The sequence below is a fragment of the Flavobacterium cyanobacteriorum genome (genome assembly GCF_002251835.1).
GTDB lineage: Bacteria > Bacteroidota > Bacteroidia > Flavobacteriales > Flavobacteriaceae > Flavobacterium > Flavobacterium cyanobacteriorum.
The window spans coordinates 1-51313 of record NZ_NOXV01000268.1 but is presented as its reverse complement, the minus strand read 5'-3'; the positions used below and the strand labels follow the sequence as shown (position 1 = coordinate 51313).

39 protein-coding genes and 1 pseudogene are annotated in these 51313 nt (G+C 44.1%); 16 read left to right on the top strand and 24 right to left on the bottom strand.

The features are described 5' to 3' along the window. Positions 1-47: 47 nt before the first annotated feature. From CHU92_RS09655 to CHU92_RS09615, 9 genes and pseudogenes are all read right to left on the bottom strand, one after another. A complete protein-coding gene (locus CHU92_RS09655; protein ID WP_094415012.1) occupies positions 48-428 on the bottom strand; it encodes a TraR/DksA family transcriptional regulator in 381 nt (126 codons plus the stop codon). Between the two features lie 9 nt (positions 429-437). Continuing rightward, a complete protein-coding gene (ileS, locus tag CHU92_RS09650; protein ID WP_094415010.1) occupies positions 438-3998 on the bottom strand; it encodes an isoleucine--tRNA ligase in 3561 nt (1186 codons plus the stop codon). Between the two features lie 89 nt (positions 3999-4087). After that, positions 4088-4780 (bottom strand): SDR family NAD(P)-dependent oxidoreductase, encoded by a 693-nt coding sequence (locus CHU92_RS09645; protein ID WP_094415008.1) that lies wholly within the window; start codon positions 4778-4780, stop codon positions 4088-4090. Beyond that, on the bottom strand, positions 4780-5070 hold the full coding sequence (locus CHU92_RS09640) for a TIGR03643 family protein (RefSeq protein ID WP_094415006.1): 291 nt from the start codon (positions 5068-5070) through the stop codon (positions 4780-4782). The genes CHU92_RS09645 and CHU92_RS09640 overlap by 1 nt, the downstream gene beginning before the upstream one ends. After that, the gene (locus CHU92_RS09635) at positions 5058-6347 is read right to left on the bottom strand and encodes a DASH family cryptochrome (RefSeq protein ID WP_094415004.1); all 1290 of its coding nucleotides are present in this window, start codon (positions 6345-6347) and stop codon (positions 5058-5060) included. Before CHU92_RS09635 ends, CHU92_RS09640 begins: the two co-directional genes overlap by 13 nt. 112 nt (positions 6348-6459) lie before the next feature. Further along, the gene (recO, locus tag CHU92_RS09630) at positions 6460-7173 is read right to left on the bottom strand and encodes a DNA repair protein RecO (RefSeq protein WP_094415002.1); all 714 of its coding nucleotides are present in this window, start codon (positions 7171-7173) and stop codon (positions 6460-6462) included. A 4-nt stretch (positions 7174-7177) separates the two neighbouring features. Beyond that, positions 7178-9499, bottom strand: coding sequence for a type IX secretion system anionic LPS delivery protein PorZ (gene porZ / locus CHU92_RS09625; RefSeq protein ID WP_094415000.1), 2322 nt, complete (start codon positions 9497-9499; stop codon positions 7178-7180). 118 nt (positions 9500-9617) lie between these two features. Beyond that, positions 9618-10963 (bottom strand): annotated as a pseudogene (gene gdhA, locus CHU92_RS09620) (NADP-specific glutamate dehydrogenase). Between the two features lie 150 nt (positions 10964-11113). Further along, on the bottom strand, positions 11114-12259 hold the full coding sequence (locus tag CHU92_RS09615; protein WP_094414998.1) for a cystathionine gamma-synthase: 1146 nt from the start codon (positions 12257-12259) through the stop codon (positions 11114-11116). Positions 12260-12361: 102 nt separating this feature from the next. On the opposite strand from CHU92_RS09615, the gene CHU92_RS09610 reads away from it, so the two are divergent. Further along, positions 12362-13153 (top strand): DUF3298 and DUF4163 domain-containing protein, encoded by a 792-nt coding sequence (locus tag CHU92_RS09610; protein WP_094414996.1) that lies wholly within the window; start codon positions 12362-12364, stop codon positions 13151-13153. 181 nt (positions 13154-13334) lie between these two features. On the opposite strand, the gene CHU92_RS09605 is transcribed toward CHU92_RS09610, so the two are convergent. From CHU92_RS09605 to CHU92_RS09590, 4 genes are all read right to left on the bottom strand, one after another. After that, positions 13335-16109, bottom strand: coding sequence for a PD-(D/E)XK nuclease family protein (locus CHU92_RS09605; protein ID WP_094414994.1), 2775 nt, complete (start codon positions 16107-16109; stop codon positions 13335-13337). Positions 16110-16177: 68 nt separating this feature from the next. After that, a complete protein-coding gene (locus tag CHU92_RS09600; RefSeq protein WP_094414992.1) occupies positions 16178-17575 on the bottom strand; it encodes an OmpA family protein in 1398 nt (465 codons plus the stop codon). 111 nt (positions 17576-17686) lie between these two features. After that, positions 17687-18880 (bottom strand): glycine C-acetyltransferase, encoded by a 1194-nt coding sequence (gene kbl, locus CHU92_RS09595; RefSeq protein ID WP_094414990.1) that lies wholly within the window; start codon positions 18878-18880, stop codon positions 17687-17689. Between the two features lie 60 nt (positions 18881-18940). After that, a complete protein-coding gene (locus CHU92_RS09590) occupies positions 18941-22081 on the bottom strand; it encodes a UvrD-helicase domain-containing protein (protein ID WP_094414988.1) in 3141 nt (1046 codons plus the stop codon). Between the two features lie 121 nt (positions 22082-22202). Here CHU92_RS09590 and CHU92_RS09585 point away from each other — a divergent pair, with 121 nt between their 5' ends. Further along, positions 22203-22811, top strand: a complete 609-nt coding sequence (locus CHU92_RS09585) for a superoxide dismutase (RefSeq protein ID WP_094414986.1) — start codon at positions 22203-22205, stop codon at positions 22809-22811. A gap of 79 nt (positions 22812-22890) precedes the next feature. After that, a complete protein-coding gene (locus tag CHU92_RS09580; RefSeq protein ID WP_094415024.1) occupies positions 22891-24177 on the top strand; it encodes a Type 1 glutamine amidotransferase-like domain-containing protein in 1287 nt (428 codons plus the stop codon). Between the two features lie 356 nt (positions 24178-24533). On the opposite strand, the gene CHU92_RS09575 is transcribed toward CHU92_RS09580, so the two are convergent. After that, the gene (locus CHU92_RS09575) at positions 24534-26432 is read right to left on the bottom strand and encodes an amidophosphoribosyltransferase (protein ID WP_094414984.1); all 1899 of its coding nucleotides are present in this window, start codon (positions 26430-26432) and stop codon (positions 24534-24536) included. Positions 26433-26490: 58 nt separating this feature from the next. Continuing rightward, positions 26491-27426, bottom strand: a complete 936-nt coding sequence (locus CHU92_RS09570; protein ID WP_094415022.1) for a PfkB family carbohydrate kinase — start codon at positions 27424-27426, stop codon at positions 26491-26493. 342 nt (positions 27427-27768) lie between these two features. On the opposite strand from CHU92_RS09570, the gene CHU92_RS09565 reads away from it, so the two are divergent. Then, the gene (locus CHU92_RS09565) at positions 27769-29667 is read left to right on the top strand and encodes a S9 family peptidase (protein ID WP_094414982.1); all 1899 of its coding nucleotides are present in this window, start codon (positions 27769-27771) and stop codon (positions 29665-29667) included. A 73-nt stretch (positions 29668-29740) separates the two neighbouring features. Further along, on the top strand, positions 29741-30940 hold the full coding sequence (locus CHU92_RS09560) for a C1 family peptidase (RefSeq protein WP_094414980.1): 1200 nt from the start codon (positions 29741-29743) through the stop codon (positions 30938-30940). A gap of 545 nt (positions 30941-31485) precedes the next feature. Here the strand turns inward: CHU92_RS09560 and CHU92_RS09550 are convergent. The 5 genes from CHU92_RS09550 to CHU92_RS09530 form a co-directional block, all read right to left on the bottom strand. Beyond that, on the bottom strand, positions 31486-32211 hold the full coding sequence (locus CHU92_RS09550) for a metallophosphoesterase family protein (RefSeq protein ID WP_094414976.1): 726 nt from the start codon (positions 32209-32211) through the stop codon (positions 31486-31488). A 407-nt stretch (positions 32212-32618) separates the two neighbouring features. Beyond that, complete coding sequence (locus CHU92_RS09545; protein WP_094414974.1) at positions 32619-33764, bottom strand: ATP-binding protein; 1146 nt, start codon at positions 33762-33764, stop codon at positions 32619-32621. A 2-nt stretch (positions 33765-33766) separates the two neighbouring features. Then, positions 33767-34189 (bottom strand): four helix bundle protein, encoded by a 423-nt coding sequence (locus CHU92_RS09540; RefSeq protein WP_094414972.1) that lies wholly within the window; start codon positions 34187-34189, stop codon positions 33767-33769. A 32-nt stretch (positions 34190-34221) separates the two neighbouring features. Further along, the gene (locus CHU92_RS09535; protein WP_094414970.1) at positions 34222-34977 is read right to left on the bottom strand and encodes an SDR family NAD(P)-dependent oxidoreductase; all 756 of its coding nucleotides are present in this window, start codon (positions 34975-34977) and stop codon (positions 34222-34224) included. 94 nt (positions 34978-35071) lie between these two features. Next, positions 35072-35941, bottom strand: a complete 870-nt coding sequence (locus CHU92_RS09530) for an aldo/keto reductase (RefSeq protein ID WP_094414968.1) — start codon at positions 35939-35941, stop codon at positions 35072-35074. A gap of 224 nt (positions 35942-36165) precedes the next feature. Here CHU92_RS09530 and CHU92_RS09525 point away from each other — a divergent pair, with 224 nt between their 5' ends. The 10 genes from CHU92_RS09525 (at position 36166) to CHU92_RS09480 (ending at position 46501) form a co-directional block, all read left to right on the top strand. Continuing rightward, positions 36166-37170, top strand: coding sequence for an AAA family ATPase (locus CHU92_RS09525; protein ID WP_094414966.1), 1005 nt, complete (start codon positions 36166-36168; stop codon positions 37168-37170). Positions 37171-37262: 92 nt separating this feature from the next. After that, positions 37263-38129, top strand: coding sequence for a DUF58 domain-containing protein (locus tag CHU92_RS09520; protein WP_094414964.1), 867 nt, complete (start codon positions 37263-37265; stop codon positions 38127-38129). A gap of 25 nt (positions 38130-38154) precedes the next feature. Then, positions 38155-39765, top strand: a complete 1611-nt coding sequence (locus CHU92_RS09515; protein ID WP_243389582.1) for a hypothetical protein — start codon at positions 38155-38157, stop codon at positions 39763-39765. Then, complete coding sequence (locus tag CHU92_RS09510; RefSeq protein WP_094414962.1) at positions 39766-40770, top strand: vWA domain-containing protein; 1005 nt, start codon at positions 39766-39768, stop codon at positions 40768-40770. A gap of 2 nt (positions 40771-40772) precedes the next feature. Then, complete coding sequence (locus tag CHU92_RS09505; protein WP_094414960.1) at positions 40773-41810, top strand: VWA domain-containing protein; 1038 nt, start codon at positions 40773-40775, stop codon at positions 41808-41810. 84 nt (positions 41811-41894) lie between these two features. Next, on the top strand, positions 41895-42569 hold the full coding sequence (locus CHU92_RS09500) for a tetratricopeptide repeat protein (RefSeq protein WP_317044687.1): 675 nt from the start codon (positions 41895-41897) through the stop codon (positions 42567-42569). A 48-nt stretch (positions 42570-42617) separates the two neighbouring features. Continuing rightward, a complete protein-coding gene (locus CHU92_RS09495; RefSeq protein WP_094415016.1) occupies positions 42618-44378 on the top strand; it encodes a BatD family protein in 1761 nt (586 codons plus the stop codon). 11 nt (positions 44379-44389) lie between these two features. Further along, positions 44390-45136, top strand: a complete 747-nt coding sequence (locus CHU92_RS09490; RefSeq protein WP_094414958.1) for a tetratricopeptide repeat protein — start codon at positions 44390-44392, stop codon at positions 45134-45136. An 85-nt stretch (positions 45137-45221) separates the two neighbouring features. Further along, a complete protein-coding gene (locus CHU92_RS09485; protein WP_129583049.1) occupies positions 45222-45503 on the top strand; it encodes a hypothetical protein in 282 nt (93 codons plus the stop codon). Then, positions 45500-46501 (top strand): succinylglutamate desuccinylase/aspartoacylase family protein, encoded by a 1002-nt coding sequence (locus tag CHU92_RS09480; RefSeq protein ID WP_243389581.1) that lies wholly within the window; start codon positions 45500-45502, stop codon positions 46499-46501. Before CHU92_RS09485 ends, CHU92_RS09480 begins: the two co-directional genes overlap by 4 nt. 7 nt (positions 46502-46508) lie before the next feature. Here CHU92_RS09480 and CHU92_RS09475 read toward each other — a convergent pair whose 3' ends face one another. Then, the gene (locus CHU92_RS09475; RefSeq protein ID WP_094414954.1) at positions 46509-47834 is read right to left on the bottom strand and encodes a Fic family protein; all 1326 of its coding nucleotides are present in this window, start codon (positions 47832-47834) and stop codon (positions 46509-46511) included. Between the two features lie 71 nt (positions 47835-47905). On the opposite strand from CHU92_RS09475, the gene CHU92_RS09470 reads away from it, so the two are divergent. Further along, positions 47906-48469 (top strand): 5-formyltetrahydrofolate cyclo-ligase, encoded by a 564-nt coding sequence (locus tag CHU92_RS09470; RefSeq protein WP_094414952.1) that lies wholly within the window; start codon positions 47906-47908, stop codon positions 48467-48469. 38 nt (positions 48470-48507) lie between these two features. Here the strand turns inward: CHU92_RS09470 and CHU92_RS09465 are convergent, their stop codons facing one another. The 3 genes from CHU92_RS09465 to CHU92_RS09455 all read right to left on the bottom strand — a co-directional run bounded on the left by CHU92_RS09465 (position 48508) and on the right by CHU92_RS09455 (position 51176). After that, positions 48508-49110 (bottom strand): lipoprotein signal peptidase, encoded by a 603-nt coding sequence (locus CHU92_RS09465; RefSeq protein ID WP_094414950.1) that lies wholly within the window; start codon positions 49108-49110, stop codon positions 48508-48510. A gap of 75 nt (positions 49111-49185) precedes the next feature. Then, positions 49186-50175 (bottom strand): TerC family protein, encoded by a 990-nt coding sequence (locus CHU92_RS09460; RefSeq protein ID WP_094414948.1) that lies wholly within the window; start codon positions 50173-50175, stop codon positions 49186-49188. A 5-nt stretch (positions 50176-50180) separates the two neighbouring features. After that, positions 50181-51176 (bottom strand): NAD(P)H-dependent glycerol-3-phosphate dehydrogenase, encoded by a 996-nt coding sequence (locus CHU92_RS09455; protein ID WP_094414945.1) that lies wholly within the window; start codon positions 51174-51176, stop codon positions 50181-50183. Positions 51177-51313 lie beyond the last annotated feature (137 nt).

Below are 51313 nucleotides of genomic sequence, written 5' to 3'. Positions count from 1 at the left end.
AAAACGTAAAAAAACCGTCTCAAGTTGTGAGACGGCTTCTTTGTTTTTTAGCGTTGCATATTCTTAGCTTCGATGCTCATGGTAGCATGCGGCACCAGCTTGAGCCGTTCTTTGCTGATAAGCTTGCCTGTAACTTTGCAGATGCCGTAGGTTTTGTTCTCTATCCTGATAAGGGCATTTTTAAGGTCGCGGATAAACTTCTCCTGGCGTATGGCCAGCGCGGAGTTTGCTTCTTTTGACATGGTTTCGCTTCCTTCTTCAAATGCCTTAAATGTTGGCGATGTATCATCGGTACCATTGTTAAGGTCATTCATATAAGCGCTTTTTATCAGCTCAAGATCGGCTTTTGCCTTTTCAATTTTCTTTGTTATCAGTTCCTTAAACTCTGCCAGGTCAGCATCTGAGTATCGTATCTGCTCTTCTACCATTTTTTAGTCCTATTTTGAAATTAATACTAAGGTTTCTATTTCGTCAAATTGTATTTCTGTTCCGTTTTCTATTGTATCGCTGAAGATAAGCGCATCTGTAAGCGTTTCTGATTTTATGTAGGCTTCATTTGCCTTTACCGCTTCTTCCAGCACATTGTTGTCTTTCAGGTACACTTTTATCCTGTCAGTTACTTCAAAACCGGAGTCTTTCCTGAGGTTTTGTATCCTGTTCACAAGCTCCCGTGCAATTCCTTCTTTCTTTAATGTTTCGGTTATGGTTATATCCAGCGCAACAGTTATGCCGTTTGCAGTGGCTACCAGCCATCCGGGGATATCCTGTGAGGAAATCTCTACATCTTCAGTTGTTAAGGTAATACTTTTTCCTGAAATAACAACATCTATACGCCCGTTTTTCTCTATTTCCCGGATTTGTTCCTGTCCGAAAAGTTGTATTTCTTTGGAAATCAATCCCATATCTTTGCCAAATCTTGGGCCTAATGCTTTAAAATTCGGTTTAATCTGTTTTACAAGCACGCCCGAGGCATCATCCAGCAAATCAATTTCCTTTACATTTACCTCTGCTTTTATCAACTCTGCAACCGCTTCTATTTCATCTTTCTGACGTGCATCAAGCACAGGGATCATTACCTTTTGCAGCGGCTGGCGTACCTTTATCATCTCTTTTTTCCTTAGCGAAAGCACCAGCGATGAAATAGTTTGTGCTTTTTGCATCCTGCTTTCCAGCGATTTATCAACATGCTTTTCATCATATGCGGGAAAATCGGCCAAATGTACGCTTTCAAAACGTTCAGCCTGTGAAGCTTGTGTTAAATCTTTATAAAGCCTGTCCATATAGAACGGCGCTATGGGAGCGCTTAGTTTGGCAACGGTTATAAGGCAGGTGTACAGTGTTTGGTAAGCGGCTATTTTATCCTGTGCATACTCACCCTTCCAGAAGCGGCGGCGGCACAGGCGCACGTACCAGTTGCTCAGGTTTTCCTGCACAAAGTTCGATATGGCCCTTGCGGCACGTGTAGGCTCATAATCGGCATAATAGCTGTCAACATCTTTTATAAGTGTATTCAGTTCCGAAAGTATCCATCGGTCTATCTCCGGCCTTTCCACCAGCGGCACCTCAGGTTCGGCATAGCTAAAACCGTCAATATTAGCATATAGCGCAAAGAATGAATAGGTATTATACAGCGTGCCAAAGAACTTCCGCCGCACCTCGGCCACCCCTTCAATGTCAAACTTCAGGTTGTCCCACGGGTTGGCATTGCTTATCATGTACCAGCGGGTAGCGTCCGGGCCGTATTCGGCAAGTGTTGCAAAGGGGTCAACGGCGTTACCCAGGCGCTTGCTCATTTTTTGCCCGTTCTTGTCAAGCACCAACCCGTTTGATACTACATTTTTATATGCCACATTATCGAATACAAGGGTAGCAATAGCGTGCAGTGTATAGAACCATCCGCGTGTCTGGTCAACTCCTTCGGCAATAAAATCGGCCGGGAAGGCAGTGTTGTTATCTATAAGCTCTTTGTTCTCGAAGGGATAATGCCATTGTGCATACGGCATAGCGCCGCTGTCAAACCATACATCTATCAGGTCGGCCTCGCGCTTCATCGGCCTGCCTGAAGGTGAAACAAGAACAATTTTGTCTACTACGTTCTTGTGCAGGTCAATTTTATCATAATTCTCGTCACTCATGTTGCCCGGCTCAAATCCATTGAAAGGGTTTTCGGCCATAAGGCCTGCCGCAACTGCTCTTTCAATTTCGTTGTACAGTTGTTCTGCAGAGCCAATAACCATCTCCTCAGCTTTATCCTCCGTTCGCCATATAGGCAATGGTATGCCCCAGTAGCGTGAGCGCGAAAGGTTCCAGTCGTTGGCATTTTTCAGCCAGTTGCCAAAACGGCCTTCACCCGTGGCTTTGGGCTTCCAGTTGATGGTTTCGTTCAGGTCGAACATCCTGTCCTTTACATCGGTCATTTTAATGAACCAGCTGTCCAGCGGATAGTAAAGCAGCGGCTCATCGGTCCTCCAGCTGTGCGGGTAGCTGTGTACATATTTTTCAACCTTGAAGGCTTTGTTCTGCTCCTTGAGCATTATGGCTATTTCCACATCTACAGACTTTTCAGGAGCTTCGCCTTTATCATAATACTCATTCTTAACATATTTGCCTGAAAGCTCTCCCAGCCCCTGTATAAACCTTCCCTGAAGGTCAACCAGCGGCACAGGGTTGCCATGCCCGTCCAGCACCAGCATAGGCGGCACTTCCGGCTGTGCTTCTTTAGCGGCTTTAGCATCGTCTGCACCAAAGGTAGGCGCCGTGTGCACTATACCGGTACCATCCTCAGTGGTTACAAAATCACCAGATATAACACGGAAAGCGTTTTCAGGGTTTTGGTACGGCAACACATACGGCAATAGCTGTTCATAGCGAATGCCTACAAGGGCTGCCCCTTTAGCTTCAGCTAAAATTTTATAGGGTATATTTTTTTTTGTATTTGTTAGGTAGGAAATTCTTAATTCTTTTGAATCTTCGAGATTCTTTATAGTAGGTTGATCAGCCCCTCTTTCAGCTTCCAATAATTTATCGGTTTTATTTCTAAATTCTTGAAGCGTTGAGCTGTCATTTAAAGCTTTATTAATTTGAGTATCATCTTGTACATCTAAAAAACCCTTTCCAAAATGTTTACTAACTAAATTTTTAGCTAACACAACATTTACTTTTTGCTCCGTATACTGGTTAAATGTCTTTACCAGTACATAATCAATGTTAGGCCCTACAGTTAATGCTGTATTACTTGGCAATGTCCAGGGCGTGGTTGTCCAGGCTAATATAAAATCATCCCCTGTCCTTTCACCTGACAACCCAAATGCTTTATCAATCGAGTTATCCATTCCCCTTTCGGGGGTAAGGGGGCGGAACTGAGCCACAATAGTGGTATCGGTAACATCCCTGTACGCACCGGGTTGGTTTACCTCATGCGAAGAAAGCCCTGTACCTGATTTTGGTGAGTAGGGCTGTATAGTGTAGCCTTTGTACAGCAGCCCTTTATCATATATCTGCTTGAGCAGCCACCAAACCGATTCCATATATTTGGGCTTATAGGTTACGTATGGGTCTTCCATATCTACCCAGTAGCCTATTTTTTCAGTAAGGTCGTTCCATACGTCAGTATAACGCATAACGGTGCGCTTACAGGCCTCGTTATACTCCTCAACCGTTATTTTAGTGCCTATGTCTTCTTTAGTAATGCCAAGCTCTTTCTCAGTACCCAGCTCTACCGGAAGGCCGTGGGTATCCCAGCCTGCCTTACGTTTTACCTGGTAACCCTTCTGGGTCTGGTAGCGGCAGAAAATATCTTTTATGGCGCGTGCCATAACGTGGTGAATCCCCGGCAGGCCGTTGGCGCTTGGCGGGCCTTCAAAAAATACGTACTGCGGTTTGCCTTCGCGCGTGGTTACGCTTTTATCAAATATGTTCTCTTTTTTCCAGAAATCAAGTACTTCACCGGCCACTGCAGGCAGGTCAAGTCCTTTATATTCAGTAAATTTCTTGCTCATCCTTCTGTTCTAAAAAATCAATTTGCGAAAGTAACGATTTTTTTATTGTAATGGAAAAATAGAGCAAGATATAGCTTTATATACCCTGACTATACCTTCAGGTTGTTCATGCCACCATCAACAGCAAGTACCTGCCCCGTAATCCAGGCCGACTGGCTGCTTAGCAGGAAGGCTATGGCAGCAGCAAGGTCTTGAGGTGTACCAATTTTTTTTGCAGGGTTGCGGTTTTGGGCGGCATCACGCTTTTCGGGTGTGCCTAAGAATTTTTCTGACAGTGGTGTATCTGTAAGTGAAGGAGCAATGCAGTTTACCCGTATTTTTGGTGCCAGTTCGGCTGCCAGCGACCGCGTAAGTCCCTCAAGCGCAGCTTTTGCCATCGCTATGGAACTATGGAAGGGCATACCGGCGGCAACAGCCACAGTGCTTATAAACACGATGGAGCCATTGCTGCTTTTTTTAAGATTAGGCAGGTATGCCTGCGCAAACGCAGCCGCGCCAAGTGCGTTAATGTTGTAATCCTGCACAAAATCTTCTTTACTGTAGCGGTTAAAAGGCTTCAGGTTGATGGTGCCCGGAAAGTACACTATGCCGTCAACAGGCTCTTCTAATACCGGATAAGCATTAAAATCATATCCGCTCACGGTATAAACCCGGTTATAGGCATTTTCAGGTGTTTTGGCAGATAGGCCTATAACAGTATGTCCCTGCTGCCTTAGCAGTGTAGCCGCGGCAACGGCCATAGCTGAGGATGCCCCGGCAAAAAGGTATGTTTTTGATTCCATTATCTTCTTTTTGATATTTTGTTGAGGGTTATCTGCCTTTGCAGGCTGCATTTAAAACGGCTTATCTCTTCATTTCTTTTTTTGGCATGTTTTGTAGCACAGGCTTCAACCCTTTCACGCCAAAGCCTGTAGCTGCTGAACTTTAATTCCCTTTTCATCAGCGCCTTTACATCAGCCTCCGAAAGCCCGAACTGGAACTTAATGGCATCAAAAGGGGTGCGGTCTTCCCATGCCATTTCTATTATACGGTCGGTTTCCTGCTCGGTAAATTGCTTTTTTATTGTAGCCATAGTTTCCTGTATATTTTTTTGGGGTCATAATCTGCGGCCTGTTTATCTACATTAAACTTCCTGTTTTCCCTGGGGTCATTTCCCACACCTGCTATGTACGCCCAGTTGCCCCAGTTGCTGCTCGCATCATAATCTACGAGCTGCTGCTCAAAATAGGCTGCGCCGTAGCGCCAGTCAATACCAAGGTCATTACACAGGTAGCTCGCCACATTTTGCCGGCCCCTGTTACTCATAAACCCGGTATATTTAAGTTCACGCATATTGGCATCAACAAAATCATTGCCTGTCTGCCCATCCGCCCATTGCTGCAGCAGTTCAGGAATAAAAATCCCTGTTGAAGAAGCCCTGCCCTTAAAGCCACCCTTAAGGAACAGCTTGTTCTTATGCTTTTTCATCATGAACCGGAAATAATCACGCCACAATAATTCAAAGATCAGCCAGTAGGTTGATTTGTTGGCTCCATACGTTGCTTCGTAACGCTTTACCTCGCTGTAAACTTCACGTGGCGAAAGGCAGCCGAAAGCGAGCCACGGAGAGAGTTTGGATGAAAAATCGCGGCCGGTAAGCCCGTCCCGTGTTTCTTTATAAGTAGCAATTGCCTTTGTGCCGAAAATAAAATCATTGAGCCGTGCCAGGCCTTCGGTTTCGCCGCCCCTGAATATTATGGAGGCCCGTTCGTCGGCTTCAGCATCTGTCCCGCCAAGTTCTTTAGCCTCCGGAAGCGCCAAAGGAGGCATTACAGGTGAAACAATGCGCGGGGGTTTACTGAAGAGCGGGCGTATGATGCTTTCTTTCTCGGTCTTTTTCCTGAAATTGGTAAATACATCAGGAATATCTTTTATTGAAAAAGGCAAATCTTCAGCATGGTAAAGCGTGCTGGTGCTGTACGTTTCGAATGAGCAGCCCAGTTTCCAGAGCTGTTTTGTTACTTTTTCTTCTGTCGCTTTCTCTTCAAAGGCTACTTCTTTTTTAGCGAAAACTTTTTTGGCATTGTATTTTTTGGCAACATTATAAAGTTCAGTGGCAGGATCGCCCTTTACCACAAGGAGGCCTGAACCCAGGGCACGCAGCTGTGCATCAAGGTCAGTTAATGATTCCATCAGGAATTTAATGCGGAAATCGCCTGTTTTGCGGAAGCCGAAGCGGGTAGTGCCAAAATGTGAATCGTCAAAACAGTAAACAGGTACTACAGTATCACCGGATGACAAAGCCCTTACAAGGGCTTCATTATCATGAAGCCTTAAATCAGTTTTAAACCATACAATCACAGCAGGCATAACAGCGTTACAGTTTTTCAGGACACGGGTTCCATACGAATTTACTGCATCGGTGCGTATTAAGCTAATAAAATCTAAACTTTAGCTATTGTTTAATGCCCGGAAAACAGTATTAGCTGAATACTTCCTTCAGTACTTCTGCTGAATTAGGCCTGCGGAAGCCTTCAAGATGGAAAGCATAGTAATCAAGCAGTATTTTTAGCAACACCTGTCTTTCGGCAACGCTGAACGCTTTGGCGTTATGGTCAAACCTCAGCTCCATAAGCCTTACCAGAAGGTGTGTTTCCTCTCCGGTAAGGCAGCTCAGCGTCTCATTAGGGATGAACATCCCTTCGGTCATTTCAAAGTAAAGGCAGCCGCTTGTATGCCTTTGGGGGTAAAAGCCCAGAAACTTTGTTATTTCCAGCAGGAGCACCAGGTGGAAGTTTGCTGCCGCCTCATGGCTGTCGAGCCACAAGAGCGAAGTTTCCAGAAAGTCATAAAGGGCAAGGTTTTTTTCTTCTTCCTTTATACTGTGGTGCAGCATTTCAGATATAAATATAGCCACGGCTGTTTTAACAATATCAGTATGCAGGGTGTGATAAGGATATGCCAGCTTCAGCTCCTTAAAATATTCAAGCCGTCCTTTATTTTTATGTACTGCCTCTACTTCAAGTATGTTCAGCGGCTGGAAGTAAGCGATTTTCTGGGTGTTCTTTCGCGATGAGAAAGCATCCCGGATAAAGTAAGACTTAAGCCCGTCAGACGCTGTAAAGCATTTTACCACAAGGCTTTTTTCCTGGTAACGGATAGCGCTTATTACTATGGCTTTTGTTTTTACAGGCATAAGGCTAACGCACTATCATCACTTTTTTCACCTTGGTTTCAGAACCGTCTTCTGATGCAATAAAAATCATATAAACACCCGATGCTACTTTATACCGGCCGAAAGCTGTGGTGTTCCATAAAACGGTTCCGCCTTCGGATGTTGTTTCAAAAACCAGGTTGCCCTCAATGTCGGTTATTTTTATATTGGCCTTGTCAATCAGGCCGCTTATGTTAACGTCTCCTTCAAATCCCGGGCGCACCGGGTTCGGGAAAACATACACGTTATTAAGGTTCTCTTCTGCTTTGGTAGATGTACCCTGATAAGAAACCATGCCCCTGTCTGTGGCAAAAAATACTTCGCCGGTTACAGGGTCAATTTCAATATCGTTGATGTTGTTGCTGGGCAGGGGAGAGTTCAGCTTTGTAAAATGAAACAATGTCTGCTGCCCGTCCGGCGATACAAGGAAAGCTCCTGCTGTTGCCGTTCCTATCCATTTGTTGTTGGCACCGTCAACCTTAATATCGGTTATAAACTGCTCAAACATGAGCTCCTGCGCCAGCCCGTCCTCCAGTATTATTATGGCATTGGTAGTAAGTTCATTCTCCGTTAAAAAGCGGTCAACCCCCCGCAAAACCCTCAGCCCTTTTTGCGTGCCTATCCACAGCTGGTTGCGGTTGTCTATTGCTACGCAGCGCACATAGGTACTGGGCAGGTTGCTGTCGTTCTTCATTACAATGAATTTATCGTTCTGCCCTTCATTAAAGGCTATCAACCCGTCATTTAGCGACGGTATCCATTTAGTGCCGTTCTTGTCGATAACCATCTTCCCGTATTCCCCTTCAAAAGTATTGGCAATAATACCTTCAAAGCTGTAAGATACCCACGAGCCGTTAGTGCGCAATACCTTTAGCGGTTTTGGTATGCGGGTGTTAAGCATCCACAGGTTGCCCTGCCTGTCATAGGTCATGCCGTTAACGCGTACGCTCCTGTAGTTGGGAAACTGGCTTGTAAAAAGCGACTGTAACCCTTCGTTGCCGTTGCTGTTGGTGTTAAGCGGTGTAAAAACCTCTTCTACCTGGTCTCCTGTAATTTTCACGAGGCCGTTGTGGAAGGAACCGATGTAAACCTCATTTTCATTATTAGGGTTAACCACAATATCAGAAAGTGAAGCCACCTGGTTGCCTTCATTCTTTTCTTCAATATCTTCATAAGGTATGGATGTCCAGCCTTCTGCAGTAAGCTTACTTATGCCATATTCGGCTTCGTTCGGTTCATAAAAAGAGCTATAACCCCCAAAAACTGCCCATAAGGCATTGGCTGATTTTTCAAGTGAAAAGATATTACTGCGCAAAGGGCCGTTGGGTGTAATATTACTGATGATGGACAGGTTGTTTATAAATGTGGCAAAAACACCTTTATTTTGTGTGCCTATAAAGAGTTGGTCATTAAGTATTGTTGCGCACGAAAAATTAGTTGGGGATGTTTCTCCCGGAATAATATTTATTGATGCTTGTAACTGAAGTTGTTCATTGTAAACCCTTACATTATTAATAACAGTTGCCATCAATGACCCGTTTACTGATCTTAAATCAAGCAAAGGGGTCGCAAAGCTGAAACTGTGGACTACAGAAAAAATATTTGGCCCGCTGAATTTGAATATAGTATTGGAATCCCCGCCAATAAGCGTATTGTTATGTGTAGTAATAAAAAACCACGAACCGAAGTTATACATCTCCCACTGATTGTAATCATTTAAGTTGGGGCTGGCTACAAGCCCTCTCCTAATACCGGCATTATCGCCGCAGGCAGCATATATATAGCCATTATGTACGGTGGCCTGCCTTACAGGCACTTCGGCGCCATTGGGGCCAAGGTAAAAGGTGTCGCCAAATTCAAGAGTGGCAATATTAAAAACTGCAATGCCAAAATCACACGAAATATAGGCTTTACCTTCATGTTCATAAATATGGTTTATCCTTTTGCGGTTTGACTGTACGGTGGCTTCCTGTACTATATCAATGCGGCTTGCCACGCTGTTATCACTGTTTATTACCAGGAGCAGGCCATTATCATTGCCTACCAGTGTCTTGTTAAAGGCGGTGCTGTGGTGTATTGCCGTTACCGTTTCGGTTTTTAGCCCGTCAACCGATGTGATTGTTTTTATTTCGGCTGTACTGAGGTTCTTAAAGAAGACAGCATTTTCCCCTGCGGCAAAAACTTTATTGGCCGATTGTGAAAGATCAACAATGTTCGTATAGGAATAGTAGCTTTTCCAAAGCCGGTTGTTTTGGGAAATGCCTGCAAAAGGGGCAAGCAGCAAAAGCAGGAACAATATTCTTTTCATCAGCAATCGTTTGCACAAATATAAGCTAAAACGCAATTATTGCATTTTTTGTATGTATATTGAAAAAGGCCCTTCATTTGAAGGGCCCTTAATGTATTTTTAGTACCGGTTATATATCTTATACAACACCCTGTGCCAGCATGGCATCAGCTACTTTAACAAACCCTGCAATATTGGCGCCCTTTACGTAGTCAATGTAACCGTCTTCTTCAGTTCCGAAGGTAAGGCATGACTGGTGTATGTTAGCCATAATGGCCTTTAGCCTTTCATCAACTTCTTCTCTTGTCCAGCTTAGGCGGAGTGAGTTTTGCGACATTTCGAGCCCTGAAGTGGCTACACCACCGGCGTTTGATGCCTTGCCTGGGGCAAATAATATCCTTGCCTTGTGGAAAACAAGTACAGCTTCGGGGGTTGAGGGGGCATATTGGCGCCTTCGGCAACACAGATACAGCCATTGTTTACAAGCTGTTGCGCTTCCTCACCGTTAAGTTCGTTTTGTGTGGCACAGGGAAGGGCAATATCACATTTTACTTCCCATGGCTTGCCGCCTGCTACAAATTTTGCTGAAGGGTATTTTTTTACATACTCACTTATACGCCCATAGTTTACGTTCTTTATTTCCATCACATAGGCAAGCTTTTCAGCATCAATGCCCGCCTCATCATAGATATATCCTGATGAATCAGAAAAAGTTACCACCTTGCCTCCAAGCTGCATGGCTTTTTCAGCGGCATACTGCGCTACGTTTCCTGAACCTGAAACTACAACAGTTTTTCCCTCAAAGCTCTGCCCCCTTGTGCCAAGCATGCTCTGTGCAAAATATACACAGCCATAGCCTGTAGCTTCAGGACGGATTAATGAGCCGCCAAAACTGATGCCTTTGCCGGTTAGTACACCTGTAAACTCGTTCCTCAGCCTTTTGTACTGCCCGAACATGTAGCCAACCTCACGGCCGCCCACGCCGATATCCCCGGCAGGAACATCGGTATCCGCACCTATATGCTTAGCCAGTTCGGTCATGAAGCTCTGGCAGAAACGCATAATTTCGTTATCGGATTTCCCTTTAGGGTCAAAATCTGAGCCGCCCTTGCCCCCGCCCATAGGCAATGTGGTAAGGCTGTTTTTAAATGTCTGCTCAAAAGCAAGGAATTTCAGGATGCTCAGGTTAACCGACGGGTGAAAACGGATACCGCCTTTATAGGGGCCAATGGCTGAGTTCATTTGAATCCTGTAACCCCTGTTTACTTGTGTATTACCATTATCATCAAGCCAGGTAACGCGGAACATGATTATCCTTTCGGCTTCAACCATGCGCTCCAAAAGCATTTTGCCCTGGTATTTAGGATTCTTTTCAATAAAAGGTATTACTGTTTCGGCCACTTCATGCACGGCCTGTAAAAACTCAGGTTCATTGGGGTTCCTTTTGGAAACCAAGTCCATAAAAGACTGCAAGCTATCACTCATGTTATTAATGTTTTAGTAGTTAAGAAAACGTTTTCGTTACTTGGGGCAAATATATATTTTTATTTTAATACGTTAATTTTGTTATTGTGTTTATTTGTTTGCAGCGCTATTTGAAATCCGTTCAGGAAAATCATCAGCTAAACCAATAAACTATAACAAAGCCTGCTCAATATCGGCAATCAGGTCATCGGCATCTTCAATGCCAACACTTAGCCTCACCAGGTCATCAGTAATGCCTATTTCTTTCCGCTTATTTTCCGGTATTGAAGCGTGTGTCATCATGGCAGGGTGATTAGCAAGTGATTCCACGCCTCCTAATGACTCCGCAAGGGTGAATACGCGTACTTTTTCCAGGAACTTTATGGCATCGGCCTTTGCGCCGGAATTAAAGGTAAAGCTCACCATGCCGCCAAAACCGTTCTGCATCTGTTTTTTGGCAACGTCATGGAACGGATGGTTTTCCAGCCCCGGGTAGTAAACCTTTTTAACGTTAGGATGGCTGGCCAGGTATTCGGCTATTTTCTGCCCGTTCTCGCAGTGGCGCTGCATACGGAGGTGCAGGGTTTTTATACCACGAAGCACCAGGTATGAGTCCTGCGGGCCGAGCGTGGCACCGGTGGCAAACTGTAAAAAATGCAGCTGCTCTCCCAGCTGTTCCTCTTTAGCTATAAGGGCCCCGGCAATAACGTCGCTGTGCCCGCCGAGGTACTTAGTGGCCGAATGCATTACAATATCGGCGCCCAGGTCAAGCGGACGCTGAATGTAAGGTGTGGCAAAAGTATTATCTACAGCAAACAGCACCCCTTTATCTTTAGTTATTTTGCCTATAGCTTCAATATCGGCCAGTTTCATCAGTGGGTTGGTTGGTGTTTCTGCCCATACCAGCTTTGTATTTTCATTAAAAAGCGATTTTAGCCTGTCAATATCGTTCATGTCCACAAAGTGGAACTTTATGCCGCTGTCTTTATACACGCGGGTAAACATGCGGTAGGTGCCGCCATACAGGTCGTCCATGGCAATAACCTCATCGCCGGCCTTCAGCATACGCAGCACACAGTCGGTAGCGGCAAGGCCCGATGAAAAAGCCAGTCCGCGTGCGCCGTTCTCAATACTGGCCAGCGCGTTCTCCAGCGCTGTGCGGGTAGGGTTGCCCCCCCGGCTGTATTCGTAACCGCTTATCAGTTGCCCCGGGCTGGTCTGCGCAAAGGTTGATGTTTGGTAAACAGGCGGCATTACAGCCCCGGTGGCGGGCTCATAATGCTGTCCGCCGTGTATGGTTTTTGTGTTAAATTTCATATAAAAACAATTCGTTATCGGTAAATTTAGGCAAATTTACTGTTATTTGGTTATTGCCAGACGCGTGGCACAACCTTTTACAAAACAATAACACCATTAACTATGAAACGCTACTATATAATTGCTGTATTGTTGCTGTTGGCTACAGCATGTAAAAAAGAAACAGGAAACACAGAAGCTCCCGCTGAAGCGCCTAAGCCGGAAGGCCTGTATTTTAGAACCGAAACGTATAGTAAGAAAACTTCCCTACCCTGTAAAGGCGGATGCACCAGTGTGAGCATTGAATTACCTGTGGCTGAAAACATTCCTATAGTAGCCGATAGCATCAACAAAAAGATATTCAATACTGTGCGGGGTATTGTTTATTTTGGGGAAAAGCCTTCCGACGGAAAGAGTTATGAAGAAGTTATGGCTTCGTTTATTGGGGCTTATGACAAGATGAAGAAAGATTTTCCTAATGACCCTATGCTGCCCTGGGAAGCGAGGATTAATGGCGAAACGGCTTATAGAAGCGAAAGTATTGTCAACATACTGATAAAGAGCTACATGTTTACCGGTGGGGCACACGGTTATGGCGCAGAGAGGTCGCTGCTGTTCGATGCTACAACGGGCCGGTCGTTAACAAATGAGGATATTTTTACGGATATTAAAGGCGTTACCGCTTTTGCTGAAAAAAAGTTCCGGGAAAAGTTTAAAGTTCCGGCCGGCAAAAACATAAATGCAACAGGTTTTATGTTTGAGGGCGACAAATTTGCGCTGCCGCAAAATATATTTTTTACAAAAGAAGGTTTATTGCTGTACTACAACCCCTATGAAATTGCATCGTATGCTGAGCAGCAAAAGGAGCTTTTACTGCCGTATGATGAGGTGGGTATTTACCTGAAGGTGAAGTAGTGGCGTAGGTTCTCCCTTTGGGGTAGTTTTTCCATAATGCCTATAAAACATTATGTATAACAACTTATATCTTAAATCTCTGCCATCACTCTTTAAGAAATGATAAAAATGAAGGTAACCGGAAGAACTTTTTTATCGGCAAAAAGCCAGTGGCATTGCCAATAAAAAGGCCCGCAGGATTTTACGCCAGTTTTTCTTCAAAAGGAATATCCGGGTTAAGGATTTCATTAATCAGTAGTACCAGCTGTGTTTTGAAAGCTTCGAGTATTCTGTCATCAACTATGTGGAGCGCGGGCGCATTACGGTCCCACCCGTCTTTGTATGAAAAGCCCATGAACCCGTTTTTCATATTTTTAAATGAAATTATCCCTACTTCAGTTTCTCTGCTTTGAGCATAGTTTTGATGCATAAAAGCATAGGTTAGCAACTGTATGATTTTTTCATTTTTTATATCGCTTGTCAGTGTTTCCCAATCTTTAAGTACAAGGTTGTTTTTTTCTACCTTACCTGTTTTGTAATCAATAATCCTTATTTTTCCGTTGCGATGTTCTATACGGTCTATATTGCCCGATATCAATACGGGAAATGGCAGCCGGCCGTCTTCGAGCTTCCTGTCGAATTTTTGTTCCAGCGCCAGTATTTCTACCTGATCACCATCAATGAGCAATTGCTTTTCGTACATCAACAGGTTGTAGACATTGCGTTTGGCTACTTCAAAGGCAAGAAGGTTTTTTCCTTTTTTTATTTCACCTTCTTTATACACCATTATAAACTGGCGCATCACTTCATCATTGGCCAGCTGAACCATATCATCAACATCCTGTACTGTAAGAAGTTTGCTGAGGTATGGCTTATATAGCGCCTCCAGTGTACCATGGATAATTGTACCGAGTGTATTTAAGGCTATGTTTTCTTCTACTTCTTCTGCTTCGCGGATACGCAGTACACGCTGGTAATAGAATTTTAAAGGGTTTCCAATGTAGCCTGTAAGCGCAGAGGCAGAAAACCCTGATATTGTAGCGATTTCGTAGAGGCGTTGCATTGCCGGGGCTGACTTATGAATTGCCATAGGTTCATATGCCTTATCAGGCAGGTAGGCATTGTATATCGTGTTTACAATATTATGCGCGGGCTGTTTTTCAATTTCAATTTGGGTAAGGAATCGGCTTCTTTCACCGGCGTCGAGGCCTTCACTTTCGGTGTTGTACAGCAGGTAAATATTTTTTGCCCTGAGCAACAAGTGGTAAAAGTGATAGCTGTAAATGGCATCTTTTTCCTTATAAGTAGGCAGCCCGAGTTCCCGTTTTACATCATAAGGGATAAAAGAGTTAGTAGATTTCCCGGCAGGAAATTTACCCTCGTTCATTGAGGTAATAATTACATTCTCAAAATCAAGTACACGGCTTTCCAGCACACCCATAACCTGCAGGCCTGTCAGCGGCTCTCCTTCAAACGATACCTCAGCAAGCTCGGCCGCCTGCTTGTAAACCTGATACAGCACCTGGAGACTATTTATCGCTCTATATTCTTCAGAATAATTAATCAGCGTATTAACTACTTTGAATATGGAATATAAGAAAGCTTTTACAATTTTTTCTTCTTCCTGGTCATTGCTCAGAAATGACTTTATCAGCAATAATATTTCAGAAAGCCGGTTAAGCACAGCAGGTACGCCATCGTCCCAGCGGACAAACAGTAACCTGAACAGGGGGGAGATTTCACCTTGTATGCCGAATAATTTGCTTTGGGAGAAAAACGTCAGATTGTTCCGGTTAATGACGTTTACGGTTGCTGCCGCACCAGCGTATGGCTCTACTAATGGGTGCGTCAATATATCCAGCACTTCTTTATAATAAAAAGTATAGTTTTTTTCGTTTCTGGCGATGGCATTGGTATGCATTTTTAAAAGCTTGTGTACCAGTATCTGCGCAGGGTTATTGCGGCTGCTGTAACCCATGGTAATATTTAGGCTACCCACGCTTGCAGGCAGGCTGTACAATAGCGGGATGAGCATGTTTTCTTCACCCAGCACGATGGCAGTTTTGTCTATACCCGCACCGCTTTCCAGTATCTGCTCTATAATTTCCCCGGCTATTTTTGCCTGTCCAATAGTTTTTGGCGTACCAATTATATTAATGTTTTTTGGTTCGCTGTAATCTTTTACAATCCATTGGAATGATTTTGAGCCATATTCTTTCCATTCCCGTTGGTACCGCCTTATAAAAAGCCCCGCATCGTGGTACTTGTCCTCCAGGAAAACCTGGTCAATATCCCAGTAAATCTCTGCACGGCCTGCTGAAACGAGGTGGCGTAAGATAGTTTCTTCTGCAGTATTTAGTGCATTGAAGCCCGCAAAAATTATTTTATGTTTCTTTAATGTGTTTGTGTAAATGTTTATGTTATTTGCTGCCTCTCGGTAGATAATGCCTTGGTAACCGATGCCTTTTTTTAGCAGGTGAGCGTATAATGATTTATAATACTGTGGAAGTGGGCCCCAGAACTCAAGATAGTTTTTAATCATTGGAGTCTGCTGGCTTGCATCTACTGCCCAATGTTTTATATCTTCGATATCTTTTAAATAAGACAATACAAAATTAGGGTTTAACAGGTAACGGTCTATTTCGTTAAAATCCTGAAGAAGCGTTTTAGCCCAGTTAGCAAATTGCTCAAAAGGCTGTAGCTTTTCGGGTGGGGTAAGTTTGCTATACACATTATAAAACTCAAAAAGCGTTGTCATAGCATCAACAGAACGTATCCCTGCCACATCCTGCATAAAGTCTTCGATACTTACTATTGTGGGTGCAAAAACAGTCTGGTCAAGATTTTTTTTCAGCGCTTCCAGAAGAAATATCCTTGCCCGCTTATTGGGCAGCACAATTACAACATCTGTAAGTTTTCCGGCAAATTCTGTGATTAGTTCTTTGCTTAGTTTATTAAGGAATGTTGGGTTAGCCATGGCATAAAAATAAAAAAAACGTCCCGTAATTACGGGACGTTTCTTACATTATTTAATCAGAGGATAAATTATTCTTTAATAAGTAATACTTCAACCCTCCTGTTTTGGGCTTTCCCTTTAGCTGTTTTGTTAGAAGCAATTGGCTTAGTTTCACCGAAGCCTGTAGATACTAATCTGTCAGCGGCAATACCGTTTTCGATCAGGTAGTTACGTACTGCGGCAGCCCTGTTTTCAGATAGTGACTGGTTAAGCGCGTTGCTACCGTCGCTGTCAGTGTGTCCTTCAATGATGAACCTTGCGTGAGGGTATTCTTTAAATATCCTTTGCATGCTTTGAAGTACCGGCATTGTTTCTTCTTTGAATGTAGCTTTACCACTGTTGAACAGTATGGTCTTCGCAAACTCATTGAGGCGCTTCATAACTTCTTCAGTTACTTCAGGGCATCCGCGGTTTGCGGTAGTACCTTTTACTTCAGGGCAAAGGTCATCTTTGTCAAGTACGCCGTCACCGTCAGTATCAGGCCATGGGCATCCGCCATTTTCACGTGGGCCGGCAACTTCAGGGCACCTGTCATCTTTATCAGTTATACCGTCAGAGTCTTTGTCAGGGCATCCTTGTAGTTCTTTAAGGCCTGCGACATCGGCACAAGCGTCATCTTTATCAGCAATACCGTCACCGTCTGTGTCAGGGCAGCCTTGGAATTCCTGTAGGCCAGCCTGTTCAGGGCAGGAGTCATTTTTATCAGGAATGCCATCGCCATCTTTATCAGGACAACCATTGAATTGTTTTAATCCTGCTTCTGTTGGGCATTCATCATCTTTGTCATATATACCATCTTTGTCTGTGTCTTTGCCTCCAAATTTGAATGAAAGCCCTGCAAAGTGCTGAAGGTGCCTTGGAACATTGGCATCTGCGGCATCTTCAAATGTATGTTTGTATGTAGACTGGAATGTAAGGCCTACATTCTCAACAAACCAGAATGTTACACCCAATCCTCCGTTAACGGTGCCATTGCCTTTATCATCTATCCAGGTATAACCGCCACCTACATGCAGGTAAGGATCAAACCATTTAGTACCTATTACGTTAAGGAAGCTGTATTTAATAAGGCCATCTACACCATAATAGGAAAGGTCACCTGGATTATTTACTACATATTCCGAACTACCTGGCTGGCGGGTAACCAACCTGTCAATTCTGTTTACTGATCCCGTGATACCAAAAGAGAAGTTGTTTCCAACGTGCCTTGAAACTGTTACATAAGATACGGAAGGAAGGATGTTCCAGTTGTCTTTGGCGTTGAAGTATTCGCTAAACTTGTCTTCAAATTTTGAAGCCTGTCCGAATCTTGTATCAACTGCATTGGCACCAAAGGAAACGAGCCATGGATTGTTTTCGTCCTGGGCCTGGGCGTTTAATCCCATTGCCAGCAGGGCTGCAACAAATAGTTTGTTAAGATGTTTCATACTTTTTTATTTTAATTACATATAGGTTATATCAAGGCAAATTTAGCATGTTAGAATTGAACAGCAAAACGATTTATTAAAAATTATCCTACTAATCCCCCTAAATTGTAGTTAAATTATAGTTAATGCTTTGCCAACCTCTGTAAATGAGGCAATTGCCTTGTCCAAATGGTCTTTTGTATGGGCTGCGGAAAGCTGTACTCTTATCCTTGCTTTACCCTTCGGTACTACCGGGAAAAAGAAGCCAATTACATAAATTCCCTTTTTCAACAGCTCGTCAGCCATGACCTGTGATAATTTAGCATCATACAGCATAACAGGCACAATAGCGGAATCACCATCTATAATGTCAAAACCTGCTTTTTTCATGCCTTCCTTAAAATATGTAGTATTCCATTCCAGTTTGTCGCGAAGCGTAGTGTCTTTCTCAAGAAGCTCAAATACCTTAATGGAAGCTCCTACTATGGCAGGGGCAAGCGAATTAGAAAACAAATAGGGCCTTGAACGCTGCCTGAGTATTTCTATAATCTCTTTTTTACCGGTAGTATAACCACCCATAGCCCCGCCGAGGGCTTTGCCCAGTGTGCCGGTAATTATATCGACCCTTCCCATTACCCTTTTAGCCTCCGGGGTTCCTTTGCCTGTAGCACCTATAAATCCGGCGGCGTGACATTCGTCAACCATTACAAGGGCATCATATTTGTCGGCAAGGTCACATATTTTATCCAGAGGCGCCACAAGCCCGTCCATGGAGAAAACACCGTCTGTGACGATAATTTTAAAGCGCCTGCCTTCTTCATTAGCCTTGATAAGCTGCTGTTCCAGTTCTTCCATATTACTGTTCTCATAGCGGTAGCGTGTGGCTTTGCAAAGCCGCACACCGTCAATTATAGACGCGTGGTTGAGGCTGTCTGATATTATGGCGTCCTCTTCACTAAAAAGTGGCTCAAATACGCCCCCATTGGCATCAAAAGCTGCCGCATACAATATAGTATCTTCCGTTCCGTAAAATCCGGCTATTTTATTTTCCAGTTCTTTATGGATGTCCTGCGTACCACATATAAAGCGCACAGACGACATGCCAAAACCGTGGGTGTCGAGCGCATCTTTGGCAGCCTGGATTACTTCAGGGTGCGACGACAGCCCAAGGTAATTATTGGCACAGAAGTTCAGTACCGTCTGCCCGTTGTCAAGTGTTATTTCGGCGCCTTGCGGGGAAGCTATGATACGCTCCCTTTTGTATAGGCCGTTTTCTTTTATAGCGTCAATTTCAGATTGTAGATGTTCTTTAATTTTTCCGTACATTTTGTTGTTGTTATTGTTGTAAGTGCAAAGATAAAACAAACACTATTCCCCCTTTTGGGGTTAGGGGGCTAAATTTACTACATTTATATCCTCCCCTATGTAAACAAGTGTTTTTTTAACCACCTCAAATCCCATCTCCTGTAAAGCAGCGCCATATTCTGCCAGCTGGCGCTCATATTTTGCATGGTGCGAACCGGTTTTGTAATCGAGCAGGCAGGCTTTGTTAGCATAAATGGCTACCCTGTCGGGCTTGATGGTGGGCATGCCGGGCGCTATTATATTTTGCTCATTGAATATGGTATTGTTTTCATTAAAAAACGTTTCCAGCCCGGGGTGGGTTACCACTTCCCTGAGCGTCTGTTCAACAAGGGCTTCCTGTTGCTTTGTAATCAGCCCGGTTTCTACTGCTTTCATGAGTGCCGCAGGAATGTCATGTGCGGTGTGGATGAAGGATAAAATTTCGTGCATTATATTACCAAATTCTATAGCCTGAGAACGACCTGTGCCCCACATAAGCGATTCCCGCCCTGCAATTTTAACGCCGCGGGGGCTGAAATTTTGCCGCACCACTTTTATTGTTTCCTGCCTGCCCGCAATTTCAGTATTGGCGGATAATTTTCTGTTCCTGCCAAATTCATAAGTATTGATGGTATTGTCATAAATACTTTTGTACTGCAGGAACTTTATAAAACGTGACGACATGTTGTTAGTCAGTTCTCCCTTAGCGGTAAAATTTCGCCCTGATATAATATATAGCTGTTCTTCAGCCCTTGTAAGCGCTACATAGAGTATGTTGATATTGTCCAGCAGCTCCTCCTGTGATTTTAGAAAATATAGTTCCGAAGCCTTTTCGCCGTATTCCGATACTTCCTTTTTACTGTCGATGAGCGCTTTCCGGAATTCAAAGGTTTCATCATCAAGATCCAGCCACATTTTATTTCTTGGCGCTTTGGAATAATCTTCTTCGGCAAACGGGAAAATTACAACCGGAAACTCTAATCCCTTTGATTTATGTATCGTCATGATACGCACCGCATCGGTTCCTTCAGGAGAAGGTATGCTGAACCTGGAACCGTTATTGTCCCAGTAATCAAGGAAATCGGCAATACCGCTTTGCGCCCTAACATCGCGTTCCAGCACCAGGTCAAGGAAATATTGTACGTATGACTGGTTGCTTCTCTCCCTGATGAAAGCGGCAACGATAGTTTCAACCGCTTCATAAAGTGATTTTTTCCGGCAGTCCCTGAATGAGATGGAAATGCCCCTGTTTTGGAGCCATGTTTCCAGCAACGCCTCATCGGGCTGCTGCATTCCTTCCTTTATAAAATCGTGAATTTTTTCCGGCGGCACCAATTGCCGGGCAGCAAAGTACAGGAAATATGCCTTTGCTTCCATGTTTTCATTGCTTTTCAGGTACCGTAGCAGGTTAATGATTAACTTAACCTCTGTAGCATTTTCTATAAGCAATGTTTCAGATGACAGGATTGGGACGCCTTTTTCGGTAAGGTAGTTGGCCAGCAGGACTCCGGGCTGCCTTTTACGGGTAAGGAGTACAATATCTTTGTATTGGAAACCAAGCGCTTTCACCTGATGTATTGTCTGCAACGTAGCCTGCAGGTATAATTCATTTTTTGTTACCTCTTCTTCGGCGCCTGTTTCAGGGATGAAAGAAATGTTTACATAACCGCCTTTTTTGGCATTGGTTTCCTGGTGGCTATTATCCCTGTATAGGTCCCTGTAATCTGCGTATTCAAATTCGCCTGAAAGAAAAGTAAAGAACTCATTGTTAAAGCCTATGACTTCGCTGTAGCTCCTGAAGTTTTTGCCAAGCTTAACCAGTTGCCAGTCAGGGTTTGAAAACGGGTTTTGTCCCTTACTAAGGCCAATAAACTGTTCTGCCCGCCCGCCCCGCCAGCGGTATATGGATTGTTTGGGATCGCCCACGATCATAAGCGAACCTTTCTCTCCAGCCATATCCTGCCCCGCGAGCGCATTATCAATAAGGGGGATGAGGTTTTGCCACTGCATCTGCGAAGTATCCTGAAATTCATCAATAAAAAAATGGCGGTAGCGTTCCCCCAGCCTTTCATAGATAAAAGGTGCGGGCTGGTTTTGTATCTCTTTGTGGATTATAGCATTAAATTCAGCTATAGAAAGTATATTCTGTTCTTTTTGAATCTTTTCGAGCTCCAGGCTAATGGAATTTAACAAGGAGAGTGGAGTTATATTTTTCAGGAAAGCACTGTAAAAGTTAAGTTTTTCAAAGTTCTTATACGCCTTTTGCAACAGGGCCAGTATTTCGTCGAGAATACTTTCTATAACTGCACGGTCTGGTGCATTTTTATTAATGGCTACATCCTCGGGGATGTAATATTTTTTTTGGGTGCTGCTTAGTTCTCCGCGTTGTATACAGGCTATATGGTTGGGGAAAGTACCTCTGGAAAAAGATTTTGTATCAATGCCGTGGCTATCTATTATTTCACCAATCTGCCTGCCCAGCGCCCGGCATTCTTTGTTCAGGGCAGCCACTTTTTCCCGGAGTTTCTCTTTAATTGCGGGGAATTCTTCTACTGGCTTGTCCCTGAACTGGCCTACTTCGTTGCGGTGGTTTTCATTAACCAGCAGCTTTGCTATTTCAAACAGTTCGTAGGTTATATCCCAACTTTTGTCGTTATCAGTTTTATCTACCGAAAAGTCTACCAAAAGATTAGTCAGCACCTCATTTTCACCTGCTTTGGCAATTATGGCGTCAACCGCTTCATGCAGCAGGTTTTCTGTTTCTAATGAGACATCAAAAGTTACCGGCAGGTTCAGGTCATGTGCAAAAGCGCGGATTACTTTATGTGTAAATTTGTCTATGGTAGAAATATCGAAAGCCGCATAGTTGTGAATGATGTTTTTTATGATAGCACGTGCTTTGTTCTTTATTTTTGCAGGCAACAGCCCAGTTTCCATACTAATCTCGGTTAAAAGATTATTAGCTTTTTCATTAGGTTCATCTATTGAAAATTCCGAAAGATTACTAATAATCCTGTTTTTCATTTCTTCTACAGCCTTATTGGTAAAAGTTATAGCAAGAATTTTACGGTAGCCGTCATCAGTAGGGGACTGGAGGAGTATTTTCAGGTACTCCTTTACCAGCATATAGGTTTTACCGGAGCCGGCAGAAGCATTGTATATAGAAAAAGCAGGTTTTGTCACTATCAATAAAAGTTATGGGTTTTAAACGATAAAAATTATAACATAATCTTATTCTGTATAAAATTTAAAATTTCTAAATTTGGATAAATTTAGTATTAATCTTTTAAAAAACACCCATATTATGGCTTTTGAACTACCAAAACTTCCGTATGCTTACGATGCGCTTGAGCCCCACTTTGATGCACGCACTATGGAAATACACCACACCAAGCACCACAATGCCTATACTACTAACCTTAATGACGCCATCAAAGGTACTGACCTCGAAGGTAAAACTATTGACAACATACTTATTAACCTCGATATGAGCAATACTGCCGTGAGGAATAATGGTGGCGGGTACTATAACCACAACCTTTTCTGGCAGGTGCTTTCGCCTAAAGGTGGCGGGCAGCCAACCGGCGACCTTGAAGCGGCCATTGAAAAGGCATTTGGTTCTTTTGAAGAATTTAAGGCAAAGTTTGCCAAGGCTGCGGCTACCAGGTTTGGTTCAGGCTGGGCATGGCTTTGCGTACATCCCGGCGGGAAGCTGGAAATTTGCTCAACCGCAAACCAGGATAACCCTCTGATGCCAGAAATTGGCTGCGGCGGCACTCCAATATTGGGGCTTGATGTTTGGGAACACGCCTACTACCTGAACTACCAAAACAGGAGGCCTGACTACATAGAGGCTTTCTGGAATGTGGTAAACTGGGAAGAAGTGGCAAGGAGGTATGCCAACGAAAAATAAAATTTTCTATAAGAAAGGGCGCTTTAACAGCGCCTTTTTTTATTCCGTTTCATTATATTTATCCTGTAAACCGCTGATCATGAAAAAACTCCTGCTATTAATTTTAATTGTGCCTTTTTATTGTCTTGCGCAGGGCTATACCAGTTACTTTACCGGAAATACAAACAATATTACAACCGTTACTACGCCCGGTACCTGCCTTATGGGTGGCGCTACCGAAAATGATAATGCCATGATATGGCTGTTGCAGAAGGCAAACGGGGGCGATGTTGTGGTGCTGCGCACCTCGGGCAGCAACGGGTATAATAATTATTTTTATTCAGAACTTGGCGTTGCCGTTAATTCAGTTGAAACGCTTGTTATTACTTCAGCCACAGGGGCAACACATCCTTATGTGCTGGACAAGGTTGCCAATGCGGAACTTATATGGCTGGCCGGTGGCAACCAGTGGAATTACATAAGCTATTTTAAAGATAATGCCCTCGAAACGCTTCTTAATCAGCATGTGAACCAGAAAAATGCCCCTATTGGCGGTACCAGCGCAGGCATGGCTGTTTTAGGGCATAACTATTTTACTGCGCAAAATGGTACGGTAACTTCTGCGCAGGCGCTGGCCAACCCTTATCATCCCAACCTGACCCTGGGGGTACACGATTTTTTACAGATCCCTTTTATGTTTAATGTAATAACAGATACGCATTATGACAATCCTGACCGCAGGGGGAGGCATACAGCTTTCCTGGCCCGGCTTGTAGAGGACCATAATTTCCAGCCTAAAGGAATTGCCTGCAATGAATATGTGGCGGTGTGTATTGACGGTAACGGGCTTGCAAAAGTATATGGAGAATATCCTGCCTTTGAAGAATATGCTTATTTCCTCATGCCCAATTGTGAAAGCGGCTATATCGAAAACGGTATACCTGCCTGCCTGCCGGGGCAGCCACTGACATGGAGCTACCCTACCGGTGCGCTTAAAGTGTATAAGGTTCCCGGAACTGCTGATGGCACTAACACGTTTGACCTTTCTGACTGGTATAGTGGCAATGAAACAGGAGGGGTATGGCAGCACTGGAATATTACAAACGGTAATCTAGATATTTCTCCGGGTACTGCGCCCCAGGATTGCCTCCTGCGCAACCGTCAATTTGCCCAGGAACACGCTATTTCACCAAACCCTTTTCATGGCCACATATACATTACAGGTGGCGCTTCGTATGTAATCATAACAGATATGTCCGGAAGGCAGGTGTTCCACGGTGCTGTACCCGCAGATATTGTTGACACTTCTGCACTTCAGCCCGGTATCTATATTATCAGCATTGAAAAGGAGGGAAAGATGTTGACAAAGAAAATGATAAAAAAATAAAAAAGGGAAAACATTGTTTTCCCTTTTTTGCCCCCAAAAATACCGTAAAACTAATTTACTATGCTATTTTGTGTAAAAATAGGCCAAACAGCTATACACTGCAAATGTTTTAGATGAAATACAAGAACAATCGTTGAAATGTAAAAACAGCTTGTAATAAAATTACTGTATCCTATATAATAAAAGAAGCGGAAAGTGTTAGTTTCCGCTTTCTTGCCCCCAAAAATACCGTAAAATAAATTTACTAATGCTATTTTGATGTAAAAGTAAATTTTTTATAAAGATGCTCCAACTTTTTTAGATAAAAAACACTAAAAACTCGTTGAAATACCATATTTAACAATAATTAACAGTTGCTAATAAGCTCTCGCATCATTACCTTCATAGAAGTTTATAAACGCTCTATTGACTACCCTGTTACCCCCGGCAGTAGGATAGTTACCCGTAAAATACCAGTCACCAAGGTTCTTAGGGCAAGCCTTGTGCAGGTTATCCACATTCTGGAAAATAATTTTTACTTCGGAATTTATATCTTCTGTGGTAAGCATTTCCGCAATCTTATCCGATATTTCCTGGTCGGTAAACGGCGCATAGAAATCTTTTACATAGTTTACCACCTCATTGTCAGGCAGGTTTTCCTGTGCCTTACTCTTTTTGTACACTTCTTCTGTTATATGTTCAAGCCCGCGCTCTTTGAGCAGTTGGTGCGCCGCCTGGAACGCAATGAAATTTTCAAGCTTAGCCATATCAATACCGTAACAGTCGGGGTAGCGTATCTGCGGGGCAGAGGATACCACCACAATCCGTTTTGGGTTTAGCCTGTCCAGCATTTTGAGGATGCTCATTTTCAGCGTTGTGCCTCGCACAATACTATCGTCAATAATAACAAGGTTATCTTCAGGCTTAATTACGCCATACGTAACATCATACACATGCGCCACAAGATCGTCACGGCTGCTGTCTTCGGTAATAAAGGTACGCAGCTTTGCATCTTTAATGGCTATTTTCTCTGTCCGGATCTTAACCGACAGCAGTTCCTGCAGGGTATCAGCAGTAAGGGATTCCTTCCGCTTTAAAATCTCGTTGGTTTTACGCTGGTTCAGGAAGTCCTGTGCGGCCTCAACCATGCCAAAAAAAGATGTTTCGGCAGTATTGGGTATGTAGGAGAAAACAGTATTATCCGTATCATTTCCAATAGCTTCCAGCACCTGTGGCAGTACCAGCCTGCCTAATGCCTTACGTTCCTCATAGATTTCGGCATCACTGCCCCGGGAGAAATATATCCGCTCAAATGAGCATGCTTTTTTAGGAAGTGCGGGTATAATTTCCTCAATACGGATGCTGCCGCTCTTTTTAATGATGATAGCATGCCCCGGCGCAAGTTCGTGTACCTCTTCAAACGGCACATTAAAAACAGTCTGGATGACAGGCCGCTCCGAAGCTACCACGGCAATTTCGTCATCTTTATAGAAGTAAGCCGGACGTATGCCTGCCGGATCTCGAAATACAAACGAGTCGCCATGCCCCAGCAAGCCTGCCATAGCATAGCCGCCGTCCCAAAACTTGGAAGATCTTTTCAGAATCCTCACAATATTCAGCCTTTCAGAAATAACAGAGGATGCTTCCTGCTTGTTATAGCCTTCGTTCTTGCAGTCCTGGTAAAGCTCGCTCACCTCGTCATCAAGAAAATGGCCTATATTCTCCATCACGGTAACCGTATCGGCCAGTTCCTTTGGGTGCTGCCCTAATTCTACAAGGTTGTTGAACAGCTGGGTAACATTGGTCATATTAAAGTTGCCTGCCACAATAAGGTTGCGGTGCATCCAGTTGTTCTGGCGCAGGAAAGGGTGCACGCTTTCAATGCTGTTCTTTCCGAAAGTACCATAACGGACATGCCCCAGGAAAACTTCGCCTATGTAAGGGATATGTTCCTTCTGCAGCGCCACATCATCATTATATTCCGGATGAAGCTGCAGCTCCTCATTAATGCGCCCGTTTATTTGTGCAAATATGTCCTGTATGGGCTGCTGCTGGTTAGAGCGGATGCGGCTTATATAGCGCTGCCCCGGCTTAACATCCATTTTGATGCTTGCAAAACCGGCGCCGTCCTGCCCGCGGTTGTGCTGCTTTTCCATGAGCAGGTACATTTTTTGTATGCCGTAAAAAGCGGAGCCGTACTTTTCTTTATAGTATTCCAGCGGCTTAAGAAGCCTTAGCATTGCAATACCACATTCGTGTTTTATTGCGTCACTCATAATAGTTGTGTTGTTGTAGTTATCTATTAAAAAAAGCCCCATACTGAGGCTTAGTTATTTATTTTGCTGTTTCGAGCGCTATATCAAACTGCGTAAGTGCCCTGAACTGCTGCAGGCGTTCCAGCACCTCTTCTTTGTGCAGGCGCACCATGCGTTGTGTACCGAATTCTTCTACACAAAATGATGCCATGTTGCTTCCGTATATAATAGCATTCTTCATATTTTCAAATGAGATGTTCTCACTCTGCGCAATATAGCCTGTAAAGCCGCCGGCAAAGGTGTCCCCGGCTCCTGTAGGGTCAAATACTTCCTCAAGCGGGAGTGCCGGCGCAAAGAACACATGCCTGTTATGGAACAGCAACGCCCCATGCTCGCCTTTTTTGATCACTACATATTTAGGGCCCATTTCATGAATTTTGGCAGCCGCTTTCACAAGCGAATATTCGCCTGACAGCTGGCGTGCCTCCTCGTCATTAATCGTTATAACATCTACGCGCTTCATTACCTGCAATAACTCTGCCAAAGCACAGTCCATCCAGAAGTTCATGGTGTCAAGCACCACCAGTTTGGGCTGTCCCTCCATCTGGTCCAGCACGCTGCTCTGTATCAGGGGGTGCAGGTTGCCCAGCATAACTACATCGGCATCGTTAAAATTTTGAGGCACAACAGGCTTAAAGTCAGCCAGTACGTTAAGTTGTGTCTCTAAGGTATCGCGCGAGTTAAGGTCGTTATGGTAGCGGCCACTCCAGAAAAAAGTTTTGCCACCTTTAACCACCTCAAGGCCCGATACATCAATTCCCCTGTTTATAAGCATATCAATATACTCTTGCGGGAAGTCCTCGCCAACTACTGATACTATTGCCGATTTTACATTAAAAAACGAGGCTGAAAGGCCTATATAGGTACCGGCACCGCCCAGGATTTTATCGGTTTTTCCAAAAGGTGTTTCAATAGCATCAAAAGCTACGGTTCCTACAATCAGTAATTTGTTCATAAACAGGATGAAAATTTTGAAGCGGCAAAGATACAGTTTATATTCCAAAAGGCAAATTATCAAAGCTAAAAGCGCATTGTTGTCCGGAACATCGCTGCCTGTCATTAAGTATATACAGGTGCACCACAATTATTTGGCATAAGTTTAATATTAAAGAAGAAACATGGATTTATTTATGTAAAATAACAGAAGCTGTTTATTTTTGTGCCTGGCGCTTTTATCTTAAGTAGCCATAATAAAAAAGGAATAGTCAGGCTGGGCAATGGGAGTAAACTGGGCAGGGGGAGTGCATTTTAAGTACTGACATACATGATAATTATCCGGAGTGTTAATTTACACATTATGAAAAAAATAATACTTTTAACTGTAAGCCTGATGGGAATATCTGCTTCCGCGCAACAAACCATGGCACCCGAACTGCTTTGGAAACTGGGCCGTGTGAGCGCCCTGGGCCTCAGCAAAGACGGCAAGAACGTAGTGTATAAAGTCTCAACGCCTTCGGTTAAAGACAATAAATCAGCTTCAAAATACTACACCGTGCCGGTTGCAGGCGGGGCAGCCACTGAAATCAAGGAATATAAGGAGCTGCTGAAGGACAGGTATGTGTCGCCTGATGGCAGGCTTTTCCTGCACCACAAAGAAGTAAAAGTGGAGAAAGTACTGGGTAAGGATTATTATCCGGAGCTGGAAAAATCTACCGCGCAGGTATATAACGGCCTCAACTACCGCCACTGGGACACCTGGAATGACGGAACCTACAACCACGTAGGTTTTTCGCCCGTAAATGACAAGGATAACTTTACTGACATTATGCCCGGCGAACCTTATGATTCCCCGCAAAAACCTTTCGGTGGTGAAGAAGATTATACATGGTCGCCCGACGGGAAAAGCATTATTTATGTAGCTAAAAAGAAAGCAGGCACCGAATATGCCGTGAGTACCAATACTGACTTATACGGGTATAACCTTGAAACGAAACAGACCGTTAATCTTACACCAAACAACCCGGGGTATGATACTAATCCGAATTTCTCGCCGCAAGGCTATTTGACCTGGCTGCAGATGAAGCGTGACGGCTATGAGGCCGACAAAAATGATATTATTGTACGTGTAAACGGCAAAGACATTAACATAACTGCGGGCTGGGACGGTACTGTTGACAGCTTTACGTGGAGCAGCGACGGCAAAAAGATATACTTCAGCGCACCGGTTGACGGCACCAAACAGCTATTTGAGGTGGCTTTTTCGGCAACGGCTACAGCTTTTACCATAAAGCAGGTTACAGATGGTATGTTCGATATAAATACCATTGTTGATTTTACAGGCTCCAAAGTAATTGTGGAAAGGGCGGATATGAACGACGCCACAGAAATATTCAGCTATGACATGAAAACAAAAAAATGGCAGCAGCTTACGCATGTTAATGATGCCATATATTCAGGTATTGCCCTGAGCCGCACCGAAAAGCGGTACGTTACCACTACCGATGGTAAGAAGATGCTGGTATGGGTTATCCTGCCGCCAAACTTTGATGCTAATAAAAAATACCCGGCTATACTGTACTGCCAGGGCGGACCGCAAAGCGCGCTCACGCAGTTTTACTCGTACAGGTGGAATTTCCAGCTTATGGCTGCCAATGGCTATATAGTGGTAGCGCCTAACCGCCGCGGCATGCCGGGACACGGGGTGCAATGGAACGAACAGATCAGCAAAGACTGGGGTGGCCAGGTAATGGAGGATTACCTTTCGGCTATTGACAATGTAGCCAAAGAGCCTTATGTAGATAAAACCCGCTTAGGGGCTGTAGGGGCCAGCTACGGTGGCTATTCGGTGTTCTACCTTGCAGGCATACACAATAAGCGCTTTAAAACATTTATTTCGCACTGTGGTGTTTTTAACCTGCAAAGTATGTATGGCACTACAGAAGAAGTGTTCTTCACCAACTGGGACAGCGGCGGGCCCTATTGGGAGAAGGACAATGCCGCAGCGCAAAAAACCTATTCGCAGTTTAATCCTGTTAACATGGTAGCGAAGTGGGACACACCGATACTCATTATTCAGGGTGGTATTGATTACCGGGTGCCTATCGGGCAGGGGCAGGAAGCTTTCCAGGCTGCACAGCTAAGGGGCATCAAAAGCAGGTTTATACTTTTTCCTGATGAGAACCACTGGGTGCTGAAGCCGCAAAACGCACTGGTGTGGCAGCGTGAATTTTTCGGGTGGCTAAAGGAAACATTGTAACATTTTTACAGCCGCGGTTTTGTAACTTTTACCTAACTTTACCGACCCATTCCGTAAACTAACATTAAACTCTATGCATAAAACAATTATTAAGCCGCTTATAGCAGCCTCAGTGCTTTTAGGCGGTATCAGCCAGGGTATGGCGCAGGACTACCTTGTAAACTCATTAAAAAATAACCAGAGCGCCAACAGCAAGGAAGCATTTAAATTTACTGATGTAATAAATATAGAAAATACACCCGTAAAAAACCAGGGATCGTCAGGAACCTGCTGGAGCTATTCGGCTAACTCATTCCTTGAATCAGAAATGATACGCATGGGCAAACAGCCTGTTGAAATATCACAGATATATACCGCCCGCAACGCTTATATTGAAAAAGGCAAAAATTATGTGCGCATGCACGGTGCCATTACACTGGGCGATGGCGGTGCGCTGCACGATGTAATAAACATGTATGCCAAGTATGGCGCCCTGCCACAAAGTGTGTACACCGGGCTTAACTATGGCACAACCACCAATAAGTTTGCCGAAATGCAGGCCATGGCACAGGGCGTGCTGGAAGCTGCTGTTAAAAATCCCAATGGCGAGCTTAGCCCTAACTGGATAAAAGCCTACACTGCCATACTGGATACTTACCTTGGGCAGGTACCGGAAACTTTTGAGTGGAAAGGCAAGAAATATACACCGCAAACATTTGCCAAAGAAGTAATAGGCATCAACCCGGCTGATTATGTGGAGATCTCATCATTCAAAGAATATCCTTACTATAGTAAATTCGTTTTGATGGTGCCGGACAACTGGTCGCTGGACCAGGTGTATAATGTAAAAATGAACGACCTGACTGACATTATTGATAACGCCCTTAAAAAAGGCTATACAGTTGGCTGGGCGGGCGATGTAAGCGAAAAAGGCTTCAGCTGGAAGAACGGCGTAGCCTATATTCCTGCAAAAAATGTGGCTGACATGACTGCCGAAGAAAAAGACGCCCTTTTTGCAGGCCCTAAAGCTGAGCTCGAAATTACGGAAGATATGCGCCAGGCAGCTTTTGACAATTACCAGACACAGGATGACCACGGCATGCATATAGTAGGCCTTACAAAAGACCAGAACGGCAAAGAATACTATATCATAAAAAACAGCTGGGGTGCAAGCAATGACTATAAAGGTTACATGTACATGACCAAGAATTTTGTCAAATACAAAACAACCGCAATCCTTTTAAATAAAGGAGGCCTTACCAAAGACATGGCTAAAAAACTGGAAATCAAATAATATACACCATACACAAATACCAATCGCCCCATAATCCCCGGGAGATTTTTTTATGCGTAAAAATATTTAGAAGTAAAGCAGTATCAGCCCCCATTGCCGGGCAGAACAGAGTGTGCGGCATACATCATAAAATTAATATGATTAGCACTCATGGGCTTATTGTTTATCTGGAGCGGGAGGCTCCTGGGAATTTTTATAAACGTATTTCGCNATCCCCGGGAGATTTTTTTATGCGTAAAAATATTTAGAAGTAAAGCAGTATCAGCCCCCATTGCCGGGCAGAACAGAGTGTGCGGCATACATCATAAAATTAATATGATTAGCACTCATGGGCTTATTGTTTATCTGGAGCGGGAGGCTCCTGGGAATTTTTATAAACGTATTTCGCGCTGTACGCTATATCTCCCCGCCGCGAAAGCAGGCGGCGGGGAGGATGCCGCTCCCATCGCGGCTAGCAGTTTTCTTTAGTACAGAAAGTGTAACCGGAAGACAGGATTACTGCCCGGCCGCAATGCCCTTCCGCTGCGTGAGTGCCGGCCCCATTCCTAATTCCTCCCATTCTCTTCCGGATACAGCATGTACACCGGGTCGCTCTGCCAGTATGCTTTAGTATCGGCATCCATAATAGTGAGCGGCCCTTTAAACGCCGCCCCGGTATCTACATTCCATACATTGGCCCTGTTTACGGGTACGGTTTCCCCTATACGTGTAACAGGGGTATGCCCTATAAAAATTTCTTTATACAAAGTAAACCGCTTGGGGTAGAACGGGCTGTTGTGGTCCAGCGACTTATCAAGCGCCAGGGCAGTTTCCCAAAGCGTACGCTCCCAATAAAACATCCGTGTAAAATATTCATGCTTCACACCGTTCAGGTTAGTGAAGCCGGCATGTACAAACAGGCGGTTGTTGTCGTCCAGGTAATAATCCTCAAGGCTTTCCAGGAACAATATATGCACCTGCCGCTTTTCTTCGGGCACATCTTTATATTTGCTTGTGGTAAGCTGCCCGCCGTGCGTAAACCATTCTTCAGTATACTCGCCCGTCTTCAGCCAGGAGAGCAGCAGGTCATCATGGTTGCCCCGCATAAATATGCAGCGGTGCGTCCGTTTAAGCCGAATAAGGAAATCAATAACTTCGGGCGACTGCCCCCAGCCGTCCACATAATCGCCCAGGAAAATCAAAAGGTCGTTCTGGGTAACCTCTGCTCGTTCCAGTAGCTGCAGCAGCGCTTTGTAGCTTCCGTGGATGTCTCCAATAATTAGTGTTCGCATCGTACAATAAAAAGTTCCCGTTTTTGTAAAGCTAAATGTATTAAATTGTATTCACAACCTTACATGGTATACAACTAAAAAATTAACTACGAAAAAACAATTACTTTCCCTTTTTCTGCTTTTATCCTTCAGTGGCTTCGCACGGCTGGCACCAGAAGTTTTGAAGGAAGGTGGCCCAGGCCGGGCTGGACAACCGTTAATGTAAGCGGCTCTACATCCTAGAGGCCTTACTGTTATTGGCGGCTACGCCAGCATAACCGCGGCTTATATTCATGGAGCAGGCGATTTTGAAGCGGAAGACTGGCTGATATCACCGCATTTTATCGTGCCTGAACAAAATATATTTATTAAATGTGACTACTTCACGGGGTGCTGCCCACTACAAAATCATAAAGCAATAATGAAGTTTAAGATGCCGCGTACTTCATTTTACGGAGTACGCGCATCGCTTCCTTAAAAGCAATATATACAGCCTCACCGGGCAGGGCTTTCAGCAGCGGCTTGGCATCAGCCAGCCTTTGCTTGGCATCATCAAATCCGTTCAGGTAGCAAAGCATGAGCGTTGAAGGCAAATTTTCCAGGTCTTTATGCTCGCGTTCGGATAGTGCCACACCTTTTTCAAGCTTGTCTAGCAGTGCAAGGTTAGCGTTGTAAATGTGGTACATCATACGGCGGTTATACTGTGGCGGCTCAAACAAAAGTGTTGAGTTAATATTATAATAGCCGTTTTCCTGGAACCTTATACTTACTTCCTCAAGCGGGTAGTAACTGGTTTTGTCATTAAGCCCCAGCGCCACATATTCCGTTATGGAAAAGCTGTCTTCATCATAACTGATGCTCACTTCATCAAGCGCAGAATAAAAGAGCTTTACCTGCTCATTTATCAGTTCAATATCAACCCGGGAGTAGTAGGTTTTGCCTTTAACTACTTTTTTATGCCCTGCCCAGCACACCACAAACAATTCTTTAAAAACCTTGTGCCTGGCTGTCATGTCCTTGTGCCGGTTGTTTATAAAGTCAAGCACACCATCAAGCGTGTGTGCAATACTGTTGCGCGAGTTATTTTCAATTTCATTCACGGTTTCGGCGTTGACTGAAACAAAAGGCCCTGCATCATCAACAGGTATGGAGTTGCTGCCACGCCTCATAAAAATAGTACCTGCCGGTATGGTATATATATTCTTTTTAAAATAAGAGGTGCGGTTGTTCGGCTTTATGGTTACAAGGCCTATAACCTTGTCTTTCGGCAGGCTGGGAAAAGGAACATTTTCATATTGTATTATGGGCGGATTTTCCAGAAAAGCGTTTACAAGGTTTTGTATACGGCTATCGTCATAAAAATCAGTTCCGGTAAGGGCGTTGCTGTGGTCTTCCACCCCCACTACAATATATGAATTATTGAAAGGGTTAGAGTTGGAAAGCGCACAGATATGCTTTACAAACTTAGCCTTGCCCTCTTTGGTGTGCAGGTTCAGCTGGCGCTTCTTGTCATAAAAGCTGCTCTCATCATTATGAGCCAGCAGGTTTTTTATGAGAAGGCGTTTATTGAGCATGTTTAAGGTTGTGAGTTATGGGTTGTAGTTTTGGGGTTGCTAAACTTACTGCCTTTGTTATTTGATGAATTAAGGCAAGACATAAAAGAGCCCAACATTTTGCTTTCAGTCTCAGCTTTTTGATAAAGAATATCGAATTGCGGCTGTGATATGTGCTTCTTGTCAAGGCTTCGATATAACTGGGATTTTAATTTCCCGCATGAACCTTTAGAAATACTTAAAAACTGTATAAATTCTCTATTTCCGTTTCTTTCAAAGCCTTCGGCAATATTATCCATAATTGATCCGCAAGAAAGGCTCATTTGGTTCTTAAGCTCAAAATCCTTTTGTAACGAAGTTTCTTCTATGAGGTTCCAAACATCGCGGCATATTTCTCTTGCAAGCTGCCAAACCTGTAAATCCTCAAAACGATCAATTTTTGCCATAAATATTTTTTAACTATTCTAACCCGCACCTCTCAATCCGCAATTTTCTTAACCTGCGTTGCCGAAGCCTGTGCAGTGGGTAATACAATTAAATCAGCAATATTTACATGATAAGGCCTTGTCACCACAAACGTAATAATATCTGCAATATCTTCCGGCTTTAAAGGCTCAAAGCCTTTATAAACACTGGCTGCCCGTTCAGTATCGCCTTTAAAGCGCACCTGGCTGAATTCGGTTTCCACCATACCCGGATTTATGGCGCCTACACGTATGCCATATTGGTTAAGGTCCATGCGCATACCCTGGTTCAGCGCGTCAACTGCATGTTTGGTAGCGCAGTACACATTTCCGTTGGGATATACCTCCTTGCCCGCAATCGAACCAATATTGATGATGTGCCCGCTCCTTCGCTCTGCCATGCCGGGTATTACGGCCTGCGAAACGTATAAAAGCCCTTTCACATTAATATCAATCATCATGTCCCAGTCGGCCACATCACCGGTTTCAATAGGGTCAAGCCCATGTGCGTTACCGGCATTGTTTATCAAAATATCTATTTTTTTGAATTCATCAGGTATAGAAGCAATAGCCTCATCGGTTGAACGGCGGCTGCGTACGTCAAAGTTCAGCGTATGCACCATGGTAAGTCCTGATAGCTCATCCTGCACTTCAGCGAGCCTGTCATCCCTGCGCCCGCAAAGCACCAGCCTGAAGTGGTTTTTGGCAAAATATCTTGCTGTAGCCCTTCCTATACCACTGGTTGCCCCTGTTATTAACGCTGTTTTCATTTCAGTTTAGTAGATTTTAAGATTTTATATTTTTCAGACTTTAATGTAATTTTTATTTGTAGCTGCTCACGGAAAACGGTGACTGCCCGCTAAGTTAAGGTACCTTTGTACCCATGCTTTCCGTCCAGATGGCAAACCAGTCCTGCAGTTCCAGGTTAATCTCTGTAGCCTTTACCTGCAACGCAAGGCGTTCTGCGCTGCATGACCCGCTTACAGGAATTATACCGGCAGGGTGGCGTAATATCCAGGCCAGCAAAATTACATCCGCAGGCATTTCATACTTAGCTACCAACGCTGCCAAAAGCAGCTTCAGCCTTTGGGCCTGTTCATTATCAGTTTTAAAAACGGAGCCAATAGGGCTCCAGGCCAGCGGGCGGATCTTATTCACCATCATATAGTCCAGGCTGCCATCAAGCATGGGCTGGTAGGCAGTGGCTGAAAATTCTATCTGGTTAACCGATACCTCTACCCTTGAGCGGATAAGGTCGGTCTGGCTGTTGGTAAAGTTAGAAAGGCCAAAACTGCGTATTTTCCCGTCTGATTTCAGTTTTGTAACCGCTTCGGCAATCTCGTCAGGGTGCATCAGCGGGCTGGGCCGGTGTAGCAGCAGCAGGTCTAAATAATCGGTTTGCAGGTGCCGCAATGAATTTTCGGCTGACCATATAATGTATTCTTTTGAGTAATCATAATGCTTCACCTTGTTTTGGCGGCTGCCAAGCGTGTGCTGTATCCCGCATTTACTGATGAGTTGTATGCTTTCCCGTGCAATGCCGCTTTGCTTAAATGCCTCCCCGAATTCTGATTCAGTGGTGTACCCGCCGTAAATATCGGCGTGGTCAAATGTGGTGATGCCAAGGTCGAGGCACGACTTTATAAGTGAAGCCATCTGCCCGGTGGTAAAGGCTGCTTTCCACACCCCCCAGTTCATGGTACCGGCAATAACCGGCGAAAAGGTAATATTCATTTTAATCAGACAAAATTTATACTTAAAGTGTAACGTTTCCGTTGTAACAGGTGTCAAATAGCGACACGCCGCCTAAAATTAGCAAAACTATGCCTATAACAGGGCTGCAGGCATCAATTAGAGCAATGTTTTAACATTACCTTAACAACCGCAAAATAAACTTAGGCAATGCATTTGCAATGTAAAAAAAGCTTATTAAATTCACACTCCAAAAATTAATAAAAATGGAAGAAAATACTTCAACTTTAGACATAAGGGCAATTAACGAGAAAATAGAAAGGGAAAGCGCTTTTGTGGACCTCCTCGTCATGGAGATGAACAAAGTAATAGTGGGGCAAAAGCACATGATAGAGCGCCTGCTGATAGGCCTTCTGGGCCAGGGGCATATATTGCTCGAAGGTGTGCCCGGCCTTGCCAAAACACTGGCTATAAACACACTTTCGCAGGCGGTGCACGGCACATTCAGCCGTATACAGTTTACGCCTGACCTGCTTCCTGCCGATGTGGTGGGAACCATGATATATAATATTAAGCAGAATGAATTTTCTATAAAAAAGGGGCCAATATTTGCCAACTTCGTGCTGGCTGACGAGATAAACCGCGCGCCGGCCAAGGTGCAGAGTGCCCTGCTTGAGGCCATGCAGGAAAAGCAGGTAACTATTGGCGAACAAACCTTTAAGCTGGAAAAGCCGTTCCTGGTTATGGCTACGCAAAACCCCGTGGAGCAGGAAGGGACCTACCCGCTGCCCGAAGCGCAGGTTGACCGTTTTATGCTAAAGGCTGTAATTGATTATCCTAAAATGGAAGATGAGCGCCTTGTAATACGCCAAAACCTTGCAGGGTCTTATGACAAAGTGAACCAGGTGGCAAGTATTGAGCAGATACTGAGGGCACAGCAGGCCGTACGCGAGGTATATATGGACGAAAAGATTGAGAAGTATATACTAGACCTGGTGTTTGCTACCCGCTACCCTGAAAATTATAAGCTGTCAGGGCTCAAGCCGCTTATTAGTTTCGGCTCATCACCAAGGGGAAGCATCAACCTTGCCATGGCGGCCAAATGCTATGCCTTTATAAAGCGCCGCGGCTTTGTTATCCCCGAAGACGTAAGGGCCGTAGTGCACGATGTACTACGCCACAGGATAGGCATTACCTACGAAGCCGAAGCTGAAAATGTTACGTCGGTTGATATCATCAATAAAATTGTGAATGAAGTTGAAGTACCATAACAAGTTACAAAGTTTGAATGTTGAAGGTTTTTCAGGCTCAACTTTATAACTTTCAACTTTATAACTTTCAACTTTATAACATTCAACAGTAGATGGATACAAAAGAGCTTTTAAGTAAAGTACGTAAAATAGAAATAAAGACGCGCAGGCTGAGCGACCACATTTTTTCAGGGGAATACCATACCTCTTTTAAAGGGAGGGGTATGACCTTTAGTGAAGTGAGGCAGTACCAGTTTGGCGATGATGTGCGCGCTATAGACTGGAATGTTACGGCACGCTACAACGAGCCTTTTGTTAAAGTGTTTGAGGAAGAAAGGGAGCTTACCATGATACTTATGGTTGATGTAAGCGGCTCGGAGAGCTTCGGCACAAAGAACCAGTTTAAAAAAGACATTGTTATTGAAATAGCTGCCACCATGGCGTTTTCGGCTACGCAAAATAACGACAAGATAGGCCTCATCCTTTTTTCTGACCGTGTGGAACTGTATATTCCTCCTAAAAAAGGAAAATCGCATGTGTTGCGCATCATACGCGAACTGATTGAATTTAAGCCCCAAAGCAACCGCACTGATATTTCGCAGGCGCTTAAATTCCTCTCAGGCACCCAGAAAAAAAGGGCCATAGTATTCCTTATCTCTGATTTTATGGCAGATGATTATGAGCGTACGCTAAAAATAGCAGGTAAAAAGCATGATGTTACCGGGGTGCGCGTATATGATATAAGGGAAGAAAAAATGCCTGATATAGGGATAGTGAATATGACCGACGCCGAGACAGGAGAGACAATACTGGTAAACACCGGCTCAAAGTCCGTAAGGCTGCAATATGAAAAGTACTATCAGGACAGGGTACAATATTTTAAGGAAACCTTCAGCCGTTGCGGTTCGGGTGCCGTAAGTACCCGCGTTGATGAGTCATACGTAACAAAGCTCCTCGGCTATTTTAAATCAAGAAGCTAAATTATTGCTGCCAGTGCCAAAAACAATGAACATAAAAAAATTATTCACAATACTGCTGGTTTTGCTTGCCACTCCTTTGTGGGCACAGCAAAAGCCATTACAGGCTGCTATTGATTCTGCCAGGATAAAAATAGGCTCGCAGGCCAACCTTACCATAAAAGCCACAGTTGACACTGCTGCCACAGTGCGTTTTCCTGAAGGCAGGAATTTCGGCCGGCTGGAGGTGCTGGAGTCTTATCCGGTTGATACCGTAAAAAAAGGCGCAATATATGAGCTGGTAAAAAAATACGGGCTTACCCAGTTTGATTCCGGCCGCTACATTATCCCTCGCCTGCCGGTGGTCATAAACAACAAGATGGTTTATACTGACTCCCTCCGCCTGGAAGTGAAAGACGTAAAGGTAGACACCGTAAAGCAGCAGATGTTTGATATTAAGCCCGTTATAGCCGCACCCTCTGCTTTTGGCTGGCTGTGGTATATTGTGGCGTTGCTGGCCCTTGCAGCTTTAGGTGCCGGAATTTGGTGGTATGTAAAGAAGCGAAAGGCACAGCCTAAAAAAGAAAAAGAAGTATTTGCCACGCCGATTGAAAAAGCAACCGCCAAACTTAAAAACCTGGAGAAAAAAGAGCTGCTGCAGCGTGGCGCGATAAAAGATTATTACAGCGAACTGACTGATATTGCTCGCATCTACATTGAAGAGGCCATACACATACCGGCTATGGAAAGCACTACCTCTGAGCTTATTGATGCCATGCGTGGGGCAGTGCAGCGGCGGAAAATGAGGCTTTCCCAAGAAACCTTTGAGCAACTTGAAAGGGTATTGCGCACTGCCGATATGGTGAAATTTGCCAAGTCGCGCCCTATGGATTTTGAAATTGCCGAAGACCGAGACGGGATAGAAAAAGCGATTGTGGTTATCGACAAGTCCATACCACAGGAAACAGAAGATGAAGAGGCGCTGGCAAATGAAATCCTCATGGCCCAGCGCCTGAAGAAAAAGCGCAGGAAACGCGTAATAATCGGCGTTTCAGTTTCAGCTTTCATCCTTCTACTGGCAGGTATTTTCTTCACAGGGCGCTATATCCGGGACAATGTACTGGGCCGCCCTCTTAAAGACCTGCTTGACAAAGAATGGGTAACCAGTGAATATGGCGTGCCTCCGGTTAAGATAGAAACGCCTGAAGTACTGAAACGGTTTAAGGATGAGAAAGTACTCAACAACCTGCCGCCGAATGTAAGTTCTTATCAAAAATTTAGTTATGAAGGCTTTGTTAATAATCTGCATATTGTAGTTGTGACAAACACATTTAAAGAGCCTGTGCAGATAGATCCTGAAAAAGCTGTTAATGGTGAACTTGCTGCTTTTGAAAAAAATTTCAAGGCAAGGAACATAGTTACTAAAATGGAAGAATTTACCAGTGACAAAGGCTTTAAAGGCATGCGTGCTTCCGGTACGATGACCATAACCATACCGCTAACAGGCAAAGAGGCAAAAGTATTTTATAATATTCTCCTGTTTACACAGCCTACAGCAGCCCAGGAAGTAATTATATTTCATGAAGAAGGTGATACGGATGCCGAAAAGATCACCGAGCGGATTTTAAACTCAGTTGAACTGGCAAAAGCAGTACAGTAAATGGATAAGGTAACATTTTTACATCCGGGCTTCTTCTGGCTTTTCTTAGCCTTGCCACCGGCAATTGCCTGGTATATCTGGAAACGGAAGCAACAGCAGGCCACGCTAACAGTCAGTTCGCTTAGAGGCTTTAAGGCAGGGCCTTCATTGCTGGCCAGGCTCCAGCCTGTGCTTTTCGCGTTTCGCATACTTGCGCTTAGCGCAGCTATAATAGCCATGGCCCGGCCGCGAAGTGTTGATGTAAACAGCAAAATAAGGACCACCAGGGGTATAGATATAGTAATGGCTATAGACGTATCCGGGAGTATGCTGGCACGCGACCTCAAGCCTAACCGCCTTGAGGCCCTGAAAGAAGTAGCTGCTGATTTTGTTGACGCCCGCCCTAATGACAGGATTGGCCTGGTGGTATATGCGGGCGAAAGCTATACCAAAACGCCTGTAACCAGCGATAAGGAACTGGTAAAGGAAGCTATAAAGTCAATAAAATACGATGATGCCGTGCTGCAGGATGGCACGGGTATTGGCGTAGGGCTTGCAACGGCCATTAACAGGCTTAAAGACAGCAAAGCCAAAAGCAGGGTTATCATCCTGCTTACAGATGGTGTTAACAATGCCGGCTTTATTGACCCGCGTATGGCTTCGGAAATAGCTAAAGAATATGGCATTAAAGTATATACAATAGGCATAGGTACCAACGGCAATGCCGAAATGCCTTATGCAAAAAGGCCTGATGGTCGCTTTGAGTACCGGGTAATGAAAGTGGAAATAGACCAGGAACTCATGAAGCAGATTGCGCGCACTACTGATGGCAAATACTTCCGCGCCACCAGCAACCGCTCGCTTAAAGCCATATATGAAGATATTAATAAGCTGGAAACAACAGAGATATCAGAGCAGAAGTTTTATAATTATGATGAAAAGTTCAGGCCTTTCCTTCACTTCGCACTGGGCCTGTTGTTGGCTGAAATAGTAATCAGGAAAACAGTTTACAGAAGCTTTATTTAATTATGTACGAGTTAGACGACCCTAAATACCTGTACCTGCTGGCAATAGTACCTCTACTACTGCTGCTGTTCCTGTATGAACTGTACTGGAAAAACAAAAAGCAGAAAGAGTTCGGGGATGCCGAACTGGTAAAAAAACTGAGCCCGGACAGGTCTGTATTCAAGTCGGCGCTAAAGTTTACCGTATTAATGCTGGCAGTGTCAGGCATAGTAATTGCTTTGGTGAATCCCAAAATAGGCTCTAAGATGGAAACCGTGAAGCGAGAGGGTATCGACATTGTTTTTGCCATAGATGTATCCAGAAGTATGCTGGCCGAAGACGTAGCGCCTAACCGGCTTGAGAAAAGCAAACAGATAGTATCGCAGATTATCAACCAGCTTGGTACCGACAGGATAGGTATTATCGGCTATGCCGGAAGCGCCTACCCTGTATTGCCTATAACTACTGATTACAGTGTGGCGAAGATGTTCCTGCAGAGCATGAATACTGACATAGTGTCATCGCAGGGTACGGCTATTGCCGATGCTATTGAGCTTGCGGGCACTTTTTTTGATGACCCGAATACAAGCAGGCTGGTAATCCTGGTTTCTGACGGGGAAGACCACGGCGAAGGCAGCGAGGAAGCCGCTGAAAAAGCACGTGAAAAAGGTATAAAAATAATTACCATAGGAATGGGTACTGAAAAAGGTGGGCCGATTCCCCTAAAGCGGAATGGCGTTACCGAGAGCTTTAAACGTGACAGCAACGGTGAGGTAGTGGTTACAAAGCTCTACCCTGATGCCCTTAAAGCTATTGCTGCCCGTACAAAAGGCGGTTATATATATGGCGGTAGCTCAAGGCAGGTAACGGATTATATTAAAAATGCCCTGCAGAATATAGAAAAAACAGAATTTGAGGCAAAACAGGTAGCAACGTATGAATCACAGTACCAGTGGTTTTTAGGGGCGGCTTTCCTGCTTTTGCTGCTGGAGGTTTTCCTGCTGGAGCGTAAAACCGCATGGATAAGGAAGTTAAACCTGTTTAACGAAAAAAAACAATGAAGTTAAAAATAACATATTGTTTTATACTGATAGCAGCAACCGCTTTTCCGCAGGAGAAAGATCAGTGGCTGCCAAAAGGCAATAGTGCATTTAACGATAAGGATTATATCTCTGCTGAGGCACAGTACCGTATATCAGGTTCCAAGACCCCCTACTAAGGCAGCTGCCTCCTACAACCTTGGGAATGCCATATACCGGCAAAATTATGCAGGTGAGGCCCTTTATGCTTACTCAAAGGCCATAACCAATGCCAAGTCAAAAACAGAGAAGCATATGGCTTACCACAACCTGGGAAATACCTATATGAAGGAAAAGAAGTACCAGGCAGCCGTGGAGGCCTATAAAAATGCCCTAAGGAACAATCCTTATGATGAAGAAACAAGGTACAACTATGCCCTTGCCAAAAAGATGCTGAAAGATAACCCTCCGCCTCCTGAAAAGCAGGACAAAAACAAGGACAAACAAAAGGATAAGAACCAGCAGCCGAACGAACCTAAAGACCAGCAAAATAAAGACAGCGGCAAAGACAACGAAAAAGATAAAAATAACAAAGGCGACCAAAAAGACAAAGGGCAGGACGAAAAGGAAAAGCAGGACAAAAGCGGCGGTAACCAGGAGCAACAGGGGCAGGCAAGCCCTTCAAAACAGCGGATGGAGAACCTGCTCGATGCCATGGATAACGAAGAAAAAAAGGTACAGGATAAGGTTAATGCCTCAAAAGCAAAATCAAGGCCGGTAAGGCAGGAAAAAGACTGGTAACAATTTTCATGAAAGGATCTAATGTTTAAAGTGTTCAGGCCAAAAACAATGAAGAAATACATTCTGTTACTCTTATTACTATCCATGCCCGGGCTTTATGCCCAGGTTGAATTCAAGGCGGTACCCAGTAAAACCAAGCTGGGTATAAATGAACGGCTGCGGGTTGAGTTTACCATGAATGAAGACGGTGACAATTTTATGCCGCCGTCATTCCAGGGCTTCAGGGTGTCGGGCCCCAGCCAGATGATAAGTAACTCCTGGATAAACGGCAAGCGCAGTTTCAGCAAAACCTATACTTACCTGCTTACACCAATGGCCAAAGGCACTTTTACCATAGGGCAGGCTTCTATTGAAATTGATGGAAAACCTTATAAAACCTCCCCGTTTAAAATTACAGTTACCGAGGCAGTTAAACTGACCGACCCTACCGACCCTTACAGCCCGCCGCAGCAGATACAAAATGTTTCGGATGAAATTCACCTGGTTGCTGAGGTAAGCAAGGCCAGCCCCTACGTTAATGAGCCCGTTACCGTATTGTATAAATTGTATGTAAGCCATGAAATTGGCATACGCAGTTCCCGGGAGGTATCGAGCCCCAAGTACAATGATTTCTGGAGCCAGAGTATAGACATTAAAGATTTTGTAGTACAGGAAGGCCAGTATAATGGCAAGGACTTCCGCTATGTAGTACTTCGTAAGGCAATATTATACCCACAAAAAAGCGGAAGGCTTGAGATTGAGCCGCTTTCACTGGAACTTTTGATGGATGTGCCCACAGGCAGGCGCGATTTCTTCGGGCGGGCATTTATAACCCAGGCTAATAAAATAGTTTCGGCAGACAAGAAGTACATTACTGTAAAGCCGCTCCCGGAGAACAACAAGCCTGCAGATTTTACCGGTGCGGTGGGCAAATTTGATTTTAAAGTAACGCCTTCAAAAACAAGGCTTAATGCCGGCGAGTCACTTCAGCTTACCGTGTCGGTATCAGGCAAAGGCAACCTCAAGCTGTTTAACCTGCCCAAACCTGTCGTACCGGCGGCACTGGAAATGTATGACCCTGAGCATAAAGAAAAGGTAAGCACACCGCTTACAGGCATGCAGGGCAGCATATCGGATGTTTATACCATTATCCCGCAAAACAAGGGCAAGTATCCTGTAAAGGCTATGTCGTTTTCTTACTTTGATCCCACCACAGGCCGCTACAAAACCCTCACATCCCCCGAGATTATGATTGATGTGGAAGGCAGCCCCGTGGCTTCGGCTGATGGCAATGCGCCCGTTTCGCAAAAACAGAAGGTAGAAGCCGGTGAGCAGTTCCGCTTCATTGCCCTGGAAACTTCGCTCAGGCCTGCGCAAAGAGATGATTTCCTTGGCTCAGGGCTCTTCTATTCGTTGCTGGCCGCACCATTCCTGCTGATACCTTTAGTAGTAGCGCTAAGGAAGAAAAAGCAGGCAATGGACAGTGATGTAGCGGGCAACAGGATTAGGCAGAACAACAGGCTGGCGAAAAAATACCTTTCTGAGGCTAAAAAGCACCTGGGTAATAAAGAGCCTTTTTATATTTCACTTGAAAAAGCGCTGCACAATTTCCTGAAAGCCAAACTTACTATTGAAACATCTGAAATGAGCAAGGAAAGGATAAAGGAGTTCCTGGTTTCCCGAAATGCCGATGCGGGTACCATTAACGGCTTTATAGCTATAATGAACAGCTGCGAATTTGCCCGTTATGCGCCTTCTTCGGGTGCGGCCATGCAGCAGGATTACAACAATGCCGTATCCGTAATAACAGCCCTTGAAAAGCAGATCTAAGTTTAAATATTATGAAAAACCTGGTTTATATAGCATTATTTTTTACCCAGGCACTGTGGGCACAGCCTGCTTTTGATAAAGGCAATGCCTTGTACAGGAAGGGCAAATATGAAGAAGCTATACAGCAATACGAAAGTATTTTAAAAGAAAAAAAACAGTCGGCTGAGCTATATTTTAACCTCGGCAATGCCTACTACAAAACAGGCAGGATTGCGCCGGCTATCTATAATTTTGAAAAAGCATTGCAGCTGAACCCTCACAGCAAAGATATTAAGACCAACCTGGGGTTTGCACAGCGGATGGCCATTGATGATATCAAGGCAGTGCCTAAAGGCGGCATAAGCAGGTTACTCTACCGCTTTGCCGGCAGGTATCATTATGATAGCTGGGCAAGGGCTGCAGTGGCTTTTGCCTCGGCTGCCTTCCTGTTCTTTTTAGGGTATTATTTTTCGGGCATTATCTCCAGGAAGCAGATCTTTTTTGCCGGTATGGGTGTGGCTGTTGCCGCGATGTGTATCAGTATAATTTTTGCTTTTTTTGTACGGTCTGAAGCCGGAAAAGACCGCCCGGCCATAGTGTTTAGCGAAATGGTTTCTGTAAAGGGCGAACCCAATAACAGTGCGCCCGACGCTTTTATACTGCATGAAGGGGCAAAGGTAAATGTTACCGATACGCTTGATAACTGGAAAAAAATCCAGCTGCCGGATGACACGGAAGGATGGCTGCACAAAGATGCCGTGAGGGAACTGAATAATTAAGGTTTACTTTTCCGTAGTTTTTATTCAAAATACCCGGATTACGCTTCCGGCCCCTGAAAAACAATGATGGAAGGTTTCCGGCACCGTGCAGAAGATCATTGGCTTCTCCAGAGTAGCCATGCAGGAAAGTTCCCGGGATAGACTGGCGCCCGGGCTTAGCCGCGATGGGAGCGGCATCCTCCCCGCCGCCTGCTTTTGCGGCGGGGAGATACAGCGTACAGCGCGAAATGCAATTTATAAAAAAGCCCCAAAGCCTGCCGCTCCAAAGCCAAAAGACCAACTATTACTACAGTACCGGAAGCAGACTATTACCGCTGTGGCTACAATGGTTTTAAAAATGTATATTTACAGGGTTGTGTATATATGAAATCACCGCTGTTTATACCTATGGCCAGACCAAAAGCAATTACGATACTGGGCGAAACCGTGTTGCCCGGGGAGAGCAAAACTATTAACATGGAAATTGCGCGCCTGCATACCATGACCAAACTTAAGATACCGATTATCGTAGAACGGTCAAAAGCGGAAGGGCCTGTGGTATTATTTACCGCGGGCTTGCATGGCGATGAGATAAACGGTATTGAAATTGTGCGCCAGATTATTGCCAGGAAGATAAACAAGCCGAAAACCGGCACGATTATCTGTATCCCGGTTATCAATGTGTTTGGCTTTGTGAATAAAAGCCGTGAGTTTCCTGACGGGCGCGACCTGAACCGTGTTTTCCCGGGTAGCAAAACAGGGTCGCTTGCCAGCCGATTTGCCTATTACCTCCTGACAGAGGTTATACCGCATGTGGATTATTGTGTAGATTTCCACGCAGGCGGGGCCAGCCGCTTTAATGCGCCACAGATACGGATAGTGCCTCACAATGAAGAGCTAAAGAAATTATCGGATGTTTTTAATGCGCCGTTTACGCTTTATTCAAAGAACATAACCGGGTCGTTCCGCAGTTCCTGTGATAAACTCGGCGTGAAGATGCTGTTATTTGAGGGAGGCAAATCGCTGGATATCAATATGGATATTGCCGGGGAAGGTATTGAAGGGGCTAAGCGGTTCCTGGATTATTTCGGTATGCTGAACCCCAGGAAACAGGCAAAAGTGGCGCCTGCACCTTCTATTTATATAGAAAAATCTACGTGGGTAAGGGCACGGCACTCAGGGTTGTTCCAGAACAGGACTGCCGCCGGCAAGTTTGTTGCAAAAGGGGAAGTGATTGCCTGCATAACCGATCCTTTCGGTAAGTTTGAGCATAAGGTAAAAGCGCCAAACTCGGGCTATATCATCAACTCTAATGATGCGCCTATAGTTTTCCAGGGCGATGCAATATTTCATATTTCGCAGATGCTGACTAATAGTATTGAATAGTTTCAGGTTATAATTCCTGTTCTTTCTCAGCTATTTTTTGTTCTATAAAGTCTTTGTGGCGTTTGATTTCTGGTATCACTATACTATCTAATTGCTCATCTACTATATCAACTCCGTAAGGCTTTTCAATGATTTTTTCATCGTCTTCATTATAAATTAAAAATTTAGTTTTTAAAAATTTAATTTTTAGCTTAGTTGCATAGCTAAATTCATTAAATCCTACAGTTGTAAATTTTGAGTATAAAACAACCATCTGTATACTGGCAAATGAATGCAAATTCAGCTGTTTTAACTCATGGATATTGTAAGGTTTATTTATTGAGGAAGGAATATAAAAAAATAGTTCATGTTTTAAATATAGTTGATTGAGTACCTTACTCTTTTCAATCAACTTATTATATATTTTCAAACAAATATTATCTAATAAAGCCCTTACACTTTCTTTGGTTTTGCCAATATTAGACCTTTCCCCTAATGCACTTAGTCTCTTCTCCAACAAAGCAATCTCTTTATCAATATCATCCGGTTCTTCAGTATCTTCACCTTTAGCGCCGGCAACCATTATTTGCAGTGACCGTACCAGGTTTTTAGCAATGTAGGTTACAAAGGCTTCAATATTACCGGCATCGGCTAACTGCAAAGCTGAAAAATAATTGGCCTTGTCTTCTGTTTTAATAATAACAGGAGGGTATCCAAATTTCATTAAAATAAAGTTCATTAAAATCCTTGCTGTCCTTCCGTTACCGTCATCAAAAGGATGTATCCTGATGAACTTGTAGTGAAATTCTGCGGCAAGTAATATGGGATTTACTTCTTTTTCCTGGATTTTTTGGTTGTACCACTCCATCAATGCTGCCATTTCAGCAGGTGTTTCTTCGGGTGTGGCAAAATAAAATATCTCTCCTGTACTTGTCCGTACATGGTTAGGAGATGTTTTGTAGCTGCCAATGCTTATCCTTTTTTTTGTAGGCTGCCCGTCTGAGGCCTGCGCGTCAGCTTCATAAGGCTCAACTAATAAAACTTCATGCAGTTCACGTATCAGGTTTTCCGTCAAAGGCCTTTCCCCCTTTATAATTTCTTCAATCCAGAGTATGGCATCATTATGGCCTTTAATTTCCGAATGGTCTTTAAGCGGTTTGCCTTGTGCTGTAAGCCCAAACATAATAAGCGCTTTTGTCTCACCATAAGTCAGCGAGTTCCCCTCTAAATTATTAGAATGGTAATTCCAGTCCAGGCGGAACTTCTGCATAATCTTCGCCTCCTGCTCCTTATCAATAGGGCGCAGTCCGTCAAGTTGCTTTTTAAGTTCCAGCGCCTGTACAATTTCTTCCATAATCTATTTGCTTTAGAAGTTAAAGATACAGAAATTGCAGTATGATTGCATAATGAAAATCTGCTGTAAAAATGACCAAGAAAGAACTCCGCAGCAAATATAAGAGCTTAAGAAGCCTGTTCTCGGCAGAAGAAGTCGGGGAGCTGAGCCTTAAGGTAGCCAACATGCTGTTACAACTGCCTGTGTGGGATAAAACCTATTACCATTTGTTCCTGGCCATGGAAGAACAGAAAGAAATCCATACGGATTTTATCCTGCAGGTACTCCAGGGCAGGGATAAAGAAGTGGTTGTATCACGCTCCGATTTTGAAAGCTGCTCCATGGTACACTACCTGCTTACGGATACCACAAAACTTGTAAAAAATGCGTACGGTATTCCTGAACCTGCCGGTGGCCTTGAGGTGCCCCCCGCCAGAATAGATGTGGTTTTTGTACCCCTGCTGGCTTTTGACCGCAATGGCCACAGGGTAGGCTACGGAAAGGGGTTTTATGACCGTTTCCTGCGGGAATGCAGGGATGATGTTATAAAAATAGGGCTATCGTTATATGAGGCGGAAGAGAAACCGATAGAAGCCAATACTACTGATGTGCGGCTGGATTATTGTGTGACGCCGCTAAGAGTTTATAGGTTTTAAATAATTATGATGCTCTCAGGATGTGTTGTTAGTGGGGATTAACTTTTACCGAAAGCCTTTTTATTGAACACAATAAGTATCCCTACACCTACTGATATGGCAGCGTCTGCCACGTTGAATATGGCATTAAAGAAGGTAAAATACCTGCCTCCCCAGACAGGCAGCCAGGCAGGCAGGTTGCCACTCCAGATGGGGAAGTAAAACATATCGACCACTTTGCCATAAAACAGTGTCCCATAAGGCTTATCAGCAAATATTGTGGCTACCTGGCCACTACTATGGTCAAATATAACTCCGTAGAATACCGAGTCTATAATATTACCGAAGGCGCCCGCCAGGATTAACGCGATGGAAACAATAAGGTAGGGCGACTGCTTTTTCTTGACCGAATCCCACAGCCACCAGCCTATACCGCCTACGGCTACAATCCTGAACAGCGTAAGTATCAGCTTTCCATAGGAACCGGGAATCTCGGCACCCCAGGCCATACCTTCATTTTCAATGAAATGTATCCTAAACCAATCCAGCCCCAATACGCGGAACCATTCGCCTTCAAAAAAATGGGTTTTAACATAAATTTTTGAAATCTGGTCTATCAGTAATATAACCACAACAATAAGACAGGCTCTTTTCAATGACATTCAGAACAATTTTTGGGCAAAAATAAGCCAAAATATCAAATTTACCGGTTATAGGCAGGAAAAGTGAATAATGTTTTATTTTCCCGGCTGTTTTTCCCCCGGAAAAATAAAAGAAGCGATAACCGAAATCCCGAGTATGCCACCTACAATGGCAAGCGATACCGGCGATGAGATGTGCCAGAACGGGTTGATAAGCATTTTGAACCCGATAAAAGCCAATATTACAGCAAGGCCATAATGCAATTTGCTAAACATGTGCATAAAATTGGCCAGCAGGAAGTACAGGGCCCTTAACCCAAGTATGGCAAAGATGTTTGATGTATATAATATAAATGGGTCATTTGGCGCTATGGCAAATATGGCCGGTATGGAATCAACCGCAAAAATAAGGTCTGTAAACTCAATAACTGCCACTACTACAAGCAGCGGGGTCGCTATCCGCTCGCCATTAACTTTAATAAAAAACCTGTCGCCTTCAAAATTCCTTGTTACCTTGAACATCCTGTAGATAATTTTTGCGCCCGGGCTTTTGTGGAAATCTTTGTTTTCATCATTGTCTTCATGAGCTGACCAGGATTTAATGCCGGCAAAAACAAGGAATATCCCGAATATAGACAATACGGCATTAATTTGTACTTCTTCTCCAAACAAATTCATTGGCGGCAGGTAGGTAAGGTTTATGAGTTCTACTCCTGTAAAGATGAATATGGCCCGGAAAACCAGCGCGCCGATGATACCCCAGAAAAGCACTTTATGATGAAGGTATTTCGGCACATTAAAAAACCCGAAAACAAGTATAAAAACAAACAGGTTGTCAACCGAAAGGGCTTTTTCAATCCAATAAGCGCTCTGGAACTGTGTGAATTGTTCAAAGCCAAGATAGTAGTAAATCACCCCGCTGAAAATCATTGAAAGTGAAATCCACACGATGGACCACAAAAGAGCTTCCCTGTTTGACACCACATGGCTTTTCTTATTAAACACACCCAGGTCTAGCAGCAGCATGATGATGACTACTACAGAAAACACTGCTAAAATGCCCGGATGGTTTATAAGGTGGTCCATAGTAATTAATTGAGTTTTTCCGTCAGCTTATTAAATTCGTTTTTTGCGTCCTTTCCTTCATATAATATGCCGTGTACGGCGTCAATTATAGGCGTTTTGGCACCCAGCTCACTGTTCAGCTTATGGGCGCTTTTGGCGCCATAATACCCTTCGGCCACCATGCTCATTTCCATCATGGCGGACTTTACCGTATAACCTTTGCCTATCATGTTGCCGAACATCCTGTTCCTTGAGAAGACGGAATAACCGGTAACCAGCAGGTCGCCGAGGTACGCAGAATCATTAATGTTCCGCTTCATTTTGTGTACTTTCCTGATGAATTTCTTCATCTCCCTTATGGCATTGCTCATCAGCAGCGCCTGGAAATTGTCGCCATAGCCAAGGCCATGCGCGATGCCTGCCGCTATGGCATATATGTTTTTGAGCATTGCGGCATATTCCGTACCCACAATATCATCAGAAATTTTGGTGCGGATGTAATGGCTGTTGAGGTTTTTGGCCATCCTTTTTGCCTTTTTTTCGTCACCGCAGGCGATGGTGAGGTAGGACAGGCGCTCCAGCGCTACCTCTTCGGCGTGGCACGGGCCTGTTATTACACCAATATTTTCATAAGGGATATTATATTTTTCATGAAAATGTTCCCCAACTATAAGGCTGGTTTCAGGTACGATACCTTTAATTGCAGAAAATATAACTTTGCCTTCAAGGCTAACTGTGAGCTTTTGAAGCTCACCTCCTAAAAAGGCAGAAGGTATAGCAAAAATAATATAATCCGCATACGCTACAGCTTCGTTGATATCGCTTGTGAGGAAGAGTTTGGCAGTGTCAAACTCAACCGAACTAAGATAGTTAGGATTGTGTTTCTGCAGCTTTATGTGTTCTATGGCATCATTATTCCTCATGTACCATGCAATCTGCCCGAGATTAACGCAAAGCATCTTGGCTATGGCTGTAGCCCAGCTTCCCCCGCCTATAACTGCAAATTTAGGAGTTTCATTCATCAGTATCTACTATTAAAATGCCAAAAGTACTTAAAATTGCAGCACTCAACAATATAATATCGGCAACAGCTATTTGATAGTAAAAATTTTTAAATGAAGTGGTTTAAACTTTTATTTTATTAAATTTCTTTAGTGCG

Excerpts from the sequence above, each read along its gene's own strand:
- porZ (WP_094415000.1), bottom strand. The coding sequence starts at position 9,499 with ATGAAAAGAATATTGTTCCTGCTTTTGCTGCTTGCCCCTTTTGCAGGC.
- CHU92_RS09475 (WP_094414954.1), bottom strand. The coding sequence starts at position 47,834 with ATGGAAGAAATTGTACAGGCGCTGGAACTTAAAAAGCAACTTGACGGA.
- CHU92_RS09520 (WP_094414964.1), top strand. The coding sequence starts at position 37,263 with ATGGATACAAAAGAGCTTTTAAGTAAAGTACGTAAAATAGAAATAAAG.
- CHU92_RS09600 (WP_094414992.1), bottom strand. The coding sequence starts at position 17,575 with ATGAAACATCTTAACAAACTATTTGTTGCAGCCCTGCTGGCAATGGGA.
- CHU92_RS09570 (WP_094415022.1), bottom strand. The coding sequence starts at position 27,426 with ATGAACAAATTACTGATTGTAGGAACCGTAGCTTTTGATGCTATTGAA.
- CHU92_RS09565 (WP_094414982.1), top strand. The coding sequence starts at position 27,769 with ATGAAAAAAATAATACTTTTAACTGTAAGCCTGATGGGAATATCTGCT.
- CHU92_RS09635 (WP_094415004.1), bottom strand. The coding sequence starts at position 6,347 with ATGCCTGCTGTGATTGTATGGTTTAAAACTGATTTAAGGCTTCATGAT.
- kbl (WP_094414990.1), bottom strand. The coding sequence starts at position 18,880 with ATGTACGGAAAAATTAAAGAACATCTACAATCTGAAATTGACGCTATA.
- CHU92_RS09490 (WP_094414958.1), top strand. The coding sequence starts at position 44,390 with ATGAAAAACCTGGTTTATATAGCATTATTTTTTACCCAGGCACTGTGG.
- CHU92_RS09505 (WP_094414960.1), top strand. The coding sequence starts at position 40,773 with ATGTACGAGTTAGACGACCCTAAATACCTGTACCTGCTGGCAATAGTA.
- CHU92_RS09580 (WP_094415024.1), top strand. The coding sequence starts at position 22,891 with ATGAAAAAACTCCTGCTATTAATTTTAATTGTGCCTTTTTATTGTCTT.
- CHU92_RS09470 (WP_094414952.1), top strand. The coding sequence starts at position 47,906 with ATGACCAAGAAAGAACTCCGCAGCAAATATAAGAGCTTAAGAAGCCTG.
- CHU92_RS09510 (WP_094414962.1), top strand. The coding sequence starts at position 39,766 with ATGGATAAGGTAACATTTTTACATCCGGGCTTCTTCTGGCTTTTCTTA.
- CHU92_RS09530 (WP_094414968.1), bottom strand. The coding sequence starts at position 35,941 with ATGAATATTACCTTTTCGCCGGTTATTGCCGGTACCATGAACTGGGGG.
- CHU92_RS09615 (WP_094414998.1), bottom strand. The coding sequence starts at position 12,259 with ATGAAATTTAACACAAAAACCATACACGGCGGACAGCATTATGAGCCC.
- CHU92_RS09575 (WP_094414984.1), bottom strand. The coding sequence starts at position 26,432 with ATGAGTGACGCAATAAAACACGAATGTGGTATTGCAATGCTAAGGCTT.
- CHU92_RS09645 (WP_094415008.1), bottom strand. The coding sequence starts at position 4,780 with ATGGAATCAAAAACATACCTTTTTGCCGGGGCATCCTCAGCTATGGCC.
- recO (WP_094415002.1), bottom strand. The coding sequence starts at position 7,173 with ATGCCTGTAAAAACAAAAGCCATAGTAATAAGCGCTATCCGTTACCAG.
- CHU92_RS09550 (WP_094414976.1), bottom strand. The coding sequence starts at position 32,211 with ATGCGAACACTAATTATTGGAGACATCCACGGAAGCTACAAAGCGCTG.
- CHU92_RS09465 (WP_094414950.1), bottom strand. The coding sequence starts at position 49,110 with ATGTCATTGAAAAGAGCCTGTCTTATTGTTGTGGTTATATTACTGATA.
- CHU92_RS09525 (WP_094414966.1), top strand. The coding sequence starts at position 36,166 with ATGGAAGAAAATACTTCAACTTTAGACATAAGGGCAATTAACGAGAAA.
- CHU92_RS09495 (WP_094415016.1), top strand. The coding sequence starts at position 42,618 with ATGAAGAAATACATTCTGTTACTCTTATTACTATCCATGCCCGGGCTT.
- CHU92_RS09460 (WP_094414948.1), bottom strand. The coding sequence starts at position 50,175 with ATGGACCACCTTATAAACCATCCGGGCATTTTAGCAGTGTTTTCTGTA.
- CHU92_RS09480 (WP_243389581.1), top strand. The coding sequence starts at position 45,500 with ATGAAATCACCGCTGTTTATACCTATGGCCAGACCAAAAGCAATTACG.
- CHU92_RS09610 (WP_094414996.1), top strand. The coding sequence starts at position 12,362 with ATGAAACGCTACTATATAATTGCTGTATTGTTGCTGTTGGCTACAGCA.
- CHU92_RS09560 (WP_094414980.1), top strand. The coding sequence starts at position 29,741 with ATGCATAAAACAATTATTAAGCCGCTTATAGCAGCCTCAGTGCTTTTA.
- CHU92_RS09640 (WP_094415006.1), bottom strand. The coding sequence starts at position 5,070 with ATGGCTACAATAAAAAAGCAATTTACCGAGCAGGAAACCGACCGTATA.
- CHU92_RS09540 (WP_094414972.1), bottom strand. The coding sequence starts at position 34,189 with ATGGCAAAAATTGATCGTTTTGAGGATTTACAGGTTTGGCAGCTTGCA.
- ileS (WP_094415010.1), bottom strand. The coding sequence starts at position 3,998 with ATGAGCAAGAAATTTACTGAATATAAAGGACTTGACCTGCCTGCAGTG.
- CHU92_RS09455 (WP_094414945.1), bottom strand. The coding sequence starts at position 51,176 with ATGAATGAAACTCCTAAATTTGCAGTTATAGGCGGGGGAAGCTGGGCT.
- CHU92_RS09545 (WP_094414974.1), bottom strand. The coding sequence starts at position 33,764 with ATGCTCAATAAACGCCTTCTCATAAAAAACCTGCTGGCTCATAATGAT.
- CHU92_RS09605 (WP_094414994.1), bottom strand. The coding sequence starts at position 16,109 with ATGGCTAACCCAACATTCCTTAATAAACTAAGCAAAGAACTAATCACA.
- CHU92_RS09655 (WP_094415012.1), bottom strand. The coding sequence starts at position 428 with ATGGTAGAAGAGCAGATACGATACTCAGATGCTGACCTGGCAGAGTTT.
- CHU92_RS09515 (WP_243389582.1), top strand. The coding sequence starts at position 38,155 with ATGAACATAAAAAAATTATTCACAATACTGCTGGTTTTGCTTGCCACT.
- CHU92_RS09585 (WP_094414986.1), top strand. The coding sequence starts at position 22,203 with ATGGCTTTTGAACTACCAAAACTTCCGTATGCTTACGATGCGCTTGAG.
- CHU92_RS09535 (WP_094414970.1), bottom strand. The coding sequence starts at position 34,977 with ATGAAAACAGCGTTAATAACAGGGGCAACCAGTGGTATAGGAAGGGCT.